General features: G+C 50.4%; 38 protein-coding genes, 2 rRNA genes and 2 pseudogenes. 13 read left to right on the top strand and 29 right to left on the bottom strand.

Annotated features, from left to right (window positions below):
- Window positions 1–122 precede the first annotated feature (122 nt).
- Window positions 123–1,862 (top strand): alpha-glycosidase, encoded by a 1,740-nt coding sequence (locus A3849_RS17570; RefSeq protein ID WP_074112614.1) that lies wholly within the window; start codon window positions 123–125, stop codon window positions 1,860–1,862.
- Here A3849_RS17570 and A3849_RS17565 read toward each other — a convergent pair.
- From A3849_RS17565 to bcbE, 4 genes are read right to left on the bottom strand one after another with little or no spacing between them, the layout of a single operon-like run.
- Window positions 1,852–3,120 carry an erythromycin esterase family protein gene (locus tag A3849_RS17565; RefSeq protein ID WP_074112585.1) on the bottom strand — a complete coding sequence of 423 codons (1,269 nt, stop codon included), beginning with the start codon at window positions 3,118–3,120 and terminating at the stop codon, window positions 1,852–1,854. The two genes, A3849_RS17570 and A3849_RS17565, sit on opposite strands and share 11 nt — an antisense overlap.
- Before the next feature lie 41 nt (window positions 3,121–3,161).
- Complete coding sequence (locus A3849_RS17560; protein ID WP_074112584.1) at window positions 3,162–4,085, bottom strand: LTA synthase family protein; 924 nt, start codon at window positions 4,083–4,085, stop codon at window positions 3,162–3,164.
- Complete coding sequence (locus A3849_RS33635) at window positions 4,075–4,203, bottom strand: hypothetical protein (RefSeq protein ID WP_256700811.1); 129 nt, start codon at window positions 4,201–4,203, stop codon at window positions 4,075–4,077. Before A3849_RS33635 ends, A3849_RS17560 begins: the two co-directional genes overlap by 11 nt.
- A 31-nt stretch (window positions 4,204–4,234) precedes the next feature.
- Window positions 4,235–5,512, bottom strand: coding sequence for a bacillibactin exporter BcbE (gene bcbE, locus A3849_RS17555; protein ID WP_083613564.1), 1,278 nt, complete (start codon window positions 5,510–5,512; stop codon window positions 4,235–4,237).
- 332 nt (window positions 5,513–5,844) lie between these two features.
- On the opposite strand from bcbE, the gene A3849_RS17550 reads away from it, so the two are divergent.
- Both A3849_RS17550 and A3849_RS17545 read left to right on the top strand, forming a co-directional pair.
- Window positions 5,845–6,099 (top strand): spore coat protein, encoded by a 255-nt coding sequence (locus A3849_RS17550; RefSeq protein WP_372237777.1) that lies wholly within the window; start codon window positions 5,845–5,847, stop codon window positions 6,097–6,099.
- A 113-nt stretch (window positions 6,100–6,212) separates the two neighbouring features.
- Window positions 6,213–6,845: a LysE family translocator gene (locus A3849_RS17545; protein WP_074112582.1), complete on the top strand. Its 633-nt coding sequence runs from the start codon at window positions 6,213–6,215 to the stop codon at window positions 6,843–6,845.
- On the opposite strand, the gene A3849_RS17540 is transcribed toward A3849_RS17545, so the two are convergent.
- A complete protein-coding gene (locus A3849_RS17540) occupies window positions 6,831–8,288 on the bottom strand; it encodes an amino acid permease (RefSeq protein ID WP_083613561.1) in 1,458 nt (485 codons plus the stop codon). The two genes, A3849_RS17545 and A3849_RS17540, sit on opposite strands and share 15 nt — an antisense overlap.
- 141 nt (window positions 8,289–8,429) lie before the next feature.
- Between A3849_RS17540 and A3849_RS17535 the strand changes: the two genes are divergently transcribed.
- Entirely contained in the window at window positions 8,430–9,209 is a 780-nt protein-coding gene (locus A3849_RS17535) for a helix-turn-helix transcriptional regulator (RefSeq protein WP_074112581.1), read from the top strand.
- Between the two features lie 56 nt (window positions 9,210–9,265).
- On the opposite strand, the gene A3849_RS17530 is transcribed toward A3849_RS17535, so the two are convergent.
- The 6 genes and pseudogenes from A3849_RS17530 to A3849_RS17500 all read right to left on the bottom strand — a co-directional run bounded on the left by A3849_RS17530 (window position 9,266) and on the right by A3849_RS17500 (window position 16,332).
- The gene (locus A3849_RS17530) at window positions 9,266–12,127 is read right to left on the bottom strand and encodes a glycosyl hydrolase 115 family protein (protein WP_074112580.1); all 2,862 of its coding nucleotides are present in this window, start codon (window positions 12,125–12,127) and stop codon (window positions 9,266–9,268) included.
- 196 nt (window positions 12,128–12,323) lie between these two features.
- Window positions 12,324–13,022 carry an SDR family oxidoreductase gene (locus tag A3849_RS17525; protein ID WP_074112579.1) on the bottom strand — a complete coding sequence of 233 codons (699 nt, stop codon included), beginning with the start codon at window positions 13,020–13,022 and terminating at the stop codon, window positions 12,324–12,326.
- Window positions 13,023–13,066: 44 nt separating this feature from the next.
- Window positions 13,067–13,621 (bottom strand): annotated as a pseudogene (locus A3849_RS17520) (VOC family protein).
- 447 nt (window positions 13,622–14,068) lie between these two features.
- Window positions 14,069–14,749: a hypothetical protein gene (locus A3849_RS17510; protein WP_074112577.1), complete on the bottom strand. Its 681-nt coding sequence runs from the start codon at window positions 14,747–14,749 to the stop codon at window positions 14,069–14,071.
- Between the two features lie 137 nt (window positions 14,750–14,886).
- On the bottom strand, window positions 14,887–15,705 hold the full coding sequence (locus tag A3849_RS17505) for a DegV family protein (RefSeq protein WP_074112576.1): 819 nt from the start codon (window positions 15,703–15,705) through the stop codon (window positions 14,887–14,889).
- 42 nt (window positions 15,706–15,747) lie between these two features.
- Window positions 15,748–16,332: a TetR/AcrR family transcriptional regulator gene (locus A3849_RS17500; protein WP_074112575.1), complete on the bottom strand. Its 585-nt coding sequence runs from the start codon at window positions 16,330–16,332 to the stop codon at window positions 15,748–15,750.
- Window positions 16,333–16,624: 292 nt separating this feature from the next.
- Here A3849_RS17500 and A3849_RS17495 point away from each other — a divergent pair, with 292 nt between their 5' ends.
- From A3849_RS17495 to A3849_RS17485, 4 genes and pseudogenes are all read left to right on the top strand, one after another.
- On the top strand, window positions 16,625–18,058 hold the full coding sequence (locus tag A3849_RS17495; protein WP_372237779.1) for a DHA2 family efflux MFS transporter permease subunit: 1,434 nt from the start codon (window positions 16,625–16,627) through the stop codon (window positions 18,056–18,058).
- Between the two features lie 164 nt (window positions 18,059–18,222).
- Window positions 18,223–18,339: pseudogene (locus A3849_RS34010) on the top strand (zinc-ribbon domain-containing protein); the annotation flags it as partial.
- Between the two features lie 129 nt (window positions 18,340–18,468).
- Entirely contained in the window at window positions 18,469–19,503 is a 1,035-nt protein-coding gene (locus tag A3849_RS17490; RefSeq protein WP_074112573.1) for an FxLYD domain-containing protein, read from the top strand.
- 13 nt (window positions 19,504–19,516) lie between these two features.
- On the top strand, window positions 19,517–20,704 hold the full coding sequence (locus tag A3849_RS17485; RefSeq protein WP_256700809.1) for a S1C family serine protease: 1,188 nt from the start codon (window positions 19,517–19,519) through the stop codon (window positions 20,702–20,704).
- Window positions 20,705–20,900: 196 nt separating this feature from the next.
- Here A3849_RS17485 and A3849_RS17480 read toward each other — a convergent pair whose 3' ends face one another.
- Complete coding sequence (locus A3849_RS17480; protein WP_074112613.1) at window positions 20,901–22,034, bottom strand: serine hydrolase domain-containing protein; 1,134 nt, start codon at window positions 22,032–22,034, stop codon at window positions 20,901–20,903.
- A 19-nt stretch (window positions 22,035–22,053) separates the two neighbouring features.
- Complete coding sequence (locus A3849_RS17475; RefSeq protein ID WP_074112571.1) at window positions 22,054–24,033, bottom strand: alpha-amylase family protein; 1,980 nt, start codon at window positions 24,031–24,033, stop codon at window positions 22,054–22,056.
- Window positions 24,034–24,192: 159 nt separating this feature from the next.
- Here A3849_RS17475 and A3849_RS17470 point away from each other — a divergent pair, with 159 nt between their 5' ends.
- Window positions 24,193–25,062, top strand: a complete 870-nt coding sequence (locus A3849_RS17470; protein WP_074112570.1) for a helix-turn-helix transcriptional regulator — start codon at window positions 24,193–24,195, stop codon at window positions 25,060–25,062.
- 74 nt (window positions 25,063–25,136) lie between these two features.
- Here A3849_RS17470 and A3849_RS17465 read toward each other — a convergent pair whose 3' ends face one another.
- Entirely contained in the window at window positions 25,137–26,021 is an 885-nt protein-coding gene (locus A3849_RS17465) for an AraC family transcriptional regulator (protein WP_074112569.1), read from the bottom strand.
- Window positions 26,022–26,130: 109 nt separating this feature from the next.
- Between A3849_RS17465 and A3849_RS17460 the strand changes: the two genes are divergently transcribed.
- Complete coding sequence (locus tag A3849_RS17460) at window positions 26,131–27,264, top strand: glycoside hydrolase family 88 protein (protein WP_074112568.1); 1,134 nt, start codon at window positions 26,131–26,133, stop codon at window positions 27,262–27,264.
- Between the two features lie 33 nt (window positions 27,265–27,297).
- Window positions 27,298–28,266 (top strand): alginate lyase family protein, encoded by a 969-nt coding sequence (locus A3849_RS17455; protein ID WP_074112567.1) that lies wholly within the window; start codon window positions 27,298–27,300, stop codon window positions 28,264–28,266.
- 377 nt (window positions 28,267–28,643) lie between these two features.
- On the opposite strand, the gene A3849_RS17445 is transcribed toward A3849_RS17455, so the two are convergent.
- From A3849_RS17445 to A3849_RS17430, 4 genes are all read right to left on the bottom strand, one after another.
- Complete coding sequence (locus A3849_RS17445; protein WP_074112565.1) at window positions 28,644–33,167, bottom strand: OmpL47-type beta-barrel domain-containing protein; 4,524 nt, start codon at window positions 33,165–33,167, stop codon at window positions 28,644–28,646.
- A 67-nt stretch (window positions 33,168–33,234) separates the two neighbouring features.
- A complete protein-coding gene (locus A3849_RS17440; RefSeq protein ID WP_074086406.1) occupies window positions 33,235–34,104 on the bottom strand; it encodes a carbohydrate ABC transporter permease in 870 nt (289 codons plus the stop codon).
- A gap of 19 nt (window positions 34,105–34,123) precedes the next feature.
- Complete coding sequence (locus A3849_RS17435) at window positions 34,124–35,023, bottom strand: ABC transporter permease (RefSeq protein ID WP_074086405.1); 900 nt, start codon at window positions 35,021–35,023, stop codon at window positions 34,124–34,126.
- A 23-nt stretch (window positions 35,024–35,046) separates the two neighbouring features.
- Window positions 35,047–36,621 (bottom strand): extracellular solute-binding protein, encoded by a 1,575-nt coding sequence (locus A3849_RS17430; RefSeq protein ID WP_143191847.1) that lies wholly within the window; start codon window positions 36,619–36,621, stop codon window positions 35,047–35,049.
- A 322-nt stretch (window positions 36,622–36,943) separates the two neighbouring features.
- Between A3849_RS17430 and A3849_RS17425 the strand changes: the two genes are divergently transcribed.
- Window positions 36,944–39,262: a helix-turn-helix domain-containing protein gene (locus A3849_RS17425; RefSeq protein ID WP_074112563.1), complete on the top strand. Its 2,319-nt coding sequence runs from the start codon at window positions 36,944–36,946 to the stop codon at window positions 39,260–39,262.
- 63 nt (window positions 39,263–39,325) lie between these two features.
- Here A3849_RS17425 and A3849_RS17420 read toward each other — a convergent pair whose 3' ends face one another.
- The 7 genes from A3849_RS17420 to A3849_RS17390 all read right to left on the bottom strand — a co-directional run bounded on the left by A3849_RS17420 (window position 39,326) and on the right by A3849_RS17390 (window position 51,640).
- Window positions 39,326–40,993, bottom strand: coding sequence for a response regulator transcription factor (locus tag A3849_RS17420; protein WP_074112562.1), 1,668 nt, complete (start codon window positions 40,991–40,993; stop codon window positions 39,326–39,328).
- Window positions 40,971–42,737, bottom strand: coding sequence for a sensor histidine kinase (locus A3849_RS17415; protein ID WP_074112561.1), 1,767 nt, complete (start codon window positions 42,735–42,737; stop codon window positions 40,971–40,973). Before A3849_RS17415 ends, A3849_RS17420 begins: the two co-directional genes overlap by 23 nt.
- A gap of 96 nt (window positions 42,738–42,833) precedes the next feature.
- Window positions 42,834–43,721 carry a carbohydrate ABC transporter permease gene (locus A3849_RS17410; RefSeq protein ID WP_074112560.1) on the bottom strand — a complete coding sequence of 296 codons (888 nt, stop codon included), beginning with the start codon at window positions 43,719–43,721 and terminating at the stop codon, window positions 42,834–42,836.
- A gap of 17 nt (window positions 43,722–43,738) precedes the next feature.
- Complete coding sequence (locus A3849_RS17405; protein WP_074086399.1) at window positions 43,739–44,644, bottom strand: ABC transporter permease; 906 nt, start codon at window positions 44,642–44,644, stop codon at window positions 43,739–43,741.
- A 202-nt stretch (window positions 44,645–44,846) separates the two neighbouring features.
- Complete coding sequence (locus A3849_RS17400; RefSeq protein WP_074112559.1) at window positions 44,847–46,508, bottom strand: extracellular solute-binding protein; 1,662 nt, start codon at window positions 46,506–46,508, stop codon at window positions 44,847–44,849.
- Window positions 46,509–46,705: 197 nt separating this feature from the next.
- Window positions 46,706–50,446, bottom strand: coding sequence for an alpha-L-arabinofuranosidase C-terminal domain-containing protein (locus tag A3849_RS17395; RefSeq protein ID WP_074112558.1), 3,741 nt, complete (start codon window positions 50,444–50,446; stop codon window positions 46,706–46,708).
- A 231-nt stretch (window positions 50,447–50,677) separates the two neighbouring features.
- The gene (locus A3849_RS17390) at window positions 50,678–51,640 is read right to left on the bottom strand and encodes a glycoside hydrolase family 43 protein (protein ID WP_074112557.1); all 963 of its coding nucleotides are present in this window, start codon (window positions 51,638–51,640) and stop codon (window positions 50,678–50,680) included.
- Between the two features lie 427 nt (window positions 51,641–52,067).
- On the opposite strand from A3849_RS17390, the gene A3849_RS17385 reads away from it, so the two are divergent.
- A complete protein-coding gene (locus tag A3849_RS17385; protein WP_074112556.1) occupies window positions 52,068–54,656 on the top strand; it encodes a beta-L-arabinofuranosidase domain-containing protein in 2,589 nt (862 codons plus the stop codon).
- 283 nt (window positions 54,657–54,939) lie between these two features.
- On the opposite strand, the gene A3849_RS17380 is transcribed toward A3849_RS17385, so the two are convergent.
- From A3849_RS17380 to A3849_RS17365, 4 genes are all read right to left on the bottom strand, one after another.
- On the bottom strand, window positions 54,940–55,431 hold the full coding sequence (locus tag A3849_RS17380; protein ID WP_074112555.1) for a pyridoxamine 5'-phosphate oxidase family protein: 492 nt from the start codon (window positions 55,429–55,431) through the stop codon (window positions 54,940–54,942).
- A 134-nt stretch (window positions 55,432–55,565) separates the two neighbouring features.
- A complete protein-coding gene (locus A3849_RS17375) occupies window positions 55,566–56,918 on the bottom strand; it encodes a sodium-dependent transporter (RefSeq protein WP_074112554.1) in 1,353 nt (450 codons plus the stop codon).
- A gap of 146 nt (window positions 56,919–57,064) precedes the next feature.
- A 5S ribosomal RNA gene (rrf, locus tag A3849_RS17370) occupies window positions 57,065–57,181 on the bottom strand.
- 145 nt (window positions 57,182–57,326) lie between these two features.
- Window positions 57,327–57,671 (bottom strand): 23S ribosomal RNA (locus A3849_RS17365); the annotation flags it as partial.

Below are 57,671 nucleotides of genomic sequence, written 5' to 3'. Positions count from 1 at the left end.
TCCCCGTAAAAGAAAGGCTTAATTTCCAATCCGGCGGCTACAATATACATATTCAAATGATTGGGAGGTCTTTTGTGAAGAACAAGGATTGGATTGTAAATTCTCCGGCAGAGCGTACACCTATTCATCTGGAGGGCCTGCATCATGTCCCTCACAGCAACTGGGCGTACCTCTATGACAAGGACACCTTCCATTTGCGTGTCCGAACCCAGAAGGAGAATGTGAAGCAGGTCTTTGCTCTCACGGGCGACAAATATGATTGGAAGAACTATCATCATGAGCACAGGATGCATAAGATAGTAACCGACCAGCTCTTTGATTATTGGGAAACGGCTGTAAAACCCAAAAATAAGCGCTTCTCTTATGCCTTTCGCTTTCATGCCGGAGAAGAGACCGTCTGGATGACAGAAGAAGGAATCTTCACCAGGCAGCCTGAACCGCCGGAGGGATACTTCGAAAGACCTTATATCCATGAAGTGGATTTGTTTAAAGCCCCGGAATGGGCCAAGTCTGCCGTATTCTATCAGATCATGCCCGACCGGTTCGCCAATGGCAACCCCGGAAATGATCCCGTGAGTATTTCAGCATGGGGAGACGCGCCTACTGTTGAAAGCTTCTTCGGAGGAGATCTCCAAGGAATCATAGACCATTTGGATCATTTGGCTGAGCTGGGGATCACAGCTATATATCTGACCCCAATCTTTGAAGCTCCAAGTAACCATAAATACAATACAACCGATTACAGGAAGGTGGACCCGAATTTTGGTGACCTTGCGGTACTGAAGAATCTGGTCCAAAGCGCTCATGCCCGGCAAATCCGTGTTGTGCTTGATGCCGTGTTTAACCATGTCAGTACACAATCATCCCAATTTCAGGATGTGATTGAACATGGACCACACTCCCCCTATGCCGGCTGGTTCCACATTCATGAGTTTCCTGTCAAGGTAACCGATGGGAAGCCCAACTATGAGGCGTTTGGTTTTTTTGCTGAGATGCCCAAGCTGAATACGGCAAATCCTGAGGCCCGGAAATATCTGCTGGATACCGCTGCTTATTGGATGAACGAAGTAGCGATTGACGGCTGGAGACTGGATGTGGCCAACGAAGTTGACCATACCTTCTGGAGGAGCTTCCGCAGGCTTGTTAAAACCATCAATCCCGACGCTTTTATCATTGGAGAGGTGTGGAGTGATTCTATGCGCTGGCTGCACGGAGATCAATTCGATTCGGTCATGAACTATCCGCTTGCAAGGCGTTTGATTGAATATCTGAATAACGGTGACATTGACGCTCAACGCTTTGGAGCCCAGATTAGCAACCTCCTGATGCGTTACCCGCAGCAAGCCAATGAGGTATTGTTCAACCTGCTCGCGAGTCACGATACTCCACGGATTCTCACCCAGCTGGGCGGGGATGCAAGAAAGCTTAAACTGGCTGCCGCCTTCCTGTTCACTTTTACCGGGACTCCCTGCATTTTGTATGGCGATGAAATCGGTCTTGAGGGGACCGGTGATCCGGATTGCCGCAAATGCATGATCTGGGAAAAAGAGTTCCAGAACCGGGAGCTGTTCGACTGCTACCGGTCTCTGATCCGGCTGCGCGTAACGTTCCCGGCTTTGCAGACAGGCTGTTTCCATGTCCTGAAGGCAGACCCGGGGGAACGCGCTTTTGTATATGAACGCATGGATGAGCATGCACATTTCGTGATTTCATTGAACCCTTCGGAACAGCTTGTTTCCCTGTCCCTTCCGCTGGAAGGAGCATTTCAGGATGTAACCAATAAGGAACAAGTGATTTCAATAGGGGGCAGCTTGCAGCTCCATCTCGAACCTTTCAGTTACCAAATTCTAATTAAGAGGTAAAAGCAGCCCCCGTCTGAACCGGAGACAGCGCATGGGTATGGTCGAGATATATAAAAGCGTTGTAGCGCTTCGAAAGGATGGAGGGTACGTAATTGCCCCGCTCCCGTTCCGGATGGTAGACCACACCAATAGCCCGGTGACCGATAACCTTCTGGTCCAGTACGGTCTCTCCCTGGCTGAACAAGAGCAGCTTGTCTTCTGCCCCATCCCGGTGCAGCAGCTCCTCCCAGCTGTTCTTAATCGCTGGCGGAACCTGCATTTCCTCCGCCGGAGCTCCCCAGGCTCTCCCGGCAACGACCGTCCCCCGGTACGTCCCAAAGCCTACGGCATATACGTCGTTTCCATATTTTTCACGCAGCAATTGTCCTACATTGACCATCTGATCCTGCGTCATATCTGTTGCCCGGGCATCACCAATATGAGTGTTATGCTCCCACACCACTACCCTGGCACCCTCACCATGGAACTCCATCAGCTTCTCCAAGGCTGCAACCATATGGCGGTCCCGGATGTTCCATGAATCGGAGTCATGACGTATCATCGTCCGGTAATAGGATTCCGCCCCCTGTACAGTCATCGCATTGAGCTCAACGCTTAATGCATTCTCCCGGTCAGCCGGATGGGCCTGCTTCCACTCATCCTGAAGTTTGCTTAACAGCGAAACAACCTCCTCCTCACAGCCCTCTCCATATAAAGACGCTGATATCCCATACGACTGCCCCTCCCTGCCGTAAGGTTCAAAGCATTCAAAAGCATGTATAGCCGCTTCCAGGTCCGGGCTGCCTTTAGAAGTAAGATAATTCAGGATTTCATCCATAGACTCCCAAAGACTATACATATCTATGCCGTAAAAGCCAACCTTCTCAGATTCCGGCCGCTCTTGATTATAGCTGCGCAGCCATTCCGCCAATTCCAGAATTTCGCGGTTCGCCCACATCCAGGAGGGCCAGCGGGTATAATCGCTGAGGGCCGCCCGTGCATGGTCTGCCGCATCAGCATACCCTTTGATATAGCGGTTAAGTGTATAGCAGGAGGGCCAGTCCCCTTCTACCGCGATGAAGCGGAAGCCTTCTTCTGCGATAAGACGTTTGGTCAGCCCGGCACGAACGCTGTAGAACTCTGAGGTTCCATGTGATGCTTCTCCGAGCAGAACATAACTTGCGCTTTTGGCCTCAGCGATCAGACTGTCATATGATTCATCGCTCCCCCAAGGCTGAGCGAGCTTCCGTATGGATTGCATAAGGGTTGAATCATTCATTCGCCGTCATCCTCCAGTTGTAATTTCATTTTTGGGTTCCATTAGTCCCGGTTTCCCCGACTTCCTGCCCGGACAGGCAGCTGCCACACATAGCGGTCCGACTGTTTCATCCGCTCGATAATATAGTCATAGTCTGCCTTGTAGGGAGTGATATCTTCGATGCGCTTAAGCGTTCTGATGGAGGTCGCTCTCCCATCCTTGAAGCCTTCCTTGCCAGGAACAAAGAGCACCTCATCATTAAAAAACGAGCCTGTGGGCAAATAATAGCGCATGCCGATAATATTATGGTCTGTATTGACCAGATCCTGCCCAAAAGCCGTAAATCCTTCCGCCTTCAGATCAATGCCCATGATATTGGCTACTGTCGGAAGAATGTCGGTCTGGCCTCCGGTCCGGTCTATAATTCTCCCGCTGAGCTGTCCCGGAAGGTGAATCAGCAACGGCACATTAAAGGCGCTAATGTGCTTATGGTAGGGAATGTTCAGGGCATCGCTGATCTTTTGAGGATTATGCTTTTTCTTATTGAGTCCGAAATGATCCCCGTATATAACAACTACGCTGTTATTCCACAATCCGGTTTGTTTCAGCTTATAGATGAAGGCCCCAAGCGCATAATCGGCATAATGGATAGCTGTAAGATAATCTCCGAGGGTCTTGCCGTCTAATGCCGCATTCAGCTTCAGACGTTTCCTGTCTTCCGGGATCGTATAAGGAGAGTGGCTGGAGACGGTAACCAACTGGGCATAGAACGTTTGATGCTTCCGCGTCAAAGCGTTCAGCTTGTTGAAAGCTACGCGGTAGAGCTCCTCGTCCGAGGCCCCGAAACGGTTAAACTTCTCTTTGCGAAAATAAGGCTGGTCATAATAGGCGTCGAAGCCCAGTGCCGGGTACAATTGATTCCGGTCCCAAAAGCTCACATCATTCACATGAAACGTATTCGCGGTATATCCCCGCTTATGCAGCAATCTGCTCCAGACCGGATTCAGACTCCGCCCTCTTGTAGGAATGCCAGAAAATAAGCGCAATACTTACAAGAAATACTGTCACCAGCACAGATGCTTTTCGGATAGAGAACTTTCCCAATCGATTCGTCTCTCCTCTCCTTCCTGATCAGTTACCGCGCCCGCTGGCGATGCCATGGATTCTTCATGCCTTTCCCGGATCTGAAAGAATTATTATCCTTAGGGTTTCCGCCTTCACTGGGCTTTACTGCGAACAAGGTTAGCAGCCCCCCCACAGTCCCGACCGCTGCCATCGTTCCGAACATTACCCAGTGTCCTCTGGTCATTAGAAGAGAAACAACGGGCGGACCCAGAGCTACTCCGATGAAGCGCATACTGCTGTACAGAGACGTAATGGTACCCCGGTTCTCCTTTTCGATACTCTCCGTAATCAAAGCGTCCATACAGGGCAAAGCCACGCCAATGCCGATACCACTGAGACTCAGGAATCCGACCATGAAATAAATATTGCTGTTGAACCCTGTGATGACCATGGCTGCTGTCAGCAGGACCATGCCTCCGAATCCCAGCCATTTCATCCGCAGCTTGTTCTGGCCGATAATCTTGCCGCTGCCGTAAGAAGCCAGACAGAGTAAGGCCAGTGGAATCGCCAGAACGAAGCCCTTGGCGGAGCCGTGAAGGTTGTATTTGGCCTCCAGGGTTTCCGATAAGTAGAATAACACTCCAAACGTTACGAACATGCAAATCCCGCCGACTGCAAAAATCGAATACAACCAGCGGCCTTTTTCATGCAGAATCTCCTTGATTCCTTTTAAGAACTGTCCCAGCGCTTTTTTCTCAGCCTGCCCTTCAGATTTCGGCTCCTTCACAAGCAAGATCATTAGGACAAAGGAGACCAGACAGAGAATCGGGATCGCAATAAACGGAGCATACCAAAGTACCGTACCCAGATATGCGCCTAGAATGGGACTAAGCACTTTGCCGAAGGTATTCGAGGTCTCCACGACACCCAAGCCTCTGCTGACTTCTTTCTCATCCTTGAACAAATCCCCGACAAAAGGAATGACAATCGGGAAGGCTCCGGCAGCCCCGATCCCCTGGACAAAGCGCCCCCCCAGAATAACCCAGTATGCAGTGACACCCTCCAAAAACCATGCAGCGGCAACACAACCGGCCCCGCCCAGAGCAGCAATGATCAAGCTTGGCAGAATAACCTTTTTACGCCCAAATCGGTCGGATAAATATCCTGCAATCGGAATCATCAGGATTGCTATTAGTCCGTAAACGGTGATAATCATACTGACCTGAAAAGCGCTGATCCCGAGTTCCCCGGATATTTGTGGCAGAATAGGCAGCAGCATGGAGTTGCCTAATGTCATGATCAGCGGGATGGAAGCAAGTGCAACCAGTGCCCCTTTCTTTCCCTTCATGGTAGAACCACCTTTATTGTTATTCACATGTTGATATTGTGGTTTCTTGCGCAGGAATTCATACGCTTTGCTTCCTTGGGAAATTTCTAACTCTGTGACAAGATGCAGAATAAACATGCGGTCTCAGGGGAAGATACCTCACAAGAAAATATGCCCAGTCCCGAATAGGCTAACGCATACCGCTTAGGAGGGATTGGGATTGTATACTTACGAGACAAATACTCAGCAACACCAGCATTTGGCTTGACGTGAAACGATGGAGCTGCACGAATTGACGGCTTTTCAGAGCAACCAGCTGATGCACCCAAGGAACACGGAACAGTCTCAAGGATATGGATCTGACCGCATTCTATGTGGGACAGCTGCTTGGATTCGCCAAGACCGCCGTCCGCAGTTATGCGATCGGGATTACCGAAACAGCCACACCGCTGCTTAGAGCCACTCTGCAAAAACAATTGAATGCATGTATCACCCTGCATGGCAAGGTCTTCTACTTTATGCTGGATCGCGGCCTGTATCCCTCTTACGATCTCCCCAAGCTGCTTTCCAACGATGTGGCTACGGCAAACAATGCCTTGTCCTTGTAGCAGAGCAGACTCAAAAAGGCCCCCGGTTTTTTCGGCGGGCCTTCATTTGTTGTCCTATAACCAGTCCTTACAGAATATTCTAGCTACAGAGTAGTATAAGGAGGGCGGGCACTATTAATGTATTCATAGGATATATCTTTCTGGGGCTGTCGCTTTCAGCACCGATTGGACCGATTAACGCTGCACAATTGGACAAGGGTATCCGGGGAGGATTTATGCACGCCTGGTTTGTCGGGCTTGGAGCCATAAGTGCAGATATCATTTACATGTTTCTGGTCTATTTCGGTATTATCCATCTGCTCGATGCGCCATTTGTCAAAGCGTTTTTATGGTTATTCGGATTTTTTGTGCTGGTATACACAGGAGTGGAGAGTATCAAAAATGCAGGCATCATCGAAGCCTCAGAAATGAGAAGCAGTGAGACCTCCCTTTCCAAATCTTTTCTGGCCGGATTCCTGATGTCTTTATTCAATCCGCTCTCCATCCTGTTCTGGCTGGGCATTTACGGCTCCATCCTGGCAAAAGCCGCCAGCGAGTATCCGATGCATCAGTTGCTGATGTACAGCGGTGCTATTGTACTGGGAATTCTGTTCTGGGATGTATCCATGGCGGCAGCGTCCAGTGTATTCCGCCGCCTGCTTACCCCCCAGGTGCTCAAGGCCATCTCAGTGCTCTCCGGATTGTCGCTGGTCGGCTTTGGCTTCTATTTTGGGGTACAAGCCATGCGGCTTCTATTTTTTCATTAAAAGCTTACTTTTGCGCATACGCATGCGGATGCCTTTAATTTTGAACTGCGGGCCTCCATCCAGTCTCTGAAACTCGTCTTCCTGTTTCTCCGGATGACGGTGTCCGGAGGAAGCGGCCTCTCTCTTCTTGCGTACCTTATGCACGATAAGATCACTTGCCGCGATCAGGGACACCAGCAGCAGACTGATGTAGAAGCCGGGCCGGCTGAGCTTATGGAAGAGTGTACCGGCCACAGCGGCACCAATAAGAACCAGACCTGTCCAGCGCTTAAATCCGCTTAACTTCGCCGCTTGGAGCAGCTTCCCTGATGACAGCAGAATAAAAGCCCAGTTGTACAAAAGCATTAATCCGGCAGCTGTAGTGATGTATTCATATACCTTCCCCGGCAATAGCAGGGACATCACTATCGCTGCGATTAGTCCCACAGAGATCAGGCACATGGCCATCAAAGGATATTTACCTTTTAACTTCCGAGAAAAAAGCTGTGGCGCATCCCCTTCCTGTGCAAGGGTGAGCATCATCGATGTCACCGCATAGAGCGAAGCGGTCATCGTCGAGAATCCGGCGATAATCAGTACACCATTGAACAGATGCGGTATAAAAGCCAGATGATCACTGGCCAAGGCAAGCACAAACGGACTTTCCTTGGGATTAAAAGCATTTAGGGGCACCATGGTCACTACGAGGCCAATCGATACAACATATACCGCAGTCAACAGCAGGAGCATCACTTTCCCTGCTTTTGGCGCCTCTTCGGGCTTGCTCAGCCGATAGGACATGATTCCCAGCACCTCAATACCGCCGTAAGCATAGAAAGCAAAGATAAAAGCAGACCACAGGCCAATCCCCCCGGCCGGAAACAATGCCGCAGACGTAAGCGGAAGTTTAGGTGTATATTTACCGCCCCCGATCCATCCCGCCAGCAAAGCCGCCGCCAGCACCATAAACATCAGAATGGCAGCCACCTTGATGACAGCCAGCACATTTTCAACACGGTCAAACCCCTTATTTCCGAAGAATACAATCAATAGACCCGTTAAACCAAAACCTGCAGCAAAGATCCACATCGGCACATCCGGAAACCAGAACCGGGCAAAGATTGACAAGGCCGTAAGCTGGCTCCCCATGATCAGCAGCTCCGAGAACCAGTAGACCCAGCCGCTGGCAAAGCCTGCCCAGCTCCCAAAGGCCTTTTTGGCATAGGAACGGAATGATCCTTGCTCCGGATGATCTGCCGTCATGCGTGATAACGCATCAAAGACTACATAAGTTCCAGCAGCAGCAAGAATGTAGGCAAGTAAAACTGCGGGTCCTCCTATGGAGATTGCCAGACCGGAACCCAGGAAGTAACCGGTACCAATCGTACCCGCAACGCCGAGCAGGCTAAGCTGCCACCATTTCAGTTTTTTGTCTTCTTTTGCATGGCTGGAAGCTTGGTCCAAATGAATTCAGTCCTCACCTGTTTGGAATTTTGAGACGCTTACCGTCTTTAGGCTACCCACACCTATTCAATTTCATTAGGCGGACAGGCATTTATCATTCCAAACCATGATGCTATGATGTACGGAGGAGGAATAGCTCTAATGGACACTAGCAAATATGAGAACCTTGTTCCGAAGGTCTTTCTGTTCGTTGACCGGAGATGCTTCCCGGACTGGGAGATTGGCCGCAGCCTAATTGATTTTCACGATCTGACATTCATTCTGGAAGGCCAGGCAGATTATTATATCAACGGAGAGAAATTCACTCTAAAAGCGGGCGACATGCTCTATGCACCTCCCGGCAGTATCCGGGAAGCCCAAACCTGTAAGGAATCGCCGATGCATTCCTATGCCTTTAATTTTTTCTGGGAAGGCCCGGATAATCCTATCCGGCTTCCTTTTGAGACGGTAACCAGGAACTGGAGGACCAAAGAGATCCTGGAGGATATCAGGGAATTCTCGCATGTGTGGATGGGCAAGCAGCCTTTGTACCGGATGAAAAGCCGGGCCATCTTCCAGCTGATCGTATACCGGCTGCTCAGCATCGCCCACCATCATCAGACGCCAATTCTTGATCCCAGAGTACATAAAGTAATGGCCTATATCATGGATCACTATGCCGAGGATGTGACGATTGCAGATTTGGCCCAGGGGGTCGGCCTGAATCCTGTCTACCTGGGCAAGCTGTTCAAGCAGAACACGGGCTTAACCTGCAAAGAATTTATGAACAAGGTGCGGGTGAATAACGCGGAAATGATTTTGTCGGCAGGCGGTTTTAATGTGTCTGAAGTCGCGGAGCATTGCGGGTATCATGATGTCGCTTATTTCAGCAATGTCTTCAAGAACATCAAGGGCTATCCTCCGTCATCCGCCTTAAAATAACGGAGAACCCAGGGCCAGCAGGGTATCCTCCCAGGGCCCCGGTCAGCCCGGTAAGCTTAATGTCTGCGCTGTCCTGTATAAAAACTCTCTTCCGGCCCCAGGTATGAATAGGGCAGCGGAGAAACAGACAACACCAGCTTTTGCAGCACCAGACCGGCATCCAGTCCGTAGAAACGAAGGGTATGCATGCCTTTTGACAAGGTATGACGGGTGGCTGTGGTATGAATGTTATCCATCACGGCGCGGCACCACGGCTCATTATCATGATCGCCGCCCTCATAGCCCACCGGCAGGGTATCTGCAATCACCGGCTTTTCCCCATCAAAGCCTGCCGCATATGTCAGTCCGCTGGTCATGGACAGGTTGTTCGTCGGCGCGGTATAGGCGGTCAGGGTATACTCCCCGTCCTGACCGAGCCGAATCCGGTACTCCAGATAAGGTGCCTGCTCCGGCTGGGCAAAAGATATACCGTCCGGATACATTTTTACCGAAGATAAAGTACGTCCGTAGTTCCCGATAATCTTCCACTCGGCCCCGGACTTCGACACACGGCTTATCGCATGCTCCGCTTCTATCGACACGACATGATGGGCTTCAATAAAAGTCATGGGCGGCACACCCTGAATGTTGGTCCACTCCGTGGATACCTTCACCTTCACGGTTTCTCCGGCACCTGAAAGGGTGATTTCACCGGAGGCTGCCCCGTGTACCCTGTCCCAGTCCACAGAAATTCTAAGTGTCTCCCCGGTAACAATCCAGCCTTCGGTCTTCTCCAGCCTGATCCAGTCCGTGCTGCTCTTTGCTTCAAAGACAAAGCCTTCTGCTCCGCGATTACTGATGGTAATGTCATAGCTCTCTTGCAGCAGATTTGTAAATACCGGAAGACTGGCCATCCCCGAAACATAGGCCCGCTCTGTACCCTCCACATCAACGATCATCTGAGGTCCAGTAGCAGGAACGATGGTGCTCACATCCGGGTACTTCCACCCTTCCGCATCCCAGCTGACATATCCCACATGAGCCGAGCTCATCATCCCCTGCCATTTCCCGCTTGCAATACCGCTGTTATAGGCCCGTTCCAGCTCCTTGTCCCGCCCGATCGCTTCATGAACGAGCTTCGCATAGATATTGGCAAGCACACTGCCCCGCTCCAGGTAAAGGCTGTTCAGTCCCGCATAAATGTTCATCTTCACCACATTAGCCGATGCTGCAGCAGGATAATAGACAAGCTGATAGTACGCATCCTTATGCGGTTCCGGGATCCGTTCATAAATGGCTTCTGCCGCTTGCTCAAGCTCTATGGCCTGCTTCAGGACCCGCCCGGCCTCATGGTAATGGTGCAGACTAAAGGTTGTAGGGGTTATGATTTCCGGTTTACGCCGGCCGTTCATCCGGGTGTAATCCGATAATATCTGCGTAATTCCTTCCACCGTTTCTGCTTCCAGGGCATGGCCGAACTGCTGCTCCACCCACCGCCCGGTATATTCCGACGTCCGGTTGATTGCCCCGGTTCCCCAAGCGTCGAAGTCATACGCCAAATCCAGAAAGTACGATATGGGCAGCTCCATTGGCTTCAAATCCCCAACATTGACGATCCACACCTCACGGATGCCGTAATCGAACGCCATGGACATTTGCTCCCACACTTTTTCCAGCGGAGTCGTATTCACCCACTCATAGGAATGGGGACCCCCGTGATAGTCGAAATGGTAGTACATGCCCCAGCCTGCACTGCGGTGATGCTCGTGTGCCGCAGGGATTTTGCGGAGATTGCCGAAGTTGTCGTCAGCCAGCAGAATCGTAACATCCTTCAGGACATCCCAGTCCTTCAGGCCTTCTACATCGGCTGTGCCGTACCAATATTTTTCCACTTCTTTGTAGACTGCCAGAATTTGCGGGGCATGCTCCAGATGATATTTCTTCAATAATCCTTTCTGCGTACGGATAATGTCCTTAAGCAACTCGATATTCTCCGCATCGGAGCCCTCCAGCGCAGAATCACTCTCCCCCCGCATGCCTAGTGTGATCAGGTTATGAAAGTTATGGTTGCGCTTGATTCCGTCTTCCCAGAAATCTGTGATGGCTTGTCTATTCCGGGCAAAATCCCACAGGTTGCTTGTTCCGTACTCCTTGTATACCTTCTGCCATTCACTGCCTGCCCGAAACAGGGGTTCATGATGGGAGGTTCCCATGATGATGCCGTATTCTTCCGCATGCAGGGCATTGGCAATTGGGCTGCTTTTACCGTTCAGGCTGAATTCAGCGCTCCACATGGCCGGCCATAGATAATTCCCCTTCAGCCGGAGGATCAGCTCAAATACCTTGTCGTAGAACTCTTCATTAAAGTCGCCAAAAGCCTGAGTCACCCAGGAACCCAGAGACGGCCAGTCGTCATTTAAAAAGAGGCCTCTGTATTTTACAGAGGGTTCCTTGGATGTTGTATGGAGCAGATTGGCGGAAAACACCAGCAGCGGCTTCTTCTCCGGGACCACATCCGCCCAGTATACCCACGGACTGACACCTATCTTTTCAGAAATGGAGTAGATGCCGTAGATCGTCCCCCGCTTATCGCTGCCCGCAATAATGAGCGCCTGCTCCACGCCCTGAACCGGGTGTTCTATCACCTGAATCCGGTAGCATTCCCGCTTGCCCTGAATGGAGGATACGTCCAAGGTTCCGTCTGCAATCAACTGGTCAATCAGCCCATTTGTGCCGATCGATCCTGCGATAATGGCGGTTCCACCCAGCTCTGCGGTTTCTGTACAGATGTCAGGCTTCATTCCGCTCACCAGTGCAATATCAGCGGCAAAAGACCCGGCCACCCGGCGCAATCCGCTATAATCCGGTCCGTTGGGGTCAAGGTATATCTTGGCCGCGTTCCCCTCCTTCACAAAGGTAAATTCCTCAACAGTTATCATTACAATGTCTCCCCTTTTATCATGAGCTAGCGCTTCCATTTTTATATAGGCACATTATATAGGGAAAGCGATTTCAGGCTCCATGGGCAAACTAGCAACTTTTTGTAATTACTAGACAGAAGTTCCTACAAAAAAACGGAGAACCCCACAAGCACATTTCTCTTGTCAGGGTTCTCCGTATAGTGGAGCTTCACACCTATATATCCATATCCTTGCCTGTATAATCCACGAACATGAAGCGGCCTTGCGGTGCAACGCGCTGCTCGATCAGGCGGATAATCCCCTCGGCGCTGCGGCGCGGATTCGTCGGCGCCTCTTCTCCGCCCATATCGGTATGCATCCAGCCGGGATGCACGCTGAGCACCTGGATGCCGCGTTCCTGTCCATACACATGCAGCTGCTGGGTGAACATATTGAGCGCCGTTTTGGAAATGGCATATGGATAATCGCCCGGATATGCATGAGTGAGGCTGCCCGCTTCAGATGAAATATTGATAATGGAAGGCTCCGGTTCGGTGAGCAACGGCAGAAAATGCTTCACCACCCGCATCGGTCCGTACAGATTAATGTCCATCGTTGTCAGCATAGCTTGCATATCCAGCTCTTCAATAGAAGTGTTCCGGGCGGTCAGAACCGCTGCATTGTTAATCAACGCACCGAGTGTCCGTCCTTGGCCTTTCAGCGTGTTTGCCAATGAGGCAATTCCTTCCTCATCCGTCACATCAAGTGCAGCTATAGTCAGCCTGTCTCCATGAACCGCTGCAAGCTGTAACAATTCGTCCTGTTCCTGACCCGGCTTACGAACCCCAGCGATGACACTGTGCCCCCGGTCCAGCGCTTCGGCAGCCAGTTCAATCCCCAGCCCCCGGCCTGCACCGGTGATTAGTATATTCACTGCACCATTCCTCCTTAATAGGCTGAGCACTATCTATGAACTGATTAGCTGGCGTCGTTCTCCAGCAGTTCCACAAGCACCTTCAGTTCCTTGAACGTATCCATATAAGCATACCGTCCCTCGGTGTACTCACCCTTCTGCTGAAGCGGGAACCCCTTCCCTTCCAGCAGCATGATCTTCTCCTTCATTCCTTCAATCACAAAAGCGATGTGATGAGGCCCTTCGCCATGCTCATTCAGATAATCCCGCCATGTGCTCGGCTAATGATCCGGCTCAATCAGCTCCAACTGCAGGGAGCCCATATCAAGTAGAAACGGCTACGCCGTCCTTATAAGGACGGAATCCGTTACAGCGAGAAAGATAAGGATAATTTATAGCGTAAAACATATCAATTCTTATCTTTCGAAAAAAGCGAGCTTGGCCCGCGCCTCTGTCTCCCCGCCGTTGTAACGGGTCTGGGCAATATCTGCTGTATCTGTAATGATAATTTCCGGTTTTTCCAGTCCAAAGAAGTCCGCATACGCCCCGCTGACCTTTTCCACATCATTCACCAGAATTCCAATTTGCGTAATGAAATGATTGCCAAGCCATCCTGACATGCCTCAACCCTCCTAGTGTTTGTGATAGGTCCACCATAGTTTGTAACCAGTGTCTACCATACCCATACTGTGAAAAGGCTGTCAAGCGTGTATGGTAACGCTATCAGAGGTATTTCTACCTCTCATTCCGGCCGGTAGCCCGTTTTTGGCCGGATCAGAGGTATTTATACCTCTCATTCCGACCGGTAGCCCGTTTTTGACCAGTTCAGAGGTATTTCTACCTCTCATTCCGGCCGGTAGCCCGTTTTTGACCAGATCAGAGGTATTTATACCTCTCATCCCTACCGGTAGCCCGTTTTTGGCCGGATTAGAGGTATTTTTACCTCTCATCCCTACCGGTAGCCCATTTTTGGCCGGATCAGAGGTATTCATACCTCTCATTCCGACCGGGAGCCCGTTTTTGACCAGATCAGAGGTATTTATACCTCTCATTCCGAGCGGGAGCCATTACCATAGCTCATTATCCATAAAAGAATGAATATACTCGTAACGGCAAACTCTAGTGCTGCCTTGGGCCATCACGGGTCTGAACTTCCCTTTTTCACACAAAGAGTTCATGTATTTTTTGACTGTGCGCGGATTCACTCCAAGTTCATTCACCAGGTCAACAGGTCGCAAGAAACCATTCCAGCAGCTCGCCAACCGTAGAATCTCCCTCTCCAGCCTAGTATACTGGCGGCCTTCCTCATCCGTACTCTTCAATAAACATGGAGTAAGCAGCGATTTGAATAAAGAGATAGTCAGCTCCGGCATCGATTCCAAATCATCGTAGGGAACAGCGACTACACGATAACCCGCAATTTGCAGATAAGTCTCTCTATTTATTTCCTGCCGGTATCGGGTACGGTCCGTATTTTGCACATGAGGCCCGTACCCTTTTATCTCAATAGCAAACTTCACCTGCCCCGGCTTCCATACCAGATCGACAAAATAAGGCCGGCCACGCCAATCCGAAACCTCATACTCCGGATGCAGATTATCCATATGACCAAATATGGGCCACCATACCCTCTCGACAAACATCTGCTCTCCATGCCGATGCCCGCGCTCCAACCGGTCCAGACGTTCCCCGGTTCTCCGTTTCTTGTGGTATTCCAGCCATTGATGATGTTCTTCGGCAAATCCCACTTCCTGAACTCCTCCTCTGCACAAAAAAATCCCGCACCCCAATATGCCATGGAGTACGGGACGTTCTTCGTCCGTTTTTTTAGATTATAGCGTTCGTGTTTCCCCTCGTCAATGACCTCACCGTTTGCTGTTTTATTTTATTTACTTTTCAGCAAATAGCTCAGCTCTATGCTTCGCGGGGTAGTGCGGCATAATAATCCATTAATATTGGAGAGGAGTATCACCTTTTTGAACCCATAGCTTTCATACAATATGTTCTTCATATACTCCGCCGGTTCTCTGGCCATTGTCTGTGAGATCACTATGAATTCGCGGTCAATTTGTGGATTGTCCCGCAAGTTGCCTAGCAGGGTGTCCTCCAGATTACTGGATATCCCATTCTGGATATGGAGCTTGGGTTTGAGCTTCAGCGGACTTATGATCCTGTTAGGTAAACCATATATATTCCCGGTTGGATTGACTTTTTTCATCCGATCCAGAATCAGCTCTTCCCTGACTGCAGCGCGGTGTTCGTCCAGCTTCTGCCCGAAGGAAGCCCATGTTCTCACCTTCTTGGCAATCCTGGCTGCCTGCACCATCATCATTGCTGTTCCTGAAGAAAAACATCCGGAATCCACCACAGTGACCTTTCCCTTGGGGAAATGTTTGGCCGCCGCTTCTGCATTTCTATAAGAAGGAGAAATTTCAGCAGACATGCTTATATACACCACCTGATCAATCCCGCCAACGGATGGAGTAAAGAGCTGTATGAAATCTTCTACCGCTGGAGCGGCAATACCCGGCACTTTCCCCGTCTCCATGACAAGACTGAGAATATCTTCGGTCTGAATATCCACAGTATGCCTATAAATCTGAGCGTTGTTAAAAACAACATAAACCGGGGCGATGCCTATATTCAATTGTTCGATCATGCCTGGTGGTAGTGTGGTCAGACTATCCGTGAAAAGATGTAACATGTTTCCCCTGCAATCCCCTTCTCATGTCTATATTTGTCCGCCTTATTGAGCGCGGAGTGAGGTAATCTGTCTTGCTAAATAGGCAGGCGTATAGGGCATGTCATTACGCAGCCAGGCGACGATAGTACCGATCAGAGCGGCTGAACCATACCAGACGGCGATATCCTTTTGTATCGTTACATTCGATTGGCCGACACTGATCTCTTTTCCGTTCACACGTGCTGAAATCATTTCGGCCATCAGACTGAACAGGCGGTCCGTAAAAATCGTACTCCGCCTTGATGTAAAGACCACTTTGTAGAATTTTGCATTCTCCGCGATATGCTTCAGAAGACTTTCCAGAACCGGCCAATCTTCCTGAATTCCCGTCTCCGATTTCCTCTTGTAGTTGCTGTGTACTACCTGATTAATGTCCTCGACCATATCATCTGCCAGCTTTTCCAGCATGTCCGGGATATCCCGATAGTGCAGATAAAAAGTAACACGATTAATTTTCGCCCGCTCTGCAATGCGGTTTACCGAGATTTTCTGGACATCCATCTCTTCCAGAAGTTCAATAAGGGCATTTCTAAGCAATTCACGGGTGCGGAGTACACGGGGATCTGTCCGGGGTGTTGTATTTTCCATCTGCTAATCTCCATCCTTTACCTTTGAATAGGCAAACTACACTTTTTAATAAATTGTAGTTTTTCATTCCGAAAAGCTACAGTTGGCTCGAAATCGTAAACTAATTAACACTTTTCCGGAAATCGTTGCTTGCTTGCATGAAAATTTCATCTATAATCATCTTTATACATTGTAAACTATACAACACTTTGTAAATTTAGTCTATGAGCGGCGATTTGAAAGGATGAGTGGAGTGAGTAAAGAGACAGAAGCAATTAGCAATTCCGTGAAAAAGGGACCCATCTTGTTCATTATGATTTTAGGTGCCTTTCTCGCGACACTGAACCAGACGGTAATGAGCGTTGCCACGCCGGAATTAATGCATGATTTCAATATTACAGCTGCAACGGCTCAGTGGCTAACCACCGGTTATATGCTCGTTAATGGTGTTTTAATTCCGATTACGGCCTATTTGATGCAGCGGTTCACAACCCGTGAGCTTTTCCAGGCCTCGATGTTTATATTCTTAGCCGGAACGGTCGTATCCGCCCTTGCGACGAGCTTCCCTGTTCTGCTAACCGGGCGTATGATTCAGGCAGCCGGTGCCGGCATTATAATGCCGTTGCTCACCAATGTTATTTTAGCCCTCTTCCCGCGTGAAAAGCGGGGAGCTGCCATGGGTATGGTTGGGTTGGCCATTATTTTCGCCCCCGCGATAGGACCCACTCTGGCCGGATACATCCTGGAACATTACACATGGGAAACCATGTTCTACGGAATGCTGCCGCTCACAGCAATTGTCATCATCTGCGGGTTCATTTATTTGAAGAATGTATCGACACGCTCGTATCCCAAAATTGACATGGTCAGTGTCATTCTCTCCACCATCGGATTCGGAACCTTGCTGTACGGCTTCAGCCGTGCCGCCAGCGCTGGATGGTCGAGCGTGGAAGTCCTGCTGTCTTTAGCTGCAGGCGTCGTATCACTGGGCTTGTTCGCCTGGCGCCAGCTGGCTTCGAAGGACCCGCTTCTTGATCTGAGGGCTTTCAAATACAACATGTTCTCCTTGACTACGGTTATTAGTATCGCGGTAACCATCATCATGTATGCGGATATGATGCTGCTGCCTCTGTATTTGCAGAATGCACGCGGTTATACAGCGATGGAGTCCGGTTTGCTGCTGCTTCCCGGCGCGCTTATCATGGGACTGCTTATGCCGGTCACCGGCAAGCTGTTCGACCGGTTCGGGGCCAAATGGCTTGCCGTCATTGGTCTGCTAATCACTATTCTGACAACCTTGAGCTTTGTGAACCTGACAGATTCGACCAGCTACATGTACCTGGTGTTCATGTCCACCGGACGCCGGATCGGGATGGCGCTGCTGCTCATGCCTATCCAAACTTTAGGGTTGAATCAATTGCCGTCCAAGCTTAATGCGCACGGCACCGCCATCTCCAATACCGTAAGACAAGTGGCCGGCGCTGTCGGGACTTCACTGCTCGTCACCGTGATGACCAGCCGTACCACAACACACATGATGGATATAATGGCCGCTGGCGGTAAAGGCGCCACTAAGGAGCAAATGATTACGGAAGCTTCCATCCAGGGTATCAACGATGCCTATCTCGTCATTGTGGGTATTGGCATCATCGGCTTACTCCTCGCCTTCTTCATCAAACGTGTGGGGCAGGAATCCGGGCAGGAGCCTGAAGTACAGCTGAACAAGGCTGTTGCCGAGAAAGCCTGACCAGAGCTCAACGCCACACCGCAGCAATTCTGATGCATCAGAATTCACAGATTATCACTGCCTTTTCTATAGTCCCCTTCTCGCCAAACCGATGGCTGAAGGGGTTTTTTTCTGATTTATGATATCTGAAATGTCGGTGTTAATTTCCTTATACTTCGATTATAATGTCGATAAATGGAAGGAATAAGACAATTTTGTTGATGGGGGACAGCAACGTGTACTGTCATGCATGCGGAGCCGAAAATACAACTGGTGCAAAAGTCTGTACCCGTTGTGGCACAAAACTAGTTACAAATGAAACACAGCGCACCTCTCAAGGGTTGACCCTTGCAGAAATAGCGGCGGGATATGAATCAGGACCAGGGGCACTCACCAGGAATCCTGTGCCTCCATCTAGTGGAGCTGGCCTTGTGTTTGCCTGGATCATTCCAATGCTGCTGCTGGGAGTGATCTTGGCCGGGCTTAGTCTAATTTACAAATATGAGCTTCAGGTGAACCACGAGGTATCAGCGCTGCATAAGCAAGCCCAGACTGAAGCGCTGGAAGGCCATTATACTAAAGCTGTTGCACTACTTAATTCGGCGGCAGCCAAACGCCCTAATTACCAGGCGCTCGCTCTGGACAGAGCGGTCACCTCTGAAGCTGCGGAGTGGCAAAATCAGCTCCATTCAGCGGCGGAGGGTCTCAAGAAGCAGCAGATTCAATCCAGCGAGACTTCAATCCATGCCATTGCAAAGGCGCTGGCCAACCGATCAGAACCTGTATTTGCTGCGCTGCGCAAAGAACTTTCAGCCAAACAGCTCACTCTGGCCGTTATGAAGGTCAAGAGTGAGCTGGATAAGCTGAATACTGTGGATGCACTGGCTTCCAAGCTTAATTCAGTTGAAGCCCTGAAGGGCAATGAAGCAGAAGCAGTGAAGCAGCAGATCATCAGCAAGCTGGCAGGGCTCAGCTATACAGCAGCCGAGAAACTGCTGAAGAAGAAGGATTTTGCCGGTGCTTTGAAGGCTGTAGACAAAGGGCTGGCCTATGCGCCGGAGAATGAACAATTAAGCACCTACCGCAAACGAATTCAGAGTGAAAAGCTGGCATTTGAGCAAGCAGAGCACAAACGCATTGAGCTTGCTGCCCAGCAGGCAGCCAAAGAGGATTTGAATAACCGTACAGCAGCGGTCGAGGTGAAGGGGATTAATGTCACCTTAGACGAATATGGCGACCTGCAAATCAGCGGGACCATTAGTAACAAGGCGACAAGAACGATCTATTCCATTGATTTGAGTCTGGGGATTTATAATGAATCCGGCGCTTACCTGGGTCAAACGGAGGCAAGCGTGGATCCGTACCGGATTGCTCCCGGTGAGTCCGGCGAATTTACGGCTACCTATTACGGAGTCTACGAACAGGCACAGGTGTCTGTGGTGAATGCAACATGGTATTTGGAATAGGAGGCATAATTCATTGTCAGCAAAAATATGGGCAAGTGTGGTCTCATGTGTACTTATCTTGGGAGCCGGAACCGTGGGCGCCATGTATATACATAAGACTGTTGAACAACAATTGGATCAGGGGCCGCTGCTTGCAGCAGCAGCTCAAGCGGATGCACCTCAGGCTGCGCAATCACCGGGTCAGGTAAAACAGCCTCAGACGCGTAAAGAAATCATTGAATCCAGCCAGAAGCGGGTAGTCACGATTGAGAGCGGCAATTCGTTAGGCTCGGGCTTCTTATATAATAGCCAAGGGGACCTGCTGACAAATGCACATGTCGTCGAAGGCTCTACGGAGGTCATTGTCCGCACCTTGAATCATGAGGAATATCAGGGTACGGTCATTGGTATCGGAATGGAGACCGATGTTGCTGTTGTCCGTGTACCCAAAATGAAGGGTATGGTTCCGCTGACCATTGCACGCGCACATAAGGCGGAGACCGGGGATGAGATTCTGGCCCTAGGCAGTCCGCTGGGTCTTGAGAATACTGTAACCACCGGAATTGTAAGCGGGGTGGACCGGAGCTTCGAGATTGATCCTTACATATACAACCGTATGATTCAGATTTCCGCACCTATTACCCACGGAAACAGCGGAGGACCGCTGGTGGATGCCATCACCGGGGAAGTGCTGGGGATTAACTCTGCCACGGCTGATGAAGGGTCAGGCATTGGATTCAGTATCCCGATCCCAAGTGTCCTGGGCCAGGTAGAAGAATGGTCCAAGAATCCGCTGACGGATTTATCTGGCTCAAGCAATAATTCAGATTCAGATTCAGATTGGGGCTCCAATTCAAATGCAGGTACGGATGAAGATTACGATGAAAATCACACCCCTGGCGAATCGTTGGTGCTCTATTTCTATGAGAGCCTGAACAGCGGGGATTATGTAACCGCCTATTCCCTGCTCGGGAGCGAATGGCAGAGCAGTACCAGCTATGAAGATTTCCGCAAGGGTTACCTAAAGACTCTTCAAGTAGGGGTCGATGAGGTGAAGTCGATTGAAGAGAACGAATCCAGCGGCCAGGTGAAAGCCCTGATTACAGCGGAGGAACACCGTGACAGCGGAACCGTCTACCAGCAGTATCAACTTAGCTACTCGATAGGGATGGAGAACGGTGAATTGAAGATTCTGCACGGAAAGGGCAAGAAGATTGAGTAAGAGCTTTTCCAGGTTCAATCTATATATTTGCATAAAGAAGGCAGGAGGATTCTGGTCAGAATCTCCCTGCCTTCTTTCACCATATTCGCCCGTAACACAGCTTCATCGTCACCTGCTACTTAGTCTGATGCAAATGGTTGAAGCAGCTGCCCGGCTTCCTGTCTTTTCCTATTGTGTCTGTGGCCGTCACCGGGTTTTATAGGCAGGCGTACACGATATTTCTCAAGCGCGGATGTACAAAAGGCTCCTGGTTGTTCAGCAAATGCTGCGCATACATGACCGTCAGCTGTGAAGCCGGATCAATAATGGCCAGGCATCCTGCCGCACCGCTCCAGCCGAATTCACCGCGGGGGCTGAGCGAACCGCTCTCCGCCTGAGAGATGTGGGTTCTCACACCCAGCCCATAGCCGTAACCTTTCAACTGCTCCCAGCAAAAATCCCCGCGCATATTGTCCGCCAAATGATCGGTCCGCATCAGATCCACCGTCGCCGGCGACAGAATGCGCACGCCGTCCGAGCTTGTGCCCTGATTCGTCAACGCGTTCAAAAACAGAGCATAATCGCTAACGGTAGACAGCAGTCCCGCCCCGCCGCTCTCATATTCGCTTCCGAGCCGGTACCCGTTCCCGTCCTTACGTATGGGCTTGCCAAGCGCATCACTATATTCGTACTGCGGGGCCAGACGGACCCGCTGCTCATCCGAGAGATCAAAACCCGTGTCCGTCATGCCCAGCGGTCCGGTAATTTCATCCCGGATATATGTGCCGAACCGTCTGCCGTCCACAGCCTCGACGAGAGCGGCAAGGACATCATGACACAAACTGTAATTCCACCGGGTACCCGGCTCGAACTGCAGGGGCTCCTTGGCAATCGCTTCCGCGAAGGCGCGTGTCGGCATCTTCCCGTCCGTGCTTCTCACTGCATCCCGGATAGACGGAGCTTCGAGATCATAGGAGAAGCCAGCCGACATCGTGAACAGATCGCGCACGGTGATCGGCTTCACCGCCTTCTCGAATGTAAGTTCACCGTCCGGCTGTCTCTTCTTCACGGTCATATCAGCGAACTCCGGCAGGTAGTCTGACAGCGGATCATTCAGATGAACAGCTCCCTTTTCAACGAGCTGAAGGGCTGCCGTACATGTCATAATCTTCGTTAGTGAGTAGAGGTTGATCACCTGCCGGTCAGTGACAGGCGTCTTCTCTTCCAGATTGGCATAGCCCTGACGGTAACGGAAAACAGTTTCATTCCGGTGCATAACGAGCACCTCCGCCCAAGGAATACGCCAGGAAGTGATACGGTCTATAAATGAAGCTAGAGATTCAAAGTTCATCATTTGCCATCCTTTCCATTCAATCCGATTCATAATCGAGGACCACCATTTGATGGCACTCCAGCACGGGTACTGTGTAGCGAACAGTCCGGCCTTCACAGCTAAAGGGGAGCGGTGTCATCTGCGGTGCCAGATACACCCGGCTGACGAGGCTCTCTGTCTGAATGGAAACCTCGACATTGTATACAGGGATAATGTCCTCAATCACTTCGATGCTCTCTCCTCTGCGGACTGGTGCCGCATACAGCAGGTGATTGACCAGGCGGTTCTCGGCCCTCTGCTCCTGCAGCGTAACAATGCCCTGCGCCGGCAGACTCGTATGCAGCGTCTTGCCGGGAAGCAGCCGATTCAGCGCGTAAAGAACCGTTTCCTTCACAATGAGGCTCCCTTTAGCAGCGTAATCTTCAAATACGTTCCACGCGATATAGATTCCATTGCTGTTCTCCACCATCCCCGGTCCTCCGCTAACGTAGCTGCTAGGTGTATGCTGATGGGAGCAGAACATAAAGCCATCGCGGTTAAAATAAGGATCTTCTCGGCGTCCAAGCTCAGTTCCGCCGTTAAGCCCGATCTTCTGTCCCTCGCCGTAAAATACAAAGGAGGCCTCCTGCAGGCTTCCGGGCTTGAACAGAGGACGGAAATAATCGGGGCGGAACGGATTGACTCCCGAATACTCTACTCCGAGATCCATCATGAACCGCGTCCCTTCAGGATCCAGATTGGACCAGCCCGTCGCGAGAATTTTACCGCCGCTTTGCAGGAACTGCAATAATTTGCCGCACAGCCCGTCATCCACCGCCACATAATCGGGCATAATCAATACTTTATAAGCCGTAAAATCATGCTCTTTATCGATAACATCGAACAGGATCTTCCCCTCCAGCAGAATGCGAACGGCTCCAGCATCCGATGGTGGCCTGCGGCTCTCCGTCTTTGCCTTGGGATGCACACCGGTCGACTCAAGCGACAAAAGTGCCACATCCGCTACATTCTTAGCCAGAGTACACCAGGCTTCCTTGTCCGCAACCTCGCGGTAAGCTTCTCCGATCAGGGCATAAGTGGCTTCATCCATATGGCCGTCGGGATGCAGCTGATCGCCGATCGAACATCCGGCGCCATTGGCGATGCTGAGCGCAGTTTCATAACGGAGCGCATTCGGGTGCTTATACCCGCCGAATTCCCCCCAGGACGTATGGAATTTCCCGGTCATCCCGAGAAAATCGAGACCCAGCGTCTGCGCATACCTGGCCGACAGCGGGAAATGATCATAGCCCCAGCCGCCTGTAGGCAACGATTCCAGCTCTAAATGGTCGTTCATGAATGCCAAATCGCGGCGGCCGCGAGCAATGTGTCCGCCGTTATGGAAGATCGGCAGCCCCGGCTTGATCGCCTCAACCGCTTCTTTCACTCTTGCCGTATAATTCGCGTAGGTTTTCTCCCAGAGTGTACGCATCGCCTTTTCATCCCGGGGATCACCGCCTTCCCGCCGCATGCTCTCTATACAGCTATGGCAGTAGCATTTGCGCACACCGACAATATCGAAAAACAAGCCGTCCAGATCATAGCGGGACACGACTTCACGGGTTTGTGCAATCAGGATATCCAGGTAAGGCGTGTTCATGCAGAACTGGTGATAGCCCGGTTCCATGAAGCCTTTTACCCAGTTCGTTTGGTCATTCTCATCGCGGATCAGCCACTCCGGGTGCTGTCTGGCCAGTCTTTCATCCAGTCCGGCCGACAGATATACGGGCGTCTTCACATGGATCTCATGTGCAGCCTCGATCTGGGCTCCAAGTAAATCAAAGCTCAGCCCGGGATGAATCACCCCCGCCTCCGACGGATGGTAACTCCAGCCGTGATGGCATTTAGAGAACACTGTAACCGAATCTACGCAGCCTAGCTTTAGCATCTCCTGAAACTGCTGTTGGTCAAAACGGGCTCCGATCGGCGTTATCGCTTCGGAGGTGTGATAATCGAGATGGACCTGGCGGAATCGCATATATACCCTTCCTTTCCGAATTCATATACGTTAAGTATATAAATTTTCCTCTGGATCAGACAGGTTCTGTATCGACTTAAAGCAGCACATTTTCTACCATATCGGTTTCTGGCGTGATACAATGAGGCAACGATATCAAAGGGAAAGGTGATACCTGTGATGAACTGCCTGGAGCTTACCATCCCCCCGCTGCCGCAGCTGGTAACTATCGGCCACACCTTCTGGCCCCCGGGACAACAGCATGAAACCCGTTCGTTCGATGTATACGATCTGTTGTTTGTCTTGAAAGGCACCTTGTATATGATAGAAGATGATATCCCCTACGAAATCAAAGAAGGCTCCATGCTTGTGCTGGAACCCAACCGTGTGCATGCCGGGTATCGTCCTTGCGAGGAAATCACCGAAATTTACTGGATTCACTTTGTCCATCCGGCGCCTGTCCGGACGATCGAAAGCGGGAAAATCCCCTGGTCCTTTCCATACGTCAAAGGAACTAATCTGGATGTAGAGCCTAACCTGCAAGTGATGTATCTTCCGAAATTCGCCACCTTGCATGTCCCTGACATCCTTCCATTCCTGGAGCAGATGATGGAGCTCCATCACAGTTTATCGCCTGCGCACTCCTTGCCGCTGCAGATGCAGCTGGCCGGCTTGCTGGTACAATTGCAGGCTGCGGCACGGCTGCAGAATGCCTCCCGCGCAAGACAGCTCTGCGATCACACCATCGCCTATCTTCAGCAGCATCTAACCCGGCCCTTCGACGCGAAGCATATGGAACAGACGCTTCATTACCGGTTCGACTATCTCGCCCGGTGCCTCAAAACGTACACGGGCATGAGTCCGCTTCAATATCTGCATGATCTGCAAATCAAGACAGCCAAATCACTGCTGGAGAACATGGAGCTGTCCGTAACCGAAGTCGGCCAGCAGGTCGGCATTGATAATCCCAATTATTTTATACGCCTGTTCCGCAAACAAACGGGAATAACGCCTGGAAAGTACCGCAATATTAGAATTGGCAAAGCTTAATATAACAGCAGGGCCGAAATCATTCGTAGCCTGCTGTCTAAGGTTTTATGAGGCCAGACGAAGGCACATGTCCGTTATTTGGCCGTATGATGAAGCGCCGAGCGGTAGTCCAGAGGTGTCATTCCTTTGTGTTTTTTGAACAGCTTGCAAAAATATGGGGTGCTTAGTCCTCCGATCTCATGGGCAATACGCTGCACCGGTTTGCCGGAATTCGCGAGCAGCACGCAGGCTTCACGGATTCTTCTGGCCGTCACGTAATCCGTTAGTGTTACTCCAGTGTATTGCTTGAACAAATGGGATACATAGTAGGAAGACAGATGCAGCTCCCCGGCCAGCAGCTCCAGGCTGAAGGGCTGTCTGAAATGACCTTCGATCCAATCCATAATTGATTCAATATGGGCGGTTTTTTTGACGGACCAGCCTTCCGTTGATAGCTCCTCATACGGAATAACCGCCAGTTGGAGATGGCGCAGCAAGGAAATCAGAAACAAAATACGGGCCTCTTCCTGATCCTCCCCTGTTTCCGTCACCGCCTGGACATGGCTCTCCATCACCCCCGTCAGCTGACTTTCTGTGAATGTGAACTTGGGTGAAGCCAGAGCTCCTTTGGACAAAAAGCGGAGAAACGCCTGAAGCTTCGGATACGGCTTCAGAAACGGCTCCAGATACCTTGGATCGAACGTCAGATTCGTCCGGACATACCGGGTATCCCTACGGCCGGGAACCTCCACCTTGTGCAGCTGGTAAGGCTGGAAGCAGAAGAGCGATCCTCCTTCCAGTTCGTAGGATGCGCCTTCCACCTCCACAAGCCCATCCCCTTCATGGATAAATAACAATTCCAGACCCTGATGCGCATGAAATTTAAGAAAATGATCATCCAGCCACTCATCCCGGTAAGCCAGAAAAAAGCTGCTGTGACCCGGCTCTACATGTTCAATATGTCCCGTCAACACGTCCACCCCCATATCTCCATAACCGCAATCTGGTTATATTTTAGCACAACAAGGAATCACTGTTCCGCATATATAATGGAGGCAGCCTTTCTATCAAAGAATGGAGGATGCCGCCATGTGGGCACAAGCCATAGAGGACGCCTTAAGTGTAATTTCACAAAATATTGACCGGTTTGGAGAGGAGTTCCCCCTTACAAGCACCCAAGGAAACCGGATCTACCGGTTAACGCCTAATAATGATTGGACCGAAGGTTTTTGGTGCGGACTTCTCTGGCTGTCTTACGAGTATACTCAGGATAGCCGTTATCGGGATGCTGCTATGAGAGCGTTGGACAACTTCAGGGAGCGTCTGGAGCAACGGGTGAACCTGGATCATCATGACATCGGATTCCTGTATTCCCTCTCCACCAAAGCCCATTGGATTCTGGAAAGGGACGAAACCTCCCGGTCTGCCACTTTGCAGGCTGCGGATATTTTGCTGGAGAGATGGCGCGACACTCCGGGAATTCTGCAAGCTTGGGGTCCTAAGGACGATCCTGAGAACGGCGGGCGCATTATCATAGATTGTCTGATGAATTTGCCTTTACTGCATTGGGCTTACCAGCAGACCGGCCGCGAGTGCTACCGTCAGGCCGCTGAGAAGCAGACGGCTATGAGCCGTCGTTTTCTGGTCCGCGGAGATGACTCCACGTACCACACTTTCTATTTCGATCCGGTGACCGGGGACTCGATTCGCGGCGGTACCCACCAGGGCAGCCGGGATGGCTCGACCTGGACCCGGGGGCAAGCCTGGGGCATTTACGGATTCGCCCTTGCCTACCGTTATCTGCGTGAGCCTGAACTACTGGAAACCTCTAAGCGGTTAGCCCGCTATTTTGTGGACCGGCTCCCTGAGGATGGGGTGGTATACTGGGATTTTGATGTACCGCAGGTGCCGGAGACCAAACGGGACAGCTCCGCAGCAGCCATAGCTGCATCGGGAATGCTCGAGCTGGCCGCGCTGCTGCCGGAACAGGATGTTGACCGGGAATGGCTGTCAGCCGCAGCCAAGCGAATCGTTGCCTCCCTTGCCGCTAACTACTCCACGAAGGATGAGCCCGCGGCCCAAGGACTCCTGAACCGTGGCTCCTACGCCGTACGGCTCGATATTTCACCCGACGATTATGTCATCTGGGGGGATTATTTCTATCTGGAGGCTCTGATGCGGCTAGAGCGCGGAGTACCCGGCTATTGGTATGAGCGCCAATGACATAAGCCCGAAAATGAAAGGATTGATGCCCCGATGATCAGCCAGAAGGCACAAAACCAGCTTCTGCACGTTGCAAATGAAGGGATGTCGGTCAGCTGTCACGCTGTTCCTTCATGGCATATCCCCGGCTTCTATTTCGATACGACCGGCCATCAGACAGCCAAACGGCTGATGGAGGCGGATGCCCAGTCCGCCTGCACGGCAGCGTTAGCCTACCGGTTCACGGGCAAATCCATTTATGCGGATAAGGCAGCCGAACTGATTGATGGCTGGGCAACCGTGAATAAGAAGCTGGCCGGGGACGACGGCCCGCTTGTCTCCGCCTACCTGGGAAGCGGCTTGATTCAAGCGGCTGAGCTCATCAAGCACTATCCGGGGTGGCCCAAGGAGAATAAAGATCAATTCATCTCCTGGATGAGCGAGGTTTTCTTACCGGCATGGGTGACGATCCCGCTTAGAAACAACTGGTGGAGCTGGAGTCTTTATGCCCGGTTGTCCCTCTTCCGCTTCATGGATGACCAAGCCCGTTTTGCGGAAGCAGCGGCCCATCTCAAAGAACATATCGATAACTCTCTTGCACCTTCGGGATTAATTCCGGAAGAGACCATGCGGGGATCGAATTCAATCTGGTACCATTATTTCTCTCTCGCTCCCATCACCGCAGCCATGAAGCTAATCCATGACACAACCGGCGAAAATTTGTTCCACTGGACCTCTCCCGGCGGAGCAAACATCAAGACGGCACTCGATAAGTTATTCTATTATGCCGATGGGCACATCGAGGAGTGGCCTTACGATAAAGATCAGAAATTCCCGGAGCCGCTGGCTTCCGATTCGTGGCCGCTGGATCTATTCGAAGCCATGTCCAAGGTTTACAAGGAACCCGAATATGAACGTTTCGTCGCCCCTTATCGTCCGATAACCGGCAATAAAAATCTGAGCAGCGGGTATTATCAGTCCTATGCCTGGATTTTCCCCGAGCTGCAATTCATAAATGAATAGGTAGGGCTCCTGAGGAGCGAAGTGGAATTAGTGAACTTAATTGTGCCGGGAAGCGTTCTCAAATAGGTGTTAGGTGGAATCAGTAGACTTAAACTAAGCATATTGAGCTGTAAATAGACGAATGTGCCGAATGAAGTCTACTTTTTCCAACATGCGCTTGCGAGGAGCAGGAATGGTAGATTTAAGTTCACTTTTTCCACTTGAGTTTGCTGTCAACCAGGGTTCTCCGAGGAAGAAGGGACATAGGAAGCAACGCTTTATCGGCAAGCAGAGGCAGTACCTGTCTCCCTCGTCTCAAGCAAAACGGCTGTGCTGTCCAGTGAAGGACGGCACAGCCGTTTTGCTTATTCCACTTCATGCGCAGATCCAATCATGAGTTAGCCCTGCGTCCCCGCCCTTGCCAGAATATCATCCGCATCCCGCTGCAGGTAAGCCGCGGCTACAGCCTGGATATGCTTGCCGCTTTGGGCCTGCACCTGTTGGAGGAATGCTTCCACCTGGCCGTGATCGAGTTTGGTGCTTAGACTGTTTGCAATGCCATGGTTGTCTATCCAGGACATCTCTCTGAACAGGCTAACGAGTGCTTTTAGGGAGTTCATATCTGCATAGGTTGAGAAAGTCACTGTACGCTCCTGCGTATTCCCCGCCTCATCGCTGGCGGATACAGTGAGAGTGTGGGCGCCAAGACCCAGCGTATACAGCGGAACCGAAGCTCCCTGCTCTATAGCTCCACCATCCAGCAGCGCAGCGGTCTTGCTATCGTCTACTCCGGACATAACATCGGCAGCGGTCCACGACAGGGTCAAGGTTTCCGTACCTGTGTAAGCTCTCGCAGCTGGCGCTGCGACGGATACCTCAGGGGCGTTAATGTCCAGCTTGAAGCTCAAGGTTTTCGCATCCTCGCTGTTTCCGGCCTTGTCCGCTGACCGGTAGGCCACCGAATAATGGCCATCCTGGCTAAAAGTCAGCGGTCCCTGGTAGGGCAGCCAGGTCTCTCCGTCATTCATGCTGTATACAGTATCCGTTACGCCGGAGCCCATATCTGCAGCATTCAACTGAACCGTTACGGGGCTTACATACCAGCCGTCCGGGCCATCCGGCACCGACGGGGTAATAACAGCCGTGGTTACCGGGGCAGTCCGGTCAATCATTGTAAACTTGACGTCATCAAACCACAATTCGCTGAAGCCGCCTACATAAAAGCCTACCGTTCCTGTCAGATTATGCTTGGGATCAGAGCCATCCAGCTTCAGTTCACCGTTCACATATACGCGGATGCTGGCGCCGTCAACCAGAATACGAAGGCTGTATTCCGTATTTGGCTGCAAATCCATAGTTGGAACATTCTTCGTTTGAAGTACCGTCCATGTTGGGCCGTAGAGAATCCACTGTGAGGTTCCGTCCGCCAATTTCTTGTAGGCGATCTTCCCGGAATTGCCAGAGGCGGTACGGTCATACACATACAATGTGCCCGTATCGGGCATCTCGGCAGGTGTTCTCAGCTTGAAGGTCAGGTCATAATCCGTGAAAAGCTTCGGATGAAGCGCGGAAGCCCCCTTCAATATTTTATACATTTTGTTTCCATTCACCGTTACGATGCTGCGATTGGGGTCCACCGGCCATCCGTTCGCCCCGGAATCGTAATCCGTAAAGTGAAGGATATCCGAAACCACAATCCGGGCAGAGGCTGTCGCCGCCGGATTGGCAGCCGAGGTAACAGTGATCACCGTCTCCCCTAAGCCCTGGGCAGTGACCGTCCCGTTCTCGCTGACAGAGGCCACCTCCGGGTGGCTGGACTGCCAGGCCACGGAACGATTCTCGGCGTCCGACGGATCGAACTGGACCTGCAGCTGCAGCTGTTCATCCATCACCATGTTAACGCTGCTCTTATCGAGCAGCAAACCGGCCACATTCTTCGTCGGTACCGTAAATCTGATATCGTCGAACAAAAGGTAGTCAAATCCGCCGGCATAGAATCCGACTTTACCGGAAGGATTAAAGGTCGGATCGTTGGCCTTCAGCTTGAGCTTGCCATCCGCATAGACACTGATCTCCTGTCCTTTGACGATAATCTTCATATTGTAGACTGTATCCGGCTTCAGATCCTGAGTAGCCAGCACATTCTGCTTCACCGTACCCCAGGCAGCATTATACAGAATCCAGGCAGAAGTTCCGTCAGCATACTTCTTGTACCCGATTCTGCCTCCGCTGCCGCTTGGATTCAGTCTGTCGAATACGTAGAACGTAGCCAGCTCCGGAATCGCCGGAGGCGTCTTCAGCTTGAAGGTCAGTTCATAATTGCTGAAGTCGTTCTCATTCAGCGTCGTCGCACCTTTTAACAGCTTATACATATGGTTGCCGCCATCGACTTCTACGATGTTCCGGTTCGAATCGCTCGGCCAGCTGTTGCGGCCGTTCTCGAAATTCGTATCATCCATAATCCCGTCACCAACTTCAACAGTCACCTGGACCTCGTCTTTGAGCAGCGGGTTGTCTTCAGAGACTGCTGTTACAACCGCACTTCCCAGATTTACACCCTTCAACTTACCCGTCGCATCCACCTTTACCACGGAAGGATCGCTGGAGCTATACTGTAGTTTATTGTTGGTGGCATTCCAGGGAAGAACCGCCGAATTCAGGGTGTACGATTTCCCGATGCCCATGGTGAGGGTATCATCATATAATACAACACCTCGTACAGGGAACCTGTCGGGAGTCAGGTATGGGCCTATCTTGCCTATGGTGCCCATTTCGCTGAAAGGCACCGTTTGGAAGCCCGAAATCTGCTGGAACACCTCAGCGTCCGCCTTCAGATTCAGATCGCCTCCTGCCAGATTCACGAAGCCCGGATCATGGTCGGTTACCCAGTTGTTCGCATACTGGACCAGATTGAGTTTATCGTATGCTCCGTTCGCATTCGTGCCGCTTCTTGGTTTGGTAGGATTGTAGATGACATTATTCTGGAATGTGTTCGTGTCAGGATAATAGCGGTTCTCTGTGAAGAAATCCGCTAGCTCCGGATACTTGACCAGATGCGGCATGCCGGTAAAATTGTTGTATTTTTCGAACAAAGCATGCCATGGCTGCATATAGTTTTTGGAGATTTGCTGCTCGGGTCCGTCACCCAAATACATATCGGAGTAGTCATACGGAACCTTGGCATCAATAAAAAGGTTGTTCCGGGTGCGGATATGCGCACCGCCGTTATTCAGAATGGCAGAGTTGCCCATCCGGTAGAAAATATTTTTTTCGATCGTAATCCCCATAGTGAAGTTATCAGGGTACACGCCCTGAACCCCGGCCTTGCCTTCCCCTATATTGTGAAAGTAATTCCCACGGATGACCGATCCCCTTTCCTGCGGCGCAGCCCCCAGATTCATGTAGATGGCACCGAGATCTGCGAATGTTTTGCAGACATCATAGATGTTGTTGTATTCCACGACATGGTCGTTGCCAAAGATCAGAATACCGGGATGAGGAGCATCATGAATTTCATTATGGGAGATACGGTTGCCTGCTCCGGTCAGAATCACAGCAGGGTTATACGCTTTATGGTAATAGGCAAAATCATGGATGTGGCTGTTCTCCACCACATTATTGCCTGGCGCAAGCGTCAGCCGGTCTCCGCCATTCAGAATCACTCCTGTCCCCCCGACATGATGAATATGCGTGCTGACGACAGCATGGTTAACCCCTGTCCCCTTCGCAAAGTCATTGTACAGCCAGCGGCTCTGGGTATTGATCCGTACACCACCTTCGGTGAAATTGCGGATTTCGCAATGCACGAGCCGGACACCGTCACCGCCCATGATCACGGCTCCTGAATCCCGGCCATTCTCCAGAATCAGGTCCTCAAAGGTGACATGAGATGTATTGACGGTGCTGATCATTGGAGTCTTAAGCATGGAGACGGTAATTTCGGGGTTGTTCTCCCCGAAGGCGGCTGTAGGCATGAAGTACAGGATACCTTGGGTCCGGTCAATATAATACTCCCCGGGCATATCGATCTCTTCCAACAGATTCTGGGCGAAATGGAAGTCAGGATACCAGGTCTTCATAAGACCGCTCATTTCCCCGTAAGCTAATGTGATGGACTTGTTAACCGTATCAATAGAGGCGATTTTGTTGTACGACCATTCCCAGCTATAGCCGAAGATCCCGTCGAGCCAAATATCATCCGCCTGGGTCCAAAGCTCAGGCCGCTCATAGGTGTAGGTGAAGGTGCCTCCGCGGGTCTGCAGGTCGGCATCCTTGCGGGTCGGCCCCGGGTCAATAATATTGCCCATCTGGACTGTACCTTTGTTGGGCCATCTGGCCAGAGTCATCCCTTCACCTTCGATGTACAGCTCCATCGGCGGAGTCTGGCTGACATCGTTGGCTTTGTAGTAGCCATGACGGCTCATAACTCCATAATCAGAGATGCCATGGCTCATCAGATCTACCTGAAGAACCTTCGATCTTGCACCGGTGCTGATGATCCGGTTCAGAACCGCCGGGTCCGTCACCGGGGTGAACCAACTCTTCTTCAGCTCTTGGCCACCGCTCAGCCGGACGGATTCGCCCGGATAAGCCTTGTAGGTAACCGGTTTGTCTGCCGTCCCGGAATCCTGCTCTTCCAGCAGGAAGCTTCCGGTCCGGTTGTATATACCGCCCCTCAGATATACGGTAACACCGCCTTCAGGCAATCCTCCGCCCTGCTTAAGCTGGCGTATGGCATCTCTGGCCTTTTCCAGGGTAAGGAAGGGACTTCCCTCTGTTCCCGGATTGGAATCGCTTCCATTTTCAGATACATAATAGACTGCTTCGGAACTGTGTGACTCCTCTGCCTGAATCGCCGCGGCCGGGAAACATCCTACTATTAATGCAATGATCGATAAGACAATAAACGTTCTTCTTCCCATGTTATATGAAGCCTCCTTATCGATTGGAGTATCTGAAAGGGAACCGTGGAGTCCCCCGAAGCGAAGCTTACCCTTTTACTGAACCAATCATCGTTCCTTTCTCGAAGTATTTAAGCAAAAACGGATACAGCACAAGCACGGGCAAGGAGCATACGATCACTGACGCCATCTTCAGACTCTCCGGTGCAGGAGGGATCAAATTGGTTGCCGTAGTGAACGGGTCCAGCTTATTTTCGATAAGAATCTGCCGGACGACTTGCTGGAGCACGAACTTCGACTGGTCGGTGACATACAACAGATTATCCATAAAGGCATTGATATGATGTACCAGCGACCAGAGTCCGATCGTCACCAGGGACGGAATAGAGAGAGGCAGTACGATGCGGAACAGAATCCGCATATCCCTGGCCCCATCGATGCGGGCCGCTTCGATCAGCGCATCGGGAATGGACCGGAAGAATGAGAGCATCACCAGAACCTGGAAGGCGTTAGCTGCTGTTGGCAGCACATAGACCCAGCGCGAGTCCAGCAGATGGAGCTCTTTGATCAGCAGATAATTCGGTACGATGCCCCCGTCGAAGATCATAGTGAACAGTATGAGCATGATCAGAACGCGCTTCATAGGAAAATCCGGACGTGACAGAGGATAGGCGGCACAGACAGTAACGAGCAGCGTCAAGAGCGTTCCCACGACCATGCGGAATACTGTATTTGCATAACCCGACCAGATGAACGGATACTCCAGCAGCTCCCTGTACGCCCTCCATTCGAAGTCCCGCGGGAAAAAGTGAAATCCGCTCCGGAGCGCCTCTCCGCGCCCACTGAAAGAAACCGCCGTAACATGGATGAACGGGTATACTACGATCAGTGCGAGCAACGATAGCACAAAATAGATGATAGCGGGTGTAATATGATCCTGCCATTTTCTCGTCTTCATGACTGAATTCCTCCTGCTCCTACCATAATCCATTATCCCCCTTGCTCAGTTTCCTCACGGTCAGATTGGCACCCAGAATGAGCACAAGTCCCACGAGTGACTTGAACAAGCCGATAGCTGCTGTGTAGCTATACTGGAACTGCTGCAGACCGACACGGTAGACATAAGTATCGATGACGTCGCCTGTTTCAAAGGTGACCGGATTTAGCAGATTGATGATTTGTTCAAAATTTGCGCTTAAGAACCCGCCGAGACTGAGAATGAACATAATCGATATGGTCGGCATGATCGAGGGAACATTGATCCGGATGATCCGCTGCCAGCGGTTCGCTCCGTCTATGATGGCCGATTCCTGGATCTCCGGGTTGATCCCCGACAAAGCGGCGAAATAGATGATCGAACCCCAGCCCAGATCCTTCAGTATGGAGGAGCCTACGACTATGGACCGGAAATATTCTTTTTTGCCCATGAAGAAGATAGGCTCCTTTCCGAACCAGCCCATGATGTCAGCCATAATCCCTGTAGTCGGCGACAGAAAATAGATGAGCAGACCCGACATGATTACCCAGGATACGAAATGGGGTAAATACATCGTCGTCTGAATGAATCTCTGGAAATACCGGGAGCGGACCTCGTTCAGCAGAATCGCCAGAATAATCGGAGCCGGAAATGCAAAGAGCAGCTGATAAAAGTTCAAAAGCAGGGTGTTTTTAAGAAGACGGTAAAAGTCGCTGCTCTGAAACAAATCCTGAAAATGCTGAAATCCCACCCACGGACTTCCCCAAATTCCATCCACAACCTTGAAATCCTTAAATGCAATGACCACGCCATACAGCGGACCATATTTAAAAACAATGAAAAACGCAAAGGCAAACAGAAACAGCGCCAATAATTCTCCATGCTTTCGTATGGTTTTCATCTTACACTCCCCTGAAACCCTATTTATTTTTTGAATTGAGCCTGATACATCTCATTGGCTTCCTTGGTCAATTCATCGCCGCCTCTGGATTTCCATTCTGCAACGAACTTATCGAAATCATCGAGTGGAATTTCTCCGCTGATAATTTGAGCAAAATATTTCTGCATCAGTGAAGTCAGGTCGTTTTTGTATTTCCCGTCAGAAGGCAATGCCGAGAACAACAACGCATCCGTCTGTCTTGGAGCGGATGAATAAGTTTTGATCGCTTCATTCAGAGCCGGATTGGAATATTTCTCGCGGTATGCCTGGGTCGTGATATTGCCAAGCGAGAAGAGCCGGATACCAGCCTGATCGCGTTCTTCCGCTTTCTCGAATCCAGCAAGGAACTTGGTGGCTCCTGCGGTTGCCCCGCTCTCCGTAAAGTCCCAATGAGTCCCCTTTACTCCGAGATTGGTCATGTTGATGGTTTCCTCATCGCTGCTCTCTGCCTTCAGGATCTCGAACAGCTTGTCGAGCTTCTCCGGCTGATCCTTCACTTTGTTGCTGATGACGACAAAATTGCTCTTGACTCCCCAATCCCAAGAGCCGTCACCGCCTGGACCCTTCGGATTCTTGGCAAATACCAGTTCCGAATTGGGATTCAAAGACTTCATTTCCGTCACAGTTGCCGCATCCGGGAGTGCGCCCTTGGCAATCTGCTCCTCGATGACCCCGATCCGGTTATTGTAGAGCTTTTTACGGTACGAGTCCTGGGTATCGGTGATAAATTCAGGGTCGATCACTCCGTCTGCGTACCACTGCCGCAGCTTCGCCAGTGCTTCCTTCGTCTCCGGCATGACAGAGCCGTTCATAATTTCCCCGTTCTTCTCATGCCACATGGTCGGCTCCACACCGTAAGCACCAAAGATCGAATAGAAGCCGGATGACCAGGTAGAGGTCGCTGTCCCCGTCAGGCCGAAGGTATCTTTTTTGCCATTTCCGTCCGGATCCTTCTGTGCGAAGGCATAGACGGCCTTCTCGAATTCATCCAGCGTCTCCGGAGCCTTAGTTATGCCTACTTTATCAAGCCAATCCTTGCGCCAGAGCATCGCCAGATCATAAGGCTTCAGGTCGATAAACATAGGAATGGCCCAGAGCTTATCATCAATAGTAACGGTTTGGAACAGTGCTTTATTTTTCTCAATATCCTTGGAATACTCAGGCATCTTTTCCTTCAGCATGTTCGGATCCAGGCTCATCAGGACGCCTTGATTCTGGTACGCTGCTACATTCGCGGGATCACCCAGCATGAAGATGTCCGGTACTTCACCGGAAGCAATGCTGGCATCGGTCACTTTCACCGGCTTAATTTTTACATTGAACTTCTCTTCCAGCCACTTCTGGACCTGAGAGTTTTCCACCACTCCCGGAGCCTGGAAATGGATGCCCCATGTAATTTCCACCGGGCTTGGTGCTGCTGATTCCTTTGTATTTGCGCTTGCACTGGCATCCGGTGCTGCCGCATTATTCCCGCCGTTACCGCTGTTGCCACAGCCAGCCAGCAGACCAGCTGCCAGCATCGCCGGCAGAACCGCATTGCCTAATTTCTTGAGCTTCATCTGCACATGTACTCCCCCTAATATGAAAGAAATATGTTGACCGCTTTCTGCTTCGGCTCCGAAGATGCAAACAGCCTCGAATGGTAGCGGTTACAACTTTTACGATAGCCTCCTCTGCTGCGGGATACAATCCTCTCTTTCAATTCTTTTTATGTTTTGGCCGCTTCTGTGGTTTGGAACGCGTTATGTTTTTCTCTTTTTTTAATGTTTTTCGGGCTTCCGCTTACCAAAATACTCATCTGTGATATAATCCCTCTATTAATGCATGTGTATCACGCACAATTATGTAAGCGTAACCATTCTGAAAAGTGGAGTGAGTACTTTGCAGGGATACCGTTCGACCAAACATAATACGATGTTCGTCAAGCTGCTGCTTTCCTTGACCGCCATTGCCGTGATCACCGTCATTCTCATCTCCACGGTCACTTACTCGATTTCGGCAGACAACAGTATCCAGAACGCCATCGCATACAACGAATCGATCCTGACGCAGCAGCAGGAGCTGATTCACAAGGAACTGACCGCTATCAAATATGCTGCCACCGGCATGATCACGACCCAATCGTACCTGTACCATACGAAGGGCAGCAAGTTAAGCGTCAGCTCCCTGATTGATTTATCAAGCTTTGTGGAGCAGCAGAAAAAGATCAGTCCCTACATCGATTCCATCTATTTATATTATGACCCTCTGGAGCTTATCCTGACATCGCGTCCCGAGATCAAGACCTCTCCCATCTCGACCTTTGCGGACAACTCCTGGCTGAACGTATGGAAGCAGCAGTCTGACAGCCGCACGATTTGGATTACCGGAAGACAAGACGCCTTCGCACCGGACCATCCTGCAACCAGCCTGCTTCAAAAGATGCCATTAATCGGTCATGTGAACGGCGCTATCGTCATGAATTTGAAGCTGCAGCTGCTTTTCGACGACTATTTAAGCCATTACCATAATAAAAAAGGCGCCACCCTTGTATTGGGGCCGGATTCAGAGTTGCTCTATTCCGATTCGGAGGCCGGAGCGTCCCTGCTGAAGCAGTTGGACTTCTCTAAGCTGACCGGCGGAAGCGGCTTCTATATGGATGACTCCGACCGGATCGTCTCCTATACCACTTCAGAGCTGACAGGATGGAGATTTGTTGACATTACTGAACGCTCCGTGCTCCTGCAAGGGATGGACCGGATCAAGTTCATTGTCATGATTGTAGCAGCGGTATACCTGTCTGCGGCAATCGCTATCTCCTTTTATTTGTCCAGAAGGTTGTACCGGCCTCTCCAGAGTGTGATCACCTATATCGGCGGTTCCGCAGCCGGTCAGCGGGACGGAACAGGTAGCCCTCTGCCTGAAGGTGATGAAGCCGGCTTCATCCGTCACATCTTTGATCAGCTGGGCCGAAACTGGGAGACACTGATGACAGAGAAGCGGAAGGTAGATTCCCTTCTCCTGGATAACCGTACAGCCATCAAGGAGAAGTATCTGAACGACCTCATCCAGGGCGGCAGTACGGATCAGGCGGCGGAACTGTTGGGGCTCTGTCTGGATTTCAAACGGTTTGCCGTGCTGACTCTGGAACTGGAGGAGCCTTATCCCGTGAAAGGACCGGACAGCAGCCTTCAATTCCATCTGTTGCGTTACGGGCTTATGGAGGAGCTGGGAGCCGATATCGACGGCGAGATCTTCGCCAAGGATGACAAGAGAACGGTGATTCTCTTTCCCGTTCCTCCGGAGGAGGACGATTTCCCGCTGGAGCAGGCCAAGAAGCTGAAGCAGCTTTTGCTGACCCGTTACAGTATGAATGCGACCATTGCGGTCAGCCGGATCTACAGCGGTGCAGAAGGGGTTCGTTCGGCTTATGAGGATACCCTGGAAGCTCTGAGTCTGAAAATGTACATCGGCAAGGGCGAGATTCTGCCTTACGACATCCTCGGCGAATGGAAGTCAGAGGAGGAGGCTTACTTTTATCCGTATGAACTGGAAACGAAGCTGCTGCAGGCACTGCTGCAGACGGACAAAGAGGAATGCTTCAGTGTCGTCCGGCAGATCACCCGGACCGCGTTGGTTAAGAAGCTGAGTAAAGCGAATATCCAGCAGCAGTTCTTCCAGCTGAGCGGGGAGATCATGAAGACCCTTGTCCAGTCACGGGGCGATATGCACGCCGTGTTCGGGGACAGACCCTCTTATGCGGATGTGCTGGCAGGTGCCGAGACATTGCCGGATATGGAAGAGTGTCTGCTGGATATGTGCGATAAGATCATCGCCTACCACAAGGAGAAGCGTTCCAGGATGACGGATGTGACCCTGCAGCTGGCAACGGATTATATGGATGAGAACTTCAATAAAAATATTTCCGTGGACACGGTTGCTGAATATGTGCAGCGCAGCTCCTCTTACTTAAGCCGCATCTTCAAGGAGTCAACGGGGATGACCGTCAACGATTATTTGATCCAGCTTCGTATCAAACGTGCCATGGAGCTATTGAAACAGCTGGACCTTTCCATTGAGGTGATCTGCAAGGAGATCGGATATGCAAATGTAAGCTACTTCAATAAGATCTTTAAAGCCCGGACAGGGCTGACTCCCGGACAATACCGGCAGCAGGAGGCGGCAGACAGGCTGATTGCCGGAAAAGAACAAGCCGAATAATTACAGGTTCAGGCACCAAAAGAGGTGTTCCAATGGCTAGTTTGGAACACCTCTTATTCATCCTTAGATCCTTAATTTCCGTTGCTCCCGGAACTCCTGCGGCGTGCAGCCGGTTGTTTTTTTGAAGAAACGAAAGAAATAATGCTGGTCGCTGAAGCCAAGCCGGGCTGAAATTTCATGCATCTTCAAAGCTGTGCCCAGCAGCAATTCCTTGCTTAACTCCAGCTTCTTCTCCGCGATATAATCAGAAAGGCTCTTTCCGGTTGCTCTTTTGTACCAGCGTGACAGATAAGACGGATTAAGCGATACTTCCTGGGCAATCCGGGTCAGGGACAGGTCATCGGATAAATGGAGTTTGATGTATTGATGAATCATCGACTGGATACTGGACTCATCCTGTCTGAAGGTCGCACTGCGATTGGCGACGATCCATTCAAAAAAAGAATGGAAGAAGGAGGTGACGGCAGTCCAGGGTGTGCTGATGTTAAAATGCAGGATTTGTGACAAGTCCTGCGCGCTTAAAGCCTGTTCCATCAAACCCAGCTCCTGTACAAGCTCCAGCAGGGTGTTGCTGATCCCCGACAGCATTCTCCATCTTATTAAAGGATCTTCCGGGCCGTCCTCTCCGGCCAGATCCACCCACTTGCGAAATGAAGTACTCCAATCCGAATTTCCTTCCAGCAGCCGTTGCTTCAAATATTCCAGCAGCAGCCCCGTAGACGCAAGCCGGGTCTGCATCAGATTCTGGATCGGCTCCGGTTCCAGCGTGTCGACTTTCAACAGCTTTTCCATGCCCAGCCCCAGACTGTCGTAACCAGCCAGCCTTAAACGGTTGAGAGTATAGTTCAGCTCATGCCAATCCACAGTATGAGTGCTGACGATGACCGATGTGGACAACTGAAGACAGGTGTTACACGCCTGCTGAATGGATTCCATCATGCCATGAACGAAGCGTTGTGTCTTCAACCATGTCTCTTGACCTGACAATTGTGGCAACTGGCCTGACTTGGGCTGGATGAAGCAGGCTATCGTCACGGGATCAAGATCGACCGCCTTGATTTCAGCCTTGTCCCCTAGCAGCTCCTCTGAGATGTTAGCCACCGCATAGCGGATCAATGTCCGGTCTGAGGGGGTTTCGTAATTCCCCCAGGCTTCAATCCTGATGATGATGGCCAGGATCGGATCTGAAGCCTGAAACGGTAACTGAATCGTATCGAATTCGTCCTGTAAAGACTTGTAATCGATCTTTTCAGTACGTCTCAGAATGTCATGCAGCAGCTGTTGCTGCAATTGGGGTAACGTGCGGGGCAGCTTGTCACGAAACCATTGCGCCCTGTAATTGTACTCCTCTTCTGAAGAGATCCGCTCCAATGCCACGGCTACAGAAGAGCGGATTTTGTCCATTCCTTCAGTTTTTAACAAATAGTCAACAACACAAGGATTTCGGATGGCCTGGTGGGCGTAATCAAATTCGTCATGTCCGGTGAGCAAAATGACTTTGCAGCGCGGCCAACGGTCCACGATCTCCCGGATCAGCTCCATTCCATCCATTCCCGGCATACAAATATCGCTGAGTACAATATCTATCCTGAGTGTATTCAGCCATTCTATCGCACTGTCCGCCGAATGCACTTTTATAATCTCCAAATCGGCAATATCAGCTTTCAAAAAAAACTCAGCCAATCCATCCAAAATCACCGGTTCATCATCAACGATCATCATCCGCCGCATCGGTTGTCTCCCCTTCTCTCGGTATCTTGACTTTTACGCATAATCCGCCCAGCGTGCTTCGTTCAACCTGCAGTCCGTAAGGGGGTCCAAACCTGATTCGCAGTCTCTGATTTACATTTAACAACCCCGTGATCTCACTTTTGGTAATTTCTTGCCGGGACAGCTGCTGCTGCAAACGGGACAGCGCTTCTTCAGTCAAAGCATCGCCATTATCTTCTATGCAGATAGTCAGAGTGTCATTCGTTTGTTCATATTTCATTCGAAGCAGGCCCCCGCTTGGCTTCTGCTGGAGAGCGTGTTCGAATACATTTTCAATAATAGGCTGCAGCAGTACACGGGGAACATGGATGCGGCTGCAATCCGGTTCTATTTCATCAACTTCAGCCTGGATACGGGGACCAAAACGGATTCCCTGAATGGCGAGGTACACCAGCGCGTGGTCAAGCTCCTGCCGCAGCGTAACCTCTTGGGCAAAATCGCGCGTCATATAGCGGAAATACTGCCCCAGATAGTCGGAGAATTCTTTTATGAGCTCCACATTTTCCACTTCGGCCATCTGCTTGATGCTGAACAGGCTGTTATACAAAAAATGAGGGGTGATCTGGGACTGCAAATGCTTCAACTCTGCTTCCCCGGTGCGGATACGCTGTACATAATTTTCTTCAATTAATGTATGCAGGCGCCGGAGCATATCGTTGAACCGTGTATACAAATATCCGAATTCATCTTTGCGGGAATGGGTAATATGCAGCCCTGTCTGCCCCTGCTCTGCCTTCTCAAACCCTCGGATCAATATGGATATTGGACGATGAATCGCTCTGAACGACCATACCGAGAACATGAGGACAATGATTAGTGACAAGAGAGTCAAGAGCCACATCATCACGGTAAATATGCGGATCGGCTTCTGCAGAATCGAATTAGGAATACTGGCAGTCAGCCTGAAATGATCGCTACGGTCATACAGAGAATAATGAAAAGAATCATTCATCTGATAGCGCTGCACACTGACTGTTTCTTCTTCAGGAAGCCGTTTCGGATTTGGCATAAGCTCAGGTGCGGGCTCCGATGTCGAAAGAACATACTCGTTATTGTCGCCGAACACCAGGGTGATATTGCTTCCTCCGGACACTGCGAACTCTTTCAGCCGCAGCTCCAGCTCGGGATTGGACAGCTTAATGCCCAGCAAAAAATTGGGCGGCACCTTTGGGTCCAGATTAAACGGATTGCGGCGCAGCACATACAACTCGTCCTTATAGACAGAGACCTGACCGCCCAAATTGCCCATAGTGTCGGCGAGCCCCTGCCAATCCTGCTGTGTGACATCCCGGACGCCCTCCTGAACACTGACTTCTTTATTGATCTCAGGCAGAAAATATACCACATCAGCTATATATGGGCTGGTTTCCCTGATCTGCCTCAGCTTCGTGAAGATATTGTTCAAGTTATTGTCCACTTCATACTGGCTCATGATTGGCAGGCGGGCACTTAAGGAAGCCAGAGTATCATCAATAGAATATTCCGCAACCAGACGGGTGATTCTTTGAAGCTCAAATTCAAGATGACTGTAATAAAAGCGCAGCTTCGACTCATTTGCCCTTTCCACTTCCGCCTGCATTTGATTAGAACTGTAGAAGGTAATGGATACACCCAGAACATACAACGGCAGCACAACCAGCAAAAAGGCAACCAAGAGCTTATGAACAATAGAGTGGCGGTTCCAACGAAGTATACTTGATTTCATTCAATAATAATCCTTTACAGTAAAGTGTGATGCAGGTAATCCCTGACATTCCAAAGAAGGAGCCGGCAGCGGCTCCCTCGATGATCTAAATACACTTTAACCCTTAACACTGCCAACGACCAGCCCGTGCACAAAATATCTCTGTAAAAACGGATAAATCGCCATAATCGGCAGAATGGATAGAAATATCTGAGCAGCCTGCGTTGTACGGTCCGATACCTGATTCAGCAGGGCTGCTTCTTCAAGCGTTACATTCTCCATCGAAGCCGTTACCTGTTGAAGAATAGACTGCAGATAGGTGGCCAGCGGATAATGCTCCGGGCTCCGCATATAGATCATTCCGTCAAACCAGGCATTCCAGTGGCCAACGAGTGCAAACAGCGTCACTGTAGCAATGCTGGGCATAGACACCGGCAGATAGATGTTCCACAAGGTCCGCAGGTGGCCGGCGCCATCCATCCAGGCCGCTTCTTCCAGCTCTTTCGGCAGCCCCCTGAAGAAATTCAACATCAGCAGCACATTGAAGATCGGGACGGCTCCGGGAATGACAAGTGCCCATACACTGTCCAGCAGATGCATCTCCTTAACGATCAGATAACCGGGAATCAAGCCGCCGCTGAACAGCATGGTGAATACAAAAATCCATGCGTAAACGGTCCGCGAGCGGAACACCGAAGCCTCTTTTGACAAAGGGTAGGCTACCAGAACCGTAAACAATAAGTTAACAGACACGCCCAGTACCACTCTAAGCAGGCTGGTTCCGAAGGAATGAATGAACTGCTTGTTTTCCAGCATATATCGATAAGAAGAGAATGTGAAATCAATCGGCCAAAAGGTGACCCGCCCGGCGCTGACCGCCGTACTTGAACTGAAGGAAATTGCCAGCACGTTGACGATCGGAAAAAAGCAAAGGACCGCGAGCAAAGCCAGAAACACATAATTCATACGGAGAAACCAACGATACGGTTTAGATGTGAATTGCATAGGTTGTACTCCTTCTCCTAAAATATCCGGTATTTAGCGAAACGGTATGCCAAGTAATAGCCCAGGCCGATAAAGACAAACGAAACTACGGATTTAATTAAGCCAAGGGCCGTAGATACTGAATACTGTGCATCCTGAAGGCCGATCCGGTAAATCATCGTATCCAGAATGTCTCCCGATGAGTAAACCAGCGGATTATAGAGATTGAACACTTGATCAAATCCCCCATTCAGGACATTCCCCAAGCTAAGGGTCAACATCAGAATCATAATCGGGCGGATCCCGGGCAGCGTAATATGCCAAGTCTGCTTCCACCTGCCGGCACCATCGATAATTGACGCTTCGTACAATGAGGTGTCAATGCTGGTCAACGCGGCCAGATAGATGATGGTTCCGAAGCCGAATTCTTTCCATTGGTCTGTGATGACCAGAATATATGGAAACCAGTGATTGTCCGCCAAAAATTGAATTGGCTGCATCCCCAGGCTCTTGAGCAGCATATTAACGATCCCGGAGCTGGGGGACAGCACATCCACAACGATGCCGCCAAGAATGACCCAGGAGAAAAAGTGCGGCATATATATAATCGTCTGTATGGAACGCTTGAATCCGTTAACGCGGACTTCGTTGAGCAGCAATGCAGTGATCACCGGCACCGTCAGGCCGGCAAAGATTTTCATGACGGAGATGAACACCGTGTTCCATACCACCGTGCTGAACCCAGGCAGATCAAACAAGTATCTGAAATTGTCCAACCCGTTCCATGTAATATGTTTAAAGCCTGCAATCGGGGAAAAATCCTGAAACGCAATGACAAGTCCCGCCATCGGGATATAGCTGAAGATGATGACTACAATGAGTGCCGGCAATATCATGACATGCAGCGGGATGTTGCGTATGAACTTTTTGGTATTAAAATGCATCTCTGTCTCCTCCTTATATTCTAAATTATAGAACACTCTAAAAGGACGCTGACAGTGGAGCCTGTTGACCTTTGGTATCTTTTGTTGACCTGTTCACAGGGATTTCAGGGCGCCGGAAGAGTCCATACAAATAACGGGACCGCCGCATCGCCATTCTCATGACTAATGGACAGTCCCGTCATTCGCGGCCACGCAGGCCAGATTAGTTGCCTTTTACCACTTCATTCACTTCTTTGGTAATTTCATCGCCGCCAAGCTTTTTCCAATCGGCCACAAATTTGTCAAAGGCATCAACCGGCAGATTGCCGTAGATGATTTTCACAAAGGTTTCTGCACGCAGCTTATCCAGTGTTGCCTGTTTGCTGTTCATCGTTTTGGTTGGTGCATAGATGAACTCGTTCATGACGATCAGGTTATGATCACGATAGTACTTAATAACCGACTGTGAGCTAAGCGGTCCAAAGATCCGCTCCATATTCCATTTATCGAGATTGCCACTGCGGTAATCCAAGATATCCTGGTAGAACAATTTGGCTTCCAGCCCCATTTTGGAAGTATCCTTTGTTTTCAGTGCCTGCTCCACTTCATCCTGTGCTTTCACGTTTTTGTTCGGAGGCAGGTTAGACACGGTTGCGTTTTGGAACCCGAGACCAGTCTCACCGTTCAGATAGCTGGCACGTTCCTTGGTAGCCGACTCGCCGAACATTTTTTCCGCCTGGAAGTTAAGCAATTTGATTAACGCCTCGGGATGCTCATACCCTTTACGGATAGCGAATACACCGCCGATGCCCAGGTGATTCTGTGTTTTGGCCGGCTGATCATCGATGGATTGCACAGGGTATGGAACCCAGTTCACATTTTTATCTTTTTTGACCATATTCATAACCTGGAAAGGAGCCCATTGCGGTAAAAACATTATTCCGGTTTTACCCGCGTTGACATCCTCCATGGCCTTGGCGAATTCTTTCACGCCGAATTCCGGATCCAGGACGCCTTCTTTGTACAGCCGCTGCAGCTCAGCCAGGCCTGCCTTCACCTCAGGCTGGATCGTACCGTTGACAATCTCGCCCTTGTCATTTTTGATCCAGGTTTCCAGATAGGCATGGTAGCCAAGCAAGAATGCATTGATCGGCAGATCCTTGTTCATAAATATGCCGTATGTGTCCTTTTTACCGTTGCCATCGGGATCTTTAAGGGTGAAGTCTTCTGCGATCTTGATAATATCCTGCATCGACTTTGGTTCCGCCAGGCCGAGCTTATCAAGCCAGTCTTTACGGATCCACACCATATCCGAAGAGTCTAGAGAACCACCGAAGCTGGTTAATGCATACAGCTTGTTATCCTTCGTAACCGGCTTCAGACCCGCTCCGTCTTCTTCCTGATAATAGCCCTTGACCAGGTCAGAAGCATATTTATCAAAGTACGGGGTCAAATCCTCCAGCATCCCCGCTTCATGCAATTGCTCAAACTGCACCATATTGACCTTTAACAGATCGGGCAAGTCCCCGCTTGCCATGGTAACATTCATTTTCTCATCATAGTTGGCGCCGGGTACGATCCAGTCGTAGGATACCTTGATGCCAAGCTCATTCTCGTAACCTCTTGTCCAGACATTGTTGGAATATGTATCGCCCTGGCCCAGGGTTTCTTTTCCGGTCTCGGCCATTGTGGAACGCAGCTTGATCGGCGGATCATATTTGGTTAACGGCCCGCCCTGCATTTCGGTCGGGGCCGCATTGTCCGGTTTGGCTGCAGCACTATTTTTGCTGCTGTTATCACTGTTTCCACCGGAGCATGCACTGAGAACCAGCGAGAAAACAATCGCTGTGGCCAGCACCGGCAATGCTTTACTATTTTTTTTCATCTGATGAACCTCCCTTGTTATTTACAATCTCATTATAGTAAGAAAGCGTTAACAAGGGCGAGTGGTATCCTTTTACATTCTGTATCTTTTCTTTACCTGTTCCTAAGACTTTTTAGATCATCCTATAGCAAACATGAAAAAAGGAGCCGCCCTTCCGTCAATAATGACAGGAGGACAGCTCCCCGTTGGAATCAGTCTTACCCTTTCAGATGGAGTACCAGTACATTTACCGAGTTGGCCGGCAAATTCAGGACGATGCCATTGTTGTCCAAGGAGACCTTGCGCTCGCCAGGTATCACCCGCTCATCGTCTCTTTTGTTGACATTAGGCAGATGCACAAGCGAAGCATCCCCTGTTAGGCTAACCAGCTTCGCAGCCGTCTCCACGTGCACGTCATGCAAGCTAATCTGCGTTGACTTGTCCACATTGTCGGCGTTAACAAGCTTTACATAGATATGCTCTGCGTCTTTCGTCACCGAGCTGAATATCTCTCTATTATAGGCTTCCAGCTTATAATCCAATATTCTGCTGGTCACCTTGCCATCCGTGTAGGAGCAAATCAGCCGGTCACCGGTACCGCCGCCATAATTCAGTGTAATGGTATACTCAGTGTTGTCTGCAAGCTTTTCATATTGGGCCGCTCTTAAATTACCTGCCGCCGTGCTGGAAGAATAATCACCCAAGGTGTAGCCTTCTATCCCTTGCTTGTACACCTTGACGCCGGTGGCATCGCCCCCATAACCGATTGCATATTCAATGACATCTTTGCTTCCCGGAGCAATATCCGTCAGGCCGGCCCCCACATAGAAGCCATCTTCGCCTGCAAGCCTTGAAGCAACAACCTCCACTTTGTAGTCGGTCCATTCATCATTCAGAATGTATAATCCGTTCATCCCGCCCGTTTGAGCTTTCAGTACAAGTCCCTCGCCCGCCCGGATGGCAGAACCCGCAGAACCGGGAATGACCTGCCATGCCGGGTCCAGCTGCTGCGTAAAGTCCTGGTCCAAAAGCACGCTGCCGTCCTGGTTGGAGGTTACAGTCACACGTTTTACGACGATTTCGGCGTTGCCTGTAGCAATCTCGATTCCGCCGCGGGGAACAAGCTCTGTAGGGTTCCCGTTTTTGTATGTGGAAAAGGAGGTTTTCAGCACCTTGTCGCCCAAATATTTGGCAAATAGCTGTTGTACATAGTAGTTCGGAGTAAACCATACGGTCTCATCGTCGAACCAGATACAGTCTGGAGTCCATCTGTAGGTTCCATCCGTCAGCACCTTATTGAACAGCGGCGCGTAAGCGGAGAGCAGCACGACATCGGCGTTGTTCTCGAAGCCGGTCATGATTGCCGCCTCTGCTACTGCGCCAGCCAATGTATTTTTATCCGTGGAAGCATACTCCCCGACAAAAACCTTTGAGGTTTCTTTCCAGTTCGTGCTTCCGTCCGGATTGGTTGCTCTGTAGTAGTAATTGTAACGGTCCACATTGTTCAGCAGATACTCATTGGAGCGGTAGTAGTGCTCATCTGCGATGGTATCCATATAGTTCTGTTGTTGTTCATACCAGGTGACGGTTTCTTCAATCACTTCATGACCATCGGCAAAAGCGACCTTGGCCGACCCTTCCAGATTTCCGCTCAAAAATTTCCAGCCCTGCTGATAGGCATCATCATCCGCTTGAGCGCCGACTGTCGAGATAATGTGCAGCTTATGGCCCGGATAGTTCTGCTCCATGTATTCGTCGATAGATGTTTTGAACACTTCAAAGTTGGCAAAAAACTCTGTGCCCCAGTTTTCGTTGCCCACGCCCAGATAACGCAGATCAAACGGCGCCTCATGACCCATTTTTTGGCGCATGGCGGCCCATTCGTTGCCCGCAAAATCCATACTGATAGCAAAATCGATCAAATCCGTAAAGTTCTTAATGAAATACTGCCGCAACTTACCACCGGCTGGATGGGCATAATCTGAGCGGGCCTGACACAACACGCCGCAAGCCATGACCGGGAGCGGAGTTGCATTCAGGTCTTCAGCCAATTGGAAATATTCCATATAGCCCAGCCCCATAGTCATCATGTAGCCCCAGACGTTATAGTTCTCTTTGCGAAGCTCGATATCTCCCACGGAATCCTTCCAGTCATACACGTTCTCCCAAATGAAGGAGCCTTCCGAGATACAGCCGCCCGGAAAGCGCAGGAATTTCGGATGCATCTCAACCAGCGCGTGGACCAGATCTTTTCTTAAGCGGTAATTCGGGTTGCCCAGATAATTCGCATGTGCCGAAGCAGACTTTGCCTCTTCCCCCGCGCCCCACACATCCTGCGGCATCAAAGAGACCATATCAATGGAGATTTCACCGGCAAAAGTGAGGGCGAGCTGGCCTAGAACCGTAGCTGATCCCGTCAGTACCAGCTTGGTCTTCACTCCATATTTCTTCCATATGCCGCCGCCTTCCACTTGCACGGTTACAGTATCACTGACAGCCGCCCCGTCCGGTGCCTGCAATTGTACCGTTATTGCACCCGCAGTTTCAGCCTTGGCCCATAGGGTGAATTCATATTTGGCACCCGTCCGGATAGCCATCGCACAGTGCTGATTGGAATCGGCAAAACCTCTGTTCCGAATGGTCGCCCCGTCAGCCACCTTCACATAATAGGAATTGACATCCTTGTCCGGAGCCTTCAGGAATTCATTGAGACCGCCGCTGCTCTGAGGAATCATCTGTTCTACGTCTCCGGACCAGCCGAATAATGGCTCCCGGTTCCGGCCGGTAGAGCAGCCGCATTCGCCCGAAGCATGGGAATAGGTGTCAAAAGCAAAAGACTCGAAGGACCGGTTCTGCACCAGCTCCGCGTAAATCCCGCCGTCGGCTGCATTGTTGATATCCTCATAGAACAAGCCGTACAGCACTTCGCTGACATCCAATATTTCCTGGTTGCCGTGCACATTCAAGGTGTAGGGCGGCAGATTCGGCGGAATAACGGATACCTCAAATGTCTTCCGGACAGAGCTTGAGCCTTTTCTTAATGTGGCGGTAAGCGTTACTCCATAGGCAGAGTTAATGTTCTGTATACGGCCCTGGTTAGAGAGCACCTCCGGGTGGCTGGATTCCCACGCCGCTTCTACCGTTCCACCCAGCAATCGCGAAGGTAGAGCAAGGTCGTGGGCCACAATGGTTGTCGGCAAGAACAGGTACTTTCCGGCGGCTAGCTTCACAATCTCTTCATCCGTTAATGAATCGCACATCACTTCGATCACTTTGTCTGCGGACAAACCCGCCTTATAGATTCTGAAATCCGCCAGGGAACCGGCAAAATCGTCATCTGCAGCATACTGGGAACGGCCGATAAAATTGCTGCTGTAATTGGACGAATCGGTTAGCGTCCCGAACCAGCGGCGAAGCTGAGCATAATTACCACTGGTGGTCTGGCTAATAGAGCCGTCTGCGACCGTTTCACCGTTCACATATACAACGGGTCCTGCACTGCTTAGCTTGCCGTCCTCCGTACCGATGATGGACAGTGCGATATGGATCCACTCACCTCCGGCAAACCCCCGGCCCGGATCAGCGACCAGGTCCATGCCCGCAGACAAGGTTCCCCGCAATTGGCGGGTCAGGAATACAGACGGTCCCGTCTCCCCGTTACCAAAGTCAAAAATCCGTTCCCATACGCTCGTGCCCTTGCCGAAGTTCACCCAGGCCGCAACCGTTATACCGGTGTTGTCGTTCACTCCTTCAAGCAGATCGGATGGCAACTGAATAAAAGATGAACCATTCCGTCCTCCTGTAAAGGTCACCGCGCTTCTTCCGCCAACTATAGATACCACTGGCGGCAGCGTGCCGCTAGCCAACCCGTGATTATCCTGACCCGAGCTGTCATGGCTGACATTCTCTGCATCCTCGAATCTGTAATGGGCAATTAATTGCTCATGAAAGGCAGTCATATTTTGCATTCTCCTATTCCTTTGATTAATGAAAATATAAATAATTTAATAAATATATAAACTATACTTATCCTACCTTGTCTGCCCTCTATTTATCAAGTCTTTCTTGCAAATAGAAAATGTTGCAACCGTAATAACGCCAATAAGGCTGCCGAGATGTTCTCGACAGCCTTACTGGTCCTGCGGATACATTGATGCGGTTTGCTCATTCTGTCTTGAAGCCGATAGACGTTATCTCCTGTTATCCTTCACAGGCACCTCAAAATCAGGTGTGCCGTCTTCATTCCACCGGAATTGCTGTACCCGTGTATGGCGGTTCGGATCATATAACGGATCGCCCGTGATTTCCTTGTAATTCCGCGCGTGGTAGACGATAACATCCCGGCCTTCCTCATCTACCGTAAAACTGTTGTGCCCCGGCCCATATTGTCCGTTCTCCTCCGTAGTATGGAATACCGGTTCAGGATGCTTCGTCCATGAAGCAGCATCCAGCAGATCCCCGTCCTCGTCTGCCTCCAGCAGCCCCATACAATAATTGTGATCGGTGGCACTGGCCGAGAAGCTGATGAAAATCCGGCCGTTCCGCTTGAGAACGGCTGCTCCTTCGTTGACTTTGAAGCCGATAATCTCCCATGGATGCTCAGGAGTTGATATCATGGTCTGCTTGCCGCGCAGTGTCCAGGGATTGCTCATTTCAGAGATGTACAGGTTGGAGTTGCCTTCAATTCCGGGATCCTTCTGCGCCCACACATAGTACAATACACCCTTATGCTGGAACGTTGTGGCATCCAGGGCAAAGGATTCCCAGGCTGTCTTCACCTGCCCTTTTTCCACCCAATCCCCTTCCAGAGGACTTACTGATTCATTCTCCAGCACGTACATGCGGTGGTCGAACAGACCTTCGTTTGTTTCTGTTGTATGAGCTGCCGCGAAATAGATGTACCACTTGCCGGCAATGTAATGAATTTCAGGTGCCCAGATATTGGCGCTGAGTGATCCTGAAGCATACTTGCGCCAGGCCACAACCGGCTGCGCTTCAGCCAGGCCTTCCAATGTCCGTGAACCTCTCACTTCGATCCGGTCATATTCAGGAACCGAAGCTGTGAAATAATACCATCCGTCGGTATGCTTGTACACCCAAGGATCGGCACGCTGCTCCACCAGCGGATTAGTGAACGTTCTGTTTGCAGGCATTTGATCTCTCCTCTTTGCTATGAGCTAGCCGCTGCAGTTATAACTGTCTTACCCCTGACCTCTTCGGTGTGGGGCGTTCCTGTGTAGCGTACTGCCATTTATGCAATTACCAAATTAGCACAGCAATACTTTTATGTAAATATGAATTTATTTAGTTTTATATAAAATCAAATATAAAAAAGCATGATAATGCCAAATTAGTCATCAAAATAATGACCCATCACCTGGAATGAGTGTATATTAGCATAATGTATTTATATATAGATTTTTTGATTTATTAAAGGTTAAACATAATCAATTTGCAATTTTGAGAAATCTACCCTTTTGACACATATTCAAACCTTGCTCTATTTACGTCTAGCGCCTATAAATTATAAGCTTTAAGTGCAAAACGGCCCAAATAATCTAATTCTAGGAGAGCAAAAATATGACCTTAGGCAACAACCCGCTCCTGACAACGCTGCAATCACCTATCCATCCTTTTCCCATGAATCAGGTCACGCTTACCGACCCTTACATGGTTAATGCCTTATCCAAAGAAATTCTTTATCTCAAAAGCTATGATCCCGACCGTTTGCTTGCCGGCTTCCGCGAAAATCGGGGACTCCCTCCCAAAGGAGAAAAGTACCCCGGCTGGGAAAATACCGAAATCAGAGGACATACACTGGGACATTATCTGACCGCAACAGCCCAGGCTTACGAGAATACCGGCAGCAGCGGACTTCTGGAACGTCTGGAATACATCCTCGGTGAGCTGGGGGAATGCCAACTGGAGAACGGCTATCTGTCCGCTTTTCCCGAGACATTATTCGATCATGTGGAGAACAAGCAGCCTGCCTGGGTTCCCTGGTATACCATGCACAAAATCATCGCGGGTCTGGTCGCCGTCTACCGTTCAACCCATAATTCTGCAGCATACCGCATAGTGTCCGGGCTCGGTGAGTGGGTGTACCGGCGTGTCTCTGCCTGGTCACCTGAAATACAGCAACAGGTACTCTCGGTTGAATACGGAGGGATGAATGATTGCCTGTATGATCTGTACAAGATTACGCAGGACGACCATCATTTGTATGCCGCTCATATGTTCGACGAACTTGCATTGTTTACCCCTGTCCGTGAAGGCCGGGATATTCTCAAAGGCAAACATGCCAATACGACGATTCCCAAGTTTCTCGGGGCATTGAACCGCTATCTCGTACTGGGAGAAGGAGAACGCTTTTATCTGGAAGCTGCGGTGCAGTTCTGGGATATGGTTGTCAATCACCACAGCTATATTACAGGCGGGAACAGTGAATGGGAGCATTTCGGCAATCCGGATATTCTGGACGGGGAACGCTCCAACTTCACGGCCGAAACATGTAACACCTACAATATGCTGAAGCTTACCAAAGAACTGTTCAAGCTTACCGGGGACATCAAATATGCCGATTTCTACGAAAACACGTTCATCAACGCCATTCTTTCTTCACAGCATCCGCATACTGGCATGACGATGTATTTTCAACCCATGGCGACGGGTTATTTCAAGGTGTACAGCTCTCCGTTCGACCATTTCTGGTGTTGTACCGGCACCGGCATGGAGAGCTTCACCAAGCTGAATGACAGCCTTTATTTCCACCGGGGCAACAGCCTCTACGTCAATCAATATGTCAGTTCTACCCTGGTGTCGGAAGCTCACCGGATCGAGCTGGAGCTGGAAGCCAACCTCCCTTATAAGGATACAGTCACATTCAATCTGCGTACCTTGGACAGTCAGGCGACCACACTAGAGCTGCGTTTACGTATACCAGATTGGATCGCCGGGACGATGAACATTCAATTGAATGGAAATACAGTAGCCTTCCGGACAGTGGGCCGGTATGCTGTGCTGGAGAAAGCCTGGAAGGACGGTGACAAGCTAAGTATTCAATTCCCGATGAAGCCGTTCTACTGCACACTGCCTGACGCCCCGAATGTGGTAGCTTTCAAATATGGACCGGTGGTGCTAAGCGCCGCATTGGGAAAAGATGATCTGACACAGTCAGCAACAGGTGTAGCTGTCAGCGTGCCGACGAGAAATATGCTGGTAAAGGATTTCATCACACCGTCGCACGGGAGCATCAGCGATTGGCTGGATCACTTCGAGGAGCATTTCATACGTAAAAATGGAGATCTAGTCTTCGTATTACGTGGCACGGATGAGGACGGACGGCTGGAATTCACCCCCCATTACAAGCAGCATGAAGAACGCTACGGCATCTATTGGAAGCTTGTCGAGACGGATTCCAGGGAGTTACAGGAGCATATTTGGCACGGGAAACAGGATCAGACAATCCGGGAAGCCACCATTGACAGTCTGCCGGTCGGCAATGATCAATACGAGCTTGAGCATGGCATTCAAGGGGAGAACACTACGGTTGCTGTCTGGGATGGCTACACCCTTAGACAAGCGGAGAATAACGGCTGGTTCAGCTACCGGCTGAAAGTACTCCCTGAGCAGGATAACTATTTATCTGTCACCTACTTCTCCGGCAACAACGGCAAAACGATAGATATTCATGTAGACGGAGAACTGCTCGCCAGCGATACATTGATAACTGATAAAGTGCGGACCTTCTATAATAAGCGATACCTCATTCCGGCAGAGTGGATAAAGACTGCCACCGAGGTAGAGGTCAAATTTGTTATTCCGGGGCAGATGAACGGTATTTTCGATCAGCTGCGGATGATGACAAGCTACAGCAGTAATGCCGAGCTGGCCGAGCTAATCTTTGACGCAGGCAGCCTATCCGCGGCTTTTACCGCCGATCAGTCCGACTATACGCTGACTGTGGGCGCAGGTACACCAGCGGTGCGGATGCATGCCAACCCTTCGCACAAGAATGCCCTGGTCTATGTCAATGACATTCTGATCGAGGATACATTGCCTAGAACTGTGTTTCTTTCCAGTCTAATTACGAATGTGCAAATCAGTGTCACAGCGGAAGATCTGGAAGTGGTGAAGAATTACAAAATTACGATTATTAAACCCGCCTAGAGTAATAGATTAGTTGCTAAAGAAACATCGGCCTGCCGGGCAGTATTACTGCTCCGGCAGACCGGTTATTTTTATGGAGAAAATTATATTAGTCTTAGGATACCACTATGCAGCGGAGACTTCTCTAGTCAGCTAATAAAGTCTGCATTCGCTCCTACCTGAATAAAAAAGGCCACCAGGACAAGTCCCGATGGCTGATTGGCTAATTCGCCTATTCGCCTATTCGCCTATTCGCCTATTCGCCTATTCGCCTAACTATGATATTTAGAATTCGGGTCGGCAGCTACTTTAATTCGATGGTCTGGTTGAGATTCGACTGCTCCGTATCCTGGTTCGTTATTCGTTTAAACAAATAGGTCGCCTTCTCGGCCAGGTTACCGCTCTTCCAATACTCAGCCGCTTCGGCTTGCACCTGGATCAGAATTATTTCAGGGTCGTCATAGCTGGTTTGCAGAAAAGCATCATACCCCGCATTCCAAAATTCTTTTTTCTTGTCCAGATCCTGAACAAGCTTGGCTGTCCCACGAATTGAGACATAGGATTTACCGGCGTATACAACGTTAACTCTGGGATCATGAAGGATTTCTTCGAACTTGCTGGTATCCTTCTTGGTAAGGAACCATAAATCTCCGTCGAACTCGACCTCCTGTGTCTTCATGGGGCGGGATACCAGTCCTTCTGCTGATATCGTAGTGAACATCGCGATGTCATTTCCTTTGATCAGCTCTCTAACCGTCTCAACAGCTTTCTTGTGACTTTGGTTCGAATCTGACATGCTTATCGCCTCATTTCTTCCGGGTTATGGATTAGGTTATCCAAACACATACCAATTATTAACCAATAGATACATAAAAACTCTACAACCCAAAGGGGTCGTAGAGTTTATTGTCCATTTTGCAGATGGTTGATTTAGAATTTAAGAATCCCTGAGGTATGAAGCAGCACCAGAAACACCAGAATCGGCGCAACATACCGGAGCATGAATAACCAGATACGGAACCAGCGTGCCTGTAATCCGGCTGCTTCAGCCGCTCCTTTCCAGAAATATCCGGCAAAAATAGTGATCAGCAAACCACCGAGCGGAAGCATAATGTTCGAAGTGATAAAGTCCATCCAGTCAAACAAGGCTTTGCCCCCAAAAGTAAGCTCAGGGAACATTCCCAGCGACATCGCTGAAGGAATACCCAACAGGAAAATGACTAGAGACAGTATCCAAACCGAACGTTGACGGCTCCAGTTCCAGCGCTCCATCGCGAAGGATACAGGCACTTCAAGCAAAGATACGGCCGAGGTCAGAGCAGCAATGGCCAACAGGATAAAGAACAACCCCCCGAAGAACGAACCGAAGGGCATCGCAGAGAATGCCGCCGGCAGAGCGATAAAAATCAGCGAAGGCCCTTGATCGGGAGCAATACCAAACGAGAACGTCGTCGGGAAAATAATCAACCCGGCTATAAATGCATATAGCAAATCTCCGGCACCTATCGCAAGCGCAGCCGAACCCAGCGACTGTTTTTTATCTACATATGAACCATAAGTCAGAAGAATCCCCATCCCGAGTGACAACGAGAAGAAGGCATGTCCCAAGGCGACCAGCGCGGATTCCGCCGTCAGCACCGAGAAGTCCGGTTTGAGGAAGAAGGACACTCCTGCGTTTGCCCCCGGAAGGGTTACGGCGCGAATCATGAGCACAATAAGGAGAACGACTAGGCCGGGAATCAATACTTTGTTAAATTTCTCAATCCCTCCTGACACCCCAAGGATGACTACACCCGCCGTAATCAGGATAGCCACACCCTGCCAGACAATCGGCATATACCCTGAGATAAAGGAACCAAATTCACCGGCATAGTCACTTGTGCTGAACAGTTGTCCGTTGAAAGAAATCAATGCGTAATTCAGCGTCCAGCCTGCAACGATAATATAAAAAGAAAGGATTAGAAAAGGCGCCACTACTTGCAGAATTCCGGCTGCTTTCCAGCCTTTCCCGCCTCCGGCTCGTATGAACGATGTCGCTGCACTTCCCCGTCCGCTGCGTCCAATAGCCAGCTCGGCCAACAGCACCGGCAAGCCGATTAGCACCAGACAGACGATGAAAAGAAGAAAGAAAGCCGCCCCGCCATTTTCTCCTGTAATATAAGGAAACTTCCACATATTTCCCAGACCAACAGAACTGCCGATGGCTGCGAAAATAAAGCCGCTCGAAGAAAATCGTTCTTCCTTCTCCGTAAGCAGGCTTTTTTCACCTTTAGATTGACTCATTTACTCATGCCCCTTTTTCTCTTTTAGCCTTCATTATAGCTTAACTCACCCTGCGAGTCTTATGGGAATTTCTGAATTCTCTAATCATTATCCTTGTTTCAGTAAAACAAAAAAACCACTGCTAATTATTCAGCAGTGGTTCATGTGCTTGGCAACGTCCTACTCTCCCAGGACCCTTCGGTCCAAGTACCATCGGCGCTGGAGGGCTTAACGGTCGTGTTCGGGATGGGTACGCGTGGAACCCCTCCGCTATCGCCACCAAACGGGCATTTGCGGTACAAATGCATCATTCAGGTCTCAGCATCGCCAAATGCTGAAAACAACTCTTCTTCAATTAACCTCTTGGGCCTCATGAATCGGAACTTGATTCCTGAAAACTGAATCCGAAACGAATCTGCGTTTTAAGATTTGGATAAGCCCTCGACCGATTAGTATTGGTCAGCTCCACACGTTGCCGTGCTTCCACCTCCAACCTATCTACCTCGTCGTCTTCAAGGGGTCTTACATACTGGGAAATCTCATCTTGAGGGGGGCTTCACGCTTAGATGCTTTCAGCGCTTATCCCGTCCGTACGTAGCTACTCAGCCATGCTCCTGGCGGAACAACTGATGCACCAGCGGTACGTCCATCCCGGTCCTCTCGTACTAAGGACAGCTCCTCTCAAATTTCCTGCGCCCACGACAGATAGGGACCGAACTGTCTCACGACGTTCTGAACCCAGCTCGCGTACCGCTTTAATGGGCGAACAGCCCA

This window comes from Paenibacillus sp. P46E (assembly GCF_001909095.1).
Classification (GTDB): domain Bacteria; phylum Bacillota; class Bacilli; order Paenibacillales; family Paenibacillaceae; genus Paenibacillus_AQ; species Paenibacillus_AQ helianthi.
The sequence above is the reverse complement of the archived record's forward strand: the minus strand, read 5'-3'. Positions and strand labels throughout refer to the sequence as shown.

Bases quoted from the DNA above. Each gene is read 5' to 3' on its own strand.
- A3849_RS17565 (WP_074112585.1), bottom strand. From the start codon at position 3,120: ATGAATGATTCAACCCTTATGCAATCCATACGGAAGCTCGCTCAGCCT.
- bcbE (WP_083613564.1), bottom strand. From the start codon at position 5,512: ATGAAGGGAAAGAAAGGGGCACTGGTTGCACTTGCTTCCATCCCGCTG.
- A3849_RS17550 (WP_372237777.1), top strand. From the start codon at position 5,845: ATGGATCTGACCGCATTCTATGTGGGACAGCTGCTTGGATTCGCCAAG.
- A3849_RS17535 (WP_074112581.1), top strand. From the start codon at position 8,430: ATGGACACTAGCAAATATGAGAACCTTGTTCCGAAGGTCTTTCTGTTC.
- A3849_RS17530 (WP_074112580.1), bottom strand. From the start codon at position 12,127: ATGATAACTGTTGAGGAATTTACCTTTGTGAAGGAGGGGAACGCGGCC.
- A3849_RS17505 (WP_074112576.1), bottom strand. From the start codon at position 15,705: ATGTTACATCTTTTCACGGATAGTCTGACCACACTACCACCAGGCATG.
- A3849_RS17500 (WP_074112575.1), bottom strand. From the start codon at position 16,332: ATGGAAAATACAACACCCCGGACAGATCCCCGTGTACTCCGCACCCGT.
- A3849_RS17495 (WP_372237779.1), top strand. From the start codon at position 16,625: ATGATTTTAGGTGCCTTTCTCGCGACACTGAACCAGACGGTAATGAGC.
- A3849_RS17480 (WP_074112613.1), bottom strand. From the start codon at position 22,034: ATGAACTTTGAATCTCTAGCTTCATTTATAGACCGTATCACTTCCTGG.
- A3849_RS17475 (WP_074112571.1), bottom strand. From the start codon at position 24,033: ATGCGATTCCGCCAGGTCCATCTCGATTATCACACCTCCGAAGCGATA.
- A3849_RS17470 (WP_074112570.1), top strand. From the start codon at position 24,193: ATGAACTGCCTGGAGCTTACCATCCCCCCGCTGCCGCAGCTGGTAACT.
- A3849_RS17460 (WP_074112568.1), top strand. From the start codon at position 26,131: ATGTGGGCACAAGCCATAGAGGACGCCTTAAGTGTAATTTCACAAAAT.
- A3849_RS17455 (WP_074112567.1), top strand. From the start codon at position 27,298: ATGATCAGCCAGAAGGCACAAAACCAGCTTCTGCACGTTGCAAATGAA.
- A3849_RS17445 (WP_074112565.1), bottom strand. From the start codon at position 33,167: ATGGGAAGAAGAACGTTTATTGTCTTATCGATCATTGCATTAATAGTA.
- A3849_RS17440 (WP_074086406.1), bottom strand. From the start codon at position 34,104: ATGAAGACGAGAAAATGGCAGGATCATATTACACCCGCTATCATCTAT.
- A3849_RS17435 (WP_074086405.1), bottom strand. From the start codon at position 35,023: ATGAAAACCATACGAAAGCATGGAGAATTATTGGCGCTGTTTCTGTTT.
- A3849_RS17430 (WP_143191847.1), bottom strand. From the start codon at position 36,621: ATGAAGCTCAAGAAATTAGGCAATGCGGTTCTGCCGGCGATGCTGGCA.
- A3849_RS17420 (WP_074112562.1), bottom strand. From the start codon at position 40,993: ATGCGGCGGATGATGATCGTTGATGATGAACCGGTGATTTTGGATGGA.
- A3849_RS17415 (WP_074112561.1), bottom strand. From the start codon at position 42,737: ATGAAATCAAGTATACTTCGTTGGAACCGCCACTCTATTGTTCATAAG.
- A3849_RS17410 (WP_074112560.1), bottom strand. From the start codon at position 43,721: ATGCAATTCACATCTAAACCGTATCGTTGGTTTCTCCGTATGAATTAT.
- A3849_RS17405 (WP_074086399.1), bottom strand. From the start codon at position 44,644: ATGCATTTTAATACCAAAAAGTTCATACGCAACATCCCGCTGCATGTC.
- A3849_RS17400 (WP_074112559.1), bottom strand. From the start codon at position 46,508: ATGAAAAAAAATAGTAAAGCATTGCCGGTGCTGGCCACAGCGATTGTT.
- A3849_RS17395 (WP_074112558.1), bottom strand. From the start codon at position 50,446: ATGACTGCCTTTCATGAGCAATTAATTGCCCATTACAGATTCGAGGAT.
- A3849_RS17390 (WP_074112557.1), bottom strand. From the start codon at position 51,640: ATGCCTGCAAACAGAACGTTCACTAATCCGCTGGTGGAGCAGCGTGCC.
- A3849_RS17385 (WP_074112556.1), top strand. From the start codon at position 52,068: ATGACCTTAGGCAACAACCCGCTCCTGACAACGCTGCAATCACCTATC.
- A3849_RS17380 (WP_074112555.1), bottom strand. From the start codon at position 55,431: ATGTCAGATTCGAACCAAAGTCACAAGAAAGCTGTTGAGACGGTTAGA.
- A3849_RS17375 (WP_074112554.1), bottom strand. From the start codon at position 56,918: ATGAGTCAATCTAAAGGTGAAAAAAGCCTGCTTACGGAGAAGGAAGAA.